The organism is Streptomyces sp. NPDC002446, assembly GCF_053595675.1.
In genome coordinates, this window is record NZ_JBSFYC010000058.1 from 1 (window position 1) to 51,274 (window position 51,274).

At 71.2% G+C, this 51,274-nt stretch carries 43 protein-coding genes and 1 pseudogene; 11 read left to right on the forward strand and 33 right to left on the reverse strand.

The window, feature by feature from the left end; translation table 11 throughout:
* Positions 1-512: 512 nt before the first annotated feature.
* Complete coding sequence (locus tag ACWD6P_RS27205; protein WP_451446794.1) at positions 513-2,144, reverse strand: MDR family MFS transporter; 1,632 nt, start codon at positions 2,142-2,144, stop codon at positions 513-515.
* 141 nt (positions 2,145-2,285) lie between these two features.
* Between ACWD6P_RS27205 and ACWD6P_RS27210 the strand changes: the two genes are divergently transcribed.
* Positions 2,286-2,900 carry a TetR/AcrR family transcriptional regulator gene (locus ACWD6P_RS27210; RefSeq protein WP_451446795.1) on the forward strand — a complete coding sequence of 205 codons (615 nt, stop codon included), beginning with the start codon at positions 2,286-2,288 and terminating at the stop codon, positions 2,898-2,900.
* Here the strand turns inward: ACWD6P_RS27210 and ACWD6P_RS27215 are convergent.
* Positions 2,882-3,562, reverse strand: a complete 681-nt coding sequence (locus ACWD6P_RS27215; RefSeq protein ID WP_451446796.1) for a M23 family metallopeptidase — start codon at positions 3,560-3,562, stop codon at positions 2,882-2,884. The genes ACWD6P_RS27210 and ACWD6P_RS27215 overlap by 19 nt on opposite strands.
* Before the next feature lie 570 nt (positions 3,563-4,132).
* Here ACWD6P_RS27215 and ACWD6P_RS27220 point away from each other — a divergent pair.
* Entirely contained in the window at positions 4,133-7,378 is a 3,246-nt protein-coding gene (locus ACWD6P_RS27220; RefSeq protein ID WP_451446797.1) for an NACHT domain-containing protein, read from the forward strand.
* Positions 7,379-7,433: 55 nt separating this feature from the next.
* A complete protein-coding gene (locus tag ACWD6P_RS27225) occupies positions 7,434-10,007 on the forward strand; it encodes an NACHT domain-containing protein (protein WP_451446798.1) in 2,574 nt (857 codons plus the stop codon).
* Between the two features lie 242 nt (positions 10,008-10,249).
* Here the strand turns inward: ACWD6P_RS27225 and ACWD6P_RS27230 are convergent, their stop codons facing one another.
* A complete protein-coding gene (locus tag ACWD6P_RS27230) occupies positions 10,250-12,775 on the reverse strand; it encodes an ATP-dependent Clp protease ATP-binding subunit (protein WP_451446799.1) in 2,526 nt (841 codons plus the stop codon).
* Positions 12,776-13,273: 498 nt separating this feature from the next.
* Here ACWD6P_RS27230 and ACWD6P_RS27235 point away from each other — a divergent pair, with 498 nt between their 5' ends.
* Positions 13,274-13,963, forward strand: a complete 690-nt coding sequence (locus tag ACWD6P_RS27235) for an SCO3374 family protein (RefSeq protein ID WP_451446800.1) — start codon at positions 13,274-13,276, stop codon at positions 13,961-13,963.
* Here ACWD6P_RS27235 and ACWD6P_RS27240 read toward each other — a convergent pair.
* The 10 genes from ACWD6P_RS27240 to ACWD6P_RS27285 all read right to left on the reverse strand — a co-directional run bounded on the left by ACWD6P_RS27240 (position 13,894) and on the right by ACWD6P_RS27285 (position 22,417).
* The gene (locus ACWD6P_RS27240) at positions 13,894-14,232 is read right to left on the reverse strand and encodes a histone-like nucleoid-structuring protein Lsr2 (protein ID WP_451446832.1); all 339 of its coding nucleotides are present in this window, start codon (positions 14,230-14,232) and stop codon (positions 13,894-13,896) included. The two genes, ACWD6P_RS27235 and ACWD6P_RS27240, sit on opposite strands and share 70 nt — an antisense overlap.
* A 156-nt stretch (positions 14,233-14,388) precedes the next feature.
* Entirely contained in the window at positions 14,389-14,907 is a 519-nt protein-coding gene (locus ACWD6P_RS27245) for an amino-acid N-acetyltransferase (protein WP_451446801.1), read from the reverse strand.
* 9 nt (positions 14,908-14,916) lie between these two features.
* A complete protein-coding gene (locus tag ACWD6P_RS27250) occupies positions 14,917-15,402 on the reverse strand; it encodes a BlaI/MecI/CopY family transcriptional regulator (protein ID WP_451446833.1) in 486 nt (161 codons plus the stop codon).
* Between the two features lie 198 nt (positions 15,403-15,600).
* A complete protein-coding gene (locus ACWD6P_RS27255) occupies positions 15,601-15,777 on the reverse strand; it encodes a hypothetical protein (protein ID WP_451446802.1) in 177 nt (58 codons plus the stop codon).
* Positions 15,778-15,838: 61 nt separating this feature from the next.
* Positions 15,839-16,486: a hypothetical protein gene (locus tag ACWD6P_RS27260; protein ID WP_451446803.1), complete on the reverse strand. Its 648-nt coding sequence runs from the start codon at positions 16,484-16,486 to the stop codon at positions 15,839-15,841.
* A 100-nt stretch (positions 16,487-16,586) separates the two neighbouring features.
* Entirely contained in the window at positions 16,587-17,384 is a 798-nt protein-coding gene (locus ACWD6P_RS27265) for a type III pantothenate kinase (RefSeq protein ID WP_451446804.1), read from the reverse strand.
* A gap of 5 nt (positions 17,385-17,389) precedes the next feature.
* Positions 17,390-18,451, reverse strand: coding sequence for a carboxylating nicotinate-nucleotide diphosphorylase (gene nadC / locus ACWD6P_RS27270; protein WP_451446805.1), 1,062 nt, complete (start codon positions 18,449-18,451; stop codon positions 17,390-17,392).
* On the reverse strand, positions 18,448-20,226 hold the full coding sequence (locus ACWD6P_RS27275) for an L-aspartate oxidase (protein ID WP_451446806.1): 1,779 nt from the start codon (positions 20,224-20,226) through the stop codon (positions 18,448-18,450). The genes nadC and ACWD6P_RS27275 overlap by 4 nt, the downstream gene beginning before the upstream one ends.
* A complete protein-coding gene (gene panC / locus ACWD6P_RS27280; protein WP_451446807.1) occupies positions 20,223-21,422 on the reverse strand; it encodes a pantoate--beta-alanine ligase in 1,200 nt (399 codons plus the stop codon). The genes ACWD6P_RS27275 and panC overlap by 4 nt, the downstream gene beginning before the upstream one ends.
* Positions 21,419-22,417, reverse strand: coding sequence for a Rossmann-like and DUF2520 domain-containing protein (locus tag ACWD6P_RS27285; protein WP_451446808.1), 999 nt, complete (start codon positions 22,415-22,417; stop codon positions 21,419-21,421). The genes panC and ACWD6P_RS27285 overlap by 4 nt, the downstream gene beginning before the upstream one ends.
* A 391-nt stretch (positions 22,418-22,808) precedes the next feature.
* Here ACWD6P_RS27285 and ACWD6P_RS27290 point away from each other — a divergent pair, with 391 nt between their 5' ends.
* Complete coding sequence (locus ACWD6P_RS27290; RefSeq protein WP_451446834.1) at positions 22,809-23,945, forward strand: threonine aldolase family protein; 1,137 nt, start codon at positions 22,809-22,811, stop codon at positions 23,943-23,945.
* Between the two features lie 131 nt (positions 23,946-24,076).
* On the opposite strand, the pseudogene ACWD6P_RS27295 reads toward ACWD6P_RS27290, so the two are convergent.
* A pseudogene (locus ACWD6P_RS27295) lies at positions 24,077-24,673 on the reverse strand (GntR family transcriptional regulator); the annotation flags it as partial.
* Positions 24,674-25,005: 332 nt separating this feature from the next.
* On the reverse strand, positions 25,006-25,365 hold the full coding sequence (locus ACWD6P_RS27300) for a hypothetical protein (protein WP_451446809.1): 360 nt from the start codon (positions 25,363-25,365) through the stop codon (positions 25,006-25,008).
* 99 nt (positions 25,366-25,464) lie between these two features.
* Between ACWD6P_RS27300 and ACWD6P_RS27305 the strand changes: the two genes are divergently transcribed.
* Positions 25,465-26,574: a DUF5937 family protein gene (locus ACWD6P_RS27305; protein ID WP_451446810.1), complete on the forward strand. Its 1,110-nt coding sequence runs from the start codon at positions 25,465-25,467 to the stop codon at positions 26,572-26,574.
* A 111-nt stretch (positions 26,575-26,685) separates the two neighbouring features.
* On the opposite strand, the gene ACWD6P_RS27310 is transcribed toward ACWD6P_RS27305, so the two are convergent.
* Complete coding sequence (locus ACWD6P_RS27310) at positions 26,686-27,378, reverse strand: response regulator (RefSeq protein ID WP_451446811.1); 693 nt, start codon at positions 27,376-27,378, stop codon at positions 26,686-26,688.
* Positions 27,379-27,514: 136 nt separating this feature from the next.
* A complete protein-coding gene (locus ACWD6P_RS27315) occupies positions 27,515-28,720 on the reverse strand; it encodes a sensor histidine kinase (RefSeq protein WP_451446812.1) in 1,206 nt (401 codons plus the stop codon).
* A gap of 172 nt (positions 28,721-28,892) precedes the next feature.
* Here ACWD6P_RS27315 and ACWD6P_RS27320 point away from each other — a divergent pair, with 172 nt between their 5' ends.
* Both ACWD6P_RS27320 and ACWD6P_RS27325 read left to right on the forward strand, forming a co-directional pair.
* Complete coding sequence (locus ACWD6P_RS27320; RefSeq protein ID WP_451446813.1) at positions 28,893-30,050, forward strand: SAM-dependent methyltransferase; 1,158 nt, start codon at positions 28,893-28,895, stop codon at positions 30,048-30,050.
* Between the two features lie 33 nt (positions 30,051-30,083).
* Positions 30,084-31,226 carry an NADH-quinone oxidoreductase subunit D gene (locus tag ACWD6P_RS27325; protein ID WP_451446814.1) on the forward strand — a complete coding sequence of 381 codons (1,143 nt, stop codon included), beginning with the start codon at positions 30,084-30,086 and terminating at the stop codon, positions 31,224-31,226.
* A gap of 33 nt (positions 31,227-31,259) precedes the next feature.
* On the opposite strand, the gene ACWD6P_RS27330 is transcribed toward ACWD6P_RS27325, so the two are convergent.
* Positions 31,260-31,922 (reverse strand): TetR/AcrR family transcriptional regulator, encoded by a 663-nt coding sequence (locus ACWD6P_RS27330; protein WP_451446815.1) that lies wholly within the window; start codon positions 31,920-31,922, stop codon positions 31,260-31,262.
* A 73-nt stretch (positions 31,923-31,995) separates the two neighbouring features.
* Here ACWD6P_RS27330 and ACWD6P_RS27335 point away from each other — a divergent pair, with 73 nt between their 5' ends.
* Positions 31,996-32,493 carry a DUF1453 domain-containing protein gene (locus tag ACWD6P_RS27335; protein WP_451446816.1) on the forward strand — a complete coding sequence of 166 codons (498 nt, stop codon included), beginning with the start codon at positions 31,996-31,998 and terminating at the stop codon, positions 32,491-32,493.
* Between the two features lie 305 nt (positions 32,494-32,798).
* Here ACWD6P_RS27335 and ACWD6P_RS27340 read toward each other — a convergent pair whose 3' ends face one another.
* From ACWD6P_RS27340 to ACWD6P_RS27355, 4 genes are all read right to left on the reverse strand, one after another.
* A complete protein-coding gene (locus ACWD6P_RS27340) occupies positions 32,799-34,040 on the reverse strand; it encodes a hypothetical protein (protein WP_451446817.1) in 1,242 nt (413 codons plus the stop codon).
* A 64-nt stretch (positions 34,041-34,104) separates the two neighbouring features.
* Positions 34,105-35,070 carry an ABC transporter substrate-binding protein gene (locus ACWD6P_RS27345; RefSeq protein ID WP_451446818.1) on the reverse strand — a complete coding sequence of 322 codons (966 nt, stop codon included), beginning with the start codon at positions 35,068-35,070 and terminating at the stop codon, positions 34,105-34,107.
* Between the two features lie 112 nt (positions 35,071-35,182).
* Positions 35,183-35,929, reverse strand: coding sequence for an ABC transporter permease (locus tag ACWD6P_RS27350; protein WP_451446819.1), 747 nt, complete (start codon positions 35,927-35,929; stop codon positions 35,183-35,185).
* Positions 35,930-35,931: 2 nt separating this feature from the next.
* Positions 35,932-36,666, reverse strand: a complete 735-nt coding sequence (locus ACWD6P_RS27355; protein WP_451446820.1) for an ABC transporter permease — start codon at positions 36,664-36,666, stop codon at positions 35,932-35,934.
* A 253-nt stretch (positions 36,667-36,919) separates the two neighbouring features.
* On the opposite strand from ACWD6P_RS27355, the gene ACWD6P_RS27360 reads away from it, so the two are divergent.
* A complete protein-coding gene (locus ACWD6P_RS27360) occupies positions 36,920-38,140 on the forward strand; it encodes an ABC transporter ATP-binding protein (RefSeq protein WP_451446835.1) in 1,221 nt (406 codons plus the stop codon).
* Between the two features lie 108 nt (positions 38,141-38,248).
* On the opposite strand, the gene ACWD6P_RS27365 is transcribed toward ACWD6P_RS27360, so the two are convergent.
* The 6 genes from ACWD6P_RS27365 to ACWD6P_RS27390 all read right to left on the reverse strand — a co-directional run bounded on the left by ACWD6P_RS27365 (position 38,249) and on the right by ACWD6P_RS27390 (position 43,644).
* On the reverse strand, positions 38,249-38,734 hold the full coding sequence (locus ACWD6P_RS27365) for a DUF3180 domain-containing protein (RefSeq protein WP_451446821.1): 486 nt from the start codon (positions 38,732-38,734) through the stop codon (positions 38,249-38,251).
* A 122-nt stretch (positions 38,735-38,856) separates the two neighbouring features.
* Positions 38,857-39,450 (reverse strand): 2-amino-4-hydroxy-6-hydroxymethyldihydropteridine diphosphokinase, encoded by a 594-nt coding sequence (gene folK, locus ACWD6P_RS27370; RefSeq protein ID WP_451446822.1) that lies wholly within the window; start codon positions 39,448-39,450, stop codon positions 38,857-38,859.
* Positions 39,447-39,806: a dihydroneopterin aldolase gene (gene folB / locus ACWD6P_RS27375; protein WP_451446823.1), complete on the reverse strand. Its 360-nt coding sequence runs from the start codon at positions 39,804-39,806 to the stop codon at positions 39,447-39,449. Before folB ends, folK begins: the two co-directional genes overlap by 4 nt.
* 451 nt (positions 39,807-40,257) lie before the next feature.
* Positions 40,258-40,725 (reverse strand): nuclear transport factor 2 family protein, encoded by a 468-nt coding sequence (locus ACWD6P_RS27380; protein ID WP_451446824.1) that lies wholly within the window; start codon positions 40,723-40,725, stop codon positions 40,258-40,260.
* Between the two features lie 5 nt (positions 40,726-40,730).
* Complete coding sequence (folP, locus tag ACWD6P_RS27385; protein ID WP_451446825.1) at positions 40,731-41,672, reverse strand: dihydropteroate synthase; 942 nt, start codon at positions 41,670-41,672, stop codon at positions 40,731-40,733.
* Positions 41,673-41,796: 124 nt separating this feature from the next.
* The gene (locus tag ACWD6P_RS27390) at positions 41,797-43,644 is read right to left on the reverse strand and encodes a phosphatidylglycerol lysyltransferase domain-containing protein (RefSeq protein ID WP_451446826.1); all 1,848 of its coding nucleotides are present in this window, start codon (positions 43,642-43,644) and stop codon (positions 41,797-41,799) included.
* A 141-nt stretch (positions 43,645-43,785) separates the two neighbouring features.
* On the opposite strand from ACWD6P_RS27390, the gene ACWD6P_RS27395 reads away from it, so the two are divergent.
* The gene (locus ACWD6P_RS27395; RefSeq protein ID WP_451446827.1) at positions 43,786-44,901 is read left to right on the forward strand and encodes an alpha/beta hydrolase; all 1,116 of its coding nucleotides are present in this window, start codon (positions 43,786-43,788) and stop codon (positions 44,899-44,901) included.
* 52 nt (positions 44,902-44,953) lie between these two features.
* Here ACWD6P_RS27395 and folE read toward each other — a convergent pair whose 3' ends face one another.
* The 5 genes from folE to ACWD6P_RS27420 form a co-directional block, all read right to left on the reverse strand.
* Entirely contained in the window at positions 44,954-45,559 is a 606-nt protein-coding gene (gene folE, locus ACWD6P_RS27400; protein WP_451446828.1) for a GTP cyclohydrolase I FolE, read from the reverse strand.
* Between the two features lie 122 nt (positions 45,560-45,681).
* The gene (gene ftsH / locus ACWD6P_RS27405) at positions 45,682-47,694 is read right to left on the reverse strand and encodes an ATP-dependent zinc metalloprotease FtsH (RefSeq protein WP_451446829.1); all 2,013 of its coding nucleotides are present in this window, start codon (positions 47,692-47,694) and stop codon (positions 45,682-45,684) included.
* A 235-nt stretch (positions 47,695-47,929) separates the two neighbouring features.
* Positions 47,930-48,469, reverse strand: coding sequence for a hypoxanthine phosphoribosyltransferase (gene hpt, locus ACWD6P_RS27410; protein WP_399150806.1), 540 nt, complete (start codon positions 48,467-48,469; stop codon positions 47,930-47,932).
* 103 nt (positions 48,470-48,572) lie between these two features.
* Positions 48,573-49,580, reverse strand: a complete 1,008-nt coding sequence (gene tilS, locus ACWD6P_RS27415; protein ID WP_451446830.1) for a tRNA lysidine(34) synthetase TilS — start codon at positions 49,578-49,580, stop codon at positions 48,573-48,575.
* Positions 49,581-49,771: 191 nt separating this feature from the next.
* Entirely contained in the window at positions 49,772-50,917 is a 1,146-nt protein-coding gene (locus ACWD6P_RS27420; RefSeq protein ID WP_451446831.1) for a zinc-dependent metalloprotease, read from the reverse strand.
* Between the last annotated feature and the right edge of the window lie 357 nt (positions 50,918-51,274).

Here is a 51,274-nt window from a genome sequence, read left to right on the forward strand (position 1 = left end):
CCGGCGATCCGGAAGAACCGCGGAAACCGGAAGAACCGGGGAAACCGGCAAAACCGAAAAAACTGGGAAAAGGGGTCGGCCGCCTCGGAACAGGGCTGCTTCGCTTTACGTCCGGACACCCTGCCCCTCCGGCCCGCCCCCTCCCGTGGGTGGGTGGGAATTCTTTCTGCCGTCGTTGATGCTGCCGGACCCTCGCCGTCGTGGCCGATCACCGTTGCGGCAGGGGTAGGGCCCACTAACCGGGGGCGAAGCCTCCGGGCCCCGAGAAGCGACCGTCAGGCGACCACCAAGGCAAGCCCCCACGAGGTTTCTCCCACCCCACAACGGGAGGGGGCGGGCCGGAGGGGTAGGGGTGTGGGACGTAAAGCGAAGCAGTCCCACACCCCTGCCCCGGAGGACCGCCACCGCACCCCGAAAAGCCCCGCGCAGCGGCACAGCCCGCCGCAGGCGCAACAAGCGCAACCCCCACGGCGGGCCAGCCGAAAACGTGCCAAGCCAAGCGCAGCGGAAGGTCAGACCGGCTCCGCCACCCGCCCCGTCGAAGCCCCCGCCGCTTCGGCGGCCGGCTTGGTGGGGCCGCCGCGCAGGGGGACCTCCTTGAGGAACCAGGCGGCGGCGAAGCCGATGACGCTGACGGCGGCGCCCCACACGAAGACGTGGTGGGTGCCGGTGGCGACCGCGTGCGTGTAGGCGTCCTTGATCATCGGCGGGAGTTGTGCGAGGCCCTTCGGGTCCATCTGGGCGCCGCCGCTGGTTGCCTTCTCGCCGGCCTTGCCGAGCCGCTCGACCATCGTGGACTGCACCTGGTGGGTGAAGATCGCGCCGAAGATCGCGACGCCGAAGGAGCCGCCGATCGTGCGGAAGAGGGTGGCGGACGAGGAGCCGACGCCCATGTCCTTCATCTCGACGCTGTTCTGCGCGATCAGCATCGTGGTCTGCATCAGGAAGCCCATGCCGGCGCCGAGCACCGCCATGTAGACGCCTGAGGTGAAGCGCGTGGTCCCGGTGTCCATGAGGGACAGCAGGGCCAGGCCCGCGGTGATCAGGCCGCCGCCGACGACGACGAAGACCTTGTACTTGCCGCTGGCCGTGGTGACCCGGCCGGCGAACAGCGAGACGGCCATCATGGCGAGCAGCATCGGCAGCAGCAGCAGGCCGGAGTTGGTGGCCGAGGCGCCCTGCACGGTCTGCTGGAACAGCGGCAGGAACGTCATCGCTCCGAACATCACGAAGCCGACGAGGAAGCCGATGAGCGTGACGAGCGAGAAGTTGCCGTTGCGGAAGATGTGCAGCGGCAGCACCGGCTCGCTGACCTTGCGCTCGACGAGTACGAAGGCGATCAGCGCGAGCACGCCGAGGACGGCGAGGCCGATGATCTGGCTGGACAGCCAGGCGTACTCGGTGCCGCCCCAGGTGGTGATGAGGACGAGTGCGGTGATGCCGACGGTGAGCAGCGCGGCGCCGACGTAGTCGATGCGGGTCTGCGAGCGCTTCTTGGGCAGGTGCAGTACGGCGGTCACCATGATCAGGGCGATCGCGCCGAGCGGCAGGTTGATGTAGAAGCTCCAGCGCCAGCCGAGGTGGTCGGTGATGGTGCCGCCGACCAGGGGTCCGCCGATCATCGCGACGGCCATGACGCCGGCCATCAGGCCCTGGTACTTGCCGCGTTCCCGCGGCGGAATCAGGTCGCCGATGATCGCCATGACGCCGACCATGAGGCCGCCCGCGCCCAGGCCCTGGACGGCGCGGAAGCCGATCAGCTGGCCCATGTCCTGGGCCATGCCGGAGAGCGCCGAGCCGATCAGGAAGATCACTATGGAGGTGAGGAAGACGCCCTTGCGTCCGTACATGTCGCCGAGCTTGCCCCAGATGGGCGTGGAGGCGGCGGTGGCGAGGGTGTAGGCGGTGACCACCCAGGACAGGTGGTTGATGCCGCCGAGTTCGCCGACGATGGTCGGCATGGCGGTGCCGACGATCATGTTGTCGAGCATGGCGAGCAGCATCGCGATCATCAGCGCGAAGAGCACCATCCGCACGCTCGCCGGCTGTCTGCCCGGGCCCGTACTCTGCGCGGTGTCCGGTATCGGCGCCGCCGTTTCCTGTTGTCCGTCCCCCGTCGGGGTCGCAGACTGCGACTTCCCCATCACTCACTCCTACTTACTTGCCGCCCGGCTAGTTCAGTACAGTGATGAAGGTAGGCGGCGTACTAGCCGGGCGTCAAGTAAGTTCCTTTGGCACGACCTGGTCAGCGCTCTGACCGGCACCGACAACGCAGGAGAAGCACCATGAGCACACCGCACGCGCGCAGGGGAAACACCCGCCAGCGCATTCAGGACGTCGCTCTGGAGCTGTTCTCCGAGCAGGGCTACGACAAGACCTCGCTGCGCGAGATCGCCGAGAAGCTCGAGGTCACCAAGGCGGCGCTGTACTACCACTTCAAGACCAAGGAAGACATCGTCATCAGCCTGTTCCAGGACCTGGCCAAGCCCTGTGACGAGCTGATCGTCTGGGCCGAGGAGCAGCCGCGGACGCTGGAGACCAAGCAGGAGGTGCTGCGCCGCTACAGCGAGGCGCTGCGCTCGGCCGAGCCCCTCTTCCGCTTCATGCAGGAGAACCAGGCCGCGGTGCGCGACCTGAGCATCGGCGAGACCTTCAAGGAGCGGATGCTGACCCTCTTCGGCCTGCTCAAGGAGCCCGACTCCGAGCTGGCCGATCAGGTGCGCTGCATCACGGCGCTGTTCTCGATGCACGCGGGCATGTTCGCGATGCAGAACGTCGAAGGCGACCCCGAGGAGAAGCGCAGGGCCATCCTCGAGGTCGCCACAGAACTGGTCACGGCGGCAAACCCGCCGAACCGCCGGCCAGTCCGGCCGGACTCAGCTCAGACGGAAGCGCCGTGAGCCCGCAGGAATCCGGTCGGCTCGATGCCCGTCCCGTAGTTGGGGCCGGTACGGACCTCGAAGTGCAGGTGGGGGCCGGTCGAGTTGCCGGTGCTGCCGGACAGGCCGATCTGCTGGCCGGTGCCGACCCGCTGACCGGGCTGGACCTGGATCGATGACAGGTGGGCGTACTGGCTGTACATGCCGTTGTCGTGGCGGACCACGATGGCGTTGCCGTACGCCGGGCCGTCGCCGCCGCCGTAGGGGCCGGCCTTGACGACGGTGCCCTTGAAGACGGACTTCACGGCGGTGCCGGTCGGCACGACGAAGTCCTGACCGCTGTGGTTGTGCGACCAGCGGTTGCCGGCCAGGCCGTAGGTCGAGCCCAGGATGTACTTGTCGACCGGCTTGGCCCAGGCGTTGGCCTTCTTGGCCGCGGCCTTCTTGGCCTTGGCCGCGGCGGCCTTCTTGGCCTTGGCGTCGGTGGCGGCCTTGGCCTGCGCGTCGGCCTGCGCGGAGACGGTCTTGCCGACGCCCGAGGTGAGGCTCAGCAGGCCGCCGTCGGCGGCGGAGGCGACACCGGCGCCGAGTGCGGCGGTCACACCGAGACCGGCGGCGACAACGGCGACGCGGTTACGCACGGCAGACTTCTTCGAATTACGTATGGCGGTGAACTTCGGCATGCGGGTTTACCCTCCGGAATTTGATTGGTTTGCCCGGCTGCGGACCGGGTTCGCCATTCCTTGGTAACCCGCCCGAACCATCCCGCCAAGGGGCCTTTCTACTAACCCGCCCCGTATTGGGGAGCGAGTGAAACAGGCCCTTGCGCCACCACCGAACGTGCGAACGAACCACGCCAAACAAGCTCAATTCGGGCACGCCTCGTCCGCCTTACACCGGCTCTGATCAGGCGCTTTACCCTTACGTTGCACAGGTGGTGCGCGGCCCGCCCCCTCGTCCGGCCGCACCCCGCGCCTCGGCTCCCCGAAACCCCCGCATCCCCGGGCCCCGCTCCCCCTAATTCCTTTAGTAGGCCCTGAATCGCCTGTGCGTCATGTCACGCCGAGGCGTGATCGAATTCCTTTTCTTTGTGACGCGGGTTACTCGGGCATTTGTGACGTGGGTTACCCGGCACCCCTCGGCGCCCCTTTCGGAAGGCGGCGGAACGTCGAATTCCGTGACCGCCGCCACACCATTGCGGGCTAATATCGGCGCCACGGCATGATCGGCCACGGGGGAGGGCGGACCGCGCGATGGACCCGTCAGCAGTGGGCATGCGGCTCGCCTCGGGCGTGATCGCACCGCTCGTCAGAAAGCTCTTCGTCAAGGAGGCCCCGGGCGCCGGGCTGACGGCGGCGCCGGTACGGATATCCGCGCTGGTGTCCTTCAAGGGCGAGCAGCGCACGCTGTCCGGGAAGGACCTGCGCAAGCTCGCCGCGGAGCTGGTGGACCGCGCGGTACGGGCAGCCGGTCCCGGCGAGCCTCCGGTGCCCGAGGACGAGCAGCGGGCCGTGGCCGAGGCGCTGGCCACCACGCTGTATGGCCTCGGTGAGCTCGACATGGACGACGTGCAGGCCGTGCGCCTGGGCTCCACCGCCCTCGCCGAGCGCCTGGAAACGGCGAGCCCCGGCGCCGTCCGCGGCCTGTCCCGGGACGCCGAGCTGCTGCACGGCACCCTGCTCGCCGCCGCCTGCCTGCACATCGTCCACTTCTTCAGCCGGCGCTCGACCTTCGTGGCCCGCACGCTCGTCCAGCAGAGCCGCAGCCTGGACAGCCTGATCACGGCGATCGACGCGTTCCTCGAACGGCATCCCTCGCAGCGGGCCTGTGACGCCGCCTTCGAGCGCGACTACCTCGCCTATGTGGCGCGCAAGCACAGCAGGCTCACCATCTACGGCATCGACCTGGCCAACTCCCCGGACCGCTGGCCGCTGGACGCGGCGTACATGAGCCTGGAGGCGACGACGTCGGGCGGGCGCGAGGCGAACCCCCTCGGCGGCCCCTGGGGCGAAGACGAGCTCCACCCGGTCGGCGCGCCCGCTCCCGTCCCCGCCGACCAGTCCCTTTCCGGCCGCGACCGGGTGCTGCTGCGCGGCATCGCCGGCTCCGGCAAGAGCACCCTCGTCCAGTGGCTGGCCGTCTCCTGCACCAAGGCCCCCGCCGACACGCCCCTCCCCCACCTCTACGGCCGCGTCCCCTTCGTCCTCCCGCTGCGCACCCTCACCCGCGACGGCGCGCCCCTGCCCACCCCGGACCGCTTCCTGGCCGCCGTCGGCTGCCCCGTCTCCGGGTCGCAGCCCGGTGGCTGGGCCGACCGCGTGCTGGCCTCCGGGCGGGCGCTCCTCCTCGTCGACGGCCTGGACGAGATCCCCGACCGGGAGCGCGAGCAGGCCCGCCGCTGGCTGCGCGATCTGCTCGACGCGTTCCCGGACAACCGGTGGCTGGTCACCACCCGCCCCTCCGCCGTACGCGACGACTGGCTGGCCGCCGACGGCTTCGGCGAGCTGACGCTCTCCCCGATGCGCCGCGCCGAGGTCGCCGCGTTCATCGGCCGCTGGCACGACGCGGCGCGCTGCGACGCCGAGGACACCGGGCGCCTCGACGCCTACCAGCAGTCCCTGCTGGCCGCCGTGCACACCAAACAGGACCTCGCCCGGCTCGCCACCAATCCCCTGATGTGCGGTCTGATCTGCGCACTGCACCGGGACCGCCGCGGCTATCTGCCCACCGGCCGCAAGGAGTTGTACGACGCGGCGCTGTCGATGCTGCTCTCCCGCCGCGACCGCGAACGCGATATGGCCGCCCCCACGGGCATCGAGCTGAGCGACGAGCCGCAGATCCAGCTGCTGCAGCGGCTCGCCTACTGGCTCATCCGCAACGGCCGCACGGAGCTGGACCGGGAACGGGCCGAGCGGATCATCGGCGATGCGCTGCCGGCGGTTCCGGCGGCGGCGGAGCAGGGCGGTGCGCAGGCCGTCTTCCGGCATCTGCTGCTGCGCAGCGGGCTGCTGCGCGAGCCCGCGCCGGGCTCGGTCGACTTCGTCCACCGGACGTTCCAGGACTACCTGGGGGCCAAGGCGGCGGTCGAGGACGGGGACTTCGGGCTGCTGGTGGCGCATGCGGAGGACTCCCAGTGGGAGGACGTGCTCCGGATGGCGGTGGCGCACGCCCGGCCCCGTGAACGGGCGGAGTTCTTACGCGGGTTGATCGCCCGCGGCGACCGCGCGGGGAGCGACGCCGCCCGTCTGCGCGTCCATCTCCTCGCCATGGCCTGCCTGGAGCACGCCACGGAGCTCGATCCGCGCGTACGGGAGGAGGTCAACGAGCGGGCCCGGGCGATTCTGCCGCCGCGCAGCCGCAAGGAGTCGCAGCTGCTGGCGGAGGTCGGGCCCCTTGTCCTGGAGCTGCTGCCCGGCCCGGACGGCCTGGAGGACGACGAGGCGCAGGAGGTCGTGGCGACCGCCGCACTCATCGGCTCGGATACGGCACTGGAGGTGATGAAGCGCTTCCGGGATCACCCCTCGCGTAAAACCGGGCACCAGCTGGCGACCGCGTGGTCTGGATTCGATACGGACCGGTACGCCCAGGAGGTCATCCGGCACCTCGGCACCGATGTGACCGTCACCATCACCTCCCGTTCCGAACTGCACGCGCTCACCGCACTCGCTGGTCGCCCCCGCGTCTCCGTGGAAGGTCCGTTCACCGCACAGGAATTACTCGACGCACTGCGGCCCGAGTCCGTCAGGAGCCTGTCCATCATGAGGAACCCCGAGATCACCGACCTCGCCTTCCTCCACGGGTTCCCCGCACTGGAGTTGCTGCAGCTCTGGGACTGTCCCGCCGTCGAAAGCGTCGCTCCACTCGCGGACCGTGGCGTCCGCTCGTTGGCTATTTCCGGACCACCCGGCAAAGATGTGCGTACTCCGCACGGACTCAGCCTCCTGCGTCACACACGCGAATTGATCCTCTTCTCGGCACTCCCGCCGGAAGGTCTGGCCGCACTCCCCGCAGCCGCCCCGTTGAGCCACCTGACTCTCGGCCAGCCGATCGGTGCCGAATTCACCGACCTGGCGCCTTGGCCCCAGTTGCGCAGCATCCAAATGCACCACATCACCGATGCCTTCGCCGAGGACCAGTGGCAGGCGCTGGCCTCACTGAGCAAACTAGAGGCGTTTTCGTTCGGCGTGGTGGACGAGGACGCCACGTTGCGCATACCTCGCGGCCTCCGGCTTCCCCAAGTGAAGACGCTGAGCATCCTCAACTCATCGCGTCACCCGGCAACGCACGTGAGACACGTTCTGGACTCGGCGCTCCCGGCCTTCCCCGGCGTCCGCAAGCTCCAGCTCTACGGCATGACCGACGCCGAATTCCCCCTGCCCCCCTTGACGTCCCTGCCCGGCCTCGAAGAGGTCTACCTCTCCCACCTCCGCCCCGCGCCCGGCGGCCACCCCCTGCCTCCCCGTATCAAACTGACCGTCTTCCCGCGTCCCCGCACCTAGGGTGGTGGGCGGACCCCTCAATGCCCCGCCCCCGCACCGCAGTTACGGGAAGCCCATGGATCCCTCCGCCATCGCCGCCCGCCTGGCGCCGCGCGCCGTCGACCCGTTGATCCGCAAGCTGTTCCGCTCCGACGGGCCGGCCGCCGAGCTGGTCGACCGGCCCGTACGCATCTCCCGCCTGGTCTCCTTCGGCGGCGAGAAACCGGTCCTGACGGAGCGTGAGCTCGTGGGTGTCGCGGCGGCGCTGGTCGAGCTGGCGACGGGCGAGGAGGACCGGGGACTCACCGGCGCGCTGGCCCGCACCCTGCGTGCGCTCGCCGACATCGAGATGGACGACCTGGACGCGGCCCGTCTGCTGCCCGCGGAGTTCGCCCGCCGGCTGTGCGCGGCCGCACCGGGGGCCACCGCGCCCCTGACCGGCGACGCCGTGCTGGTCCACGGCCTGCTCGTGGACGCCGCGGCGCTGCACATCCTGCACTTCCTCACCCGGCGCTCGGAGTGGGTCGCGCGCACCCTCGTGGAGCAGACCCGTACCCTCGCCGTGCTGGTCGACGGTCCGGGCGTCCCGGCCGGGCCGCCTGCGGACCGTAGGGGCGGCGCGGACGGGGACGCCGCCTTCGAGGCGCGCTACGCCCAGGACACCGCCGCCCTCCACAACCACCTCACGATCTTCGGTATCGACCTCGCGCACTCCCCGGACAGCTGGCCGCTGGACGCCGCCTATCTGGGGCTGCGGTGCGAGCCCGGCCCCCAGGACGGGCAGGACGGCGCCGGCCAGGACGACCCGCCGCTTCCGGCCGAGCAGGCGCTTGCGGACCGCCGTCAGGTCCTGGTGCGCGGCGTCGCGGGGTCCGGCAAGACGACGCTGCTGCAGTGGCTGGCCGTGGCCACCGCCCGTGACGAGCTGCCCGGCACGCTGGCGGGGCTGCGCGGCCGGGTCCCGTTCCTGCTGCCCGTGCGCCGCTTCGCGCGGGAGGGCCTGCCGTCCCCGGGGACGTTTCTGAGCGCCGTCGGCTATCGGGATGCCGGGGCGGCGCCGGACGGCTGGGTGCGGCGGGTGCTGGCAGCGGGGCGGGCGCTGCTGCTGGTCGACGGGGTCGACGAGGCCCCGGAGGCGGAGCGCGAGCAGCTGCGCGGCAAGCTCGGCGAGTGGAGCGCCCGGTATCCGGGGAACGTCTGGGTGGTCACGTCCCGGCCGTCGGCGGTGCCCGGTGGCTGGCTCGCCGCCGAGGGGTTCAGCGAGGTGTCGCTGGCGCCGATGGGCCGGGAGGACGTCGCCGCGTTCATCCAGCGCTGGCACCGTGCCGCGGCCCAGCAGAGCCCGGCCGACCTGGACCGGCTCGGGCATTACGAGCGGACGCTGCTCAATGCCGTGCGCATCACCCGTGATCTGGGGCGGCTGGCGACCAATCCGCTGATGTGCGGGCTGCTGTGCGCCCTGCACCGCGATCGCCGGGGGTATCTGCCCAACGGCCGCAAGGAGCTGTATGACGCGGCGCTGTCGATGCTGCTGGAGCGGCGCGACCGGGAGCGGGCGATGGTCGCCACGGACGGTGTCGAGCTGACCCGGCAGCCCAAGATCCAGCTGCTGCAGAAGCTGGCCCACTGGATGCTGGTCAATGGCCGCTCCGAGATGGATCAGGCGACGGCGATCGACACTCTCGCCCGGTATCTGCCGGCGATTCCGGACGCGGCCCGGCAGGGCGGCCCGCAGGAGGTGTTCCGGCATCTGCTGAACCGGACGGGGCTGCTGCGGGAGCCCACGCCCGGCACCGTCGACTTTGTGCACCGCACGTTCCAGGACTATCTGTCCGCCCGCGCCACCGTGCAGCGGCATGACTTCGGGCTGCTGCTCGATCATGCGCACCATGACGACTGGGAGGACGTCATACGGATGGCCGTGGCGCTGGCCCGGCCCGATGAGTGCGCGGCCCTGCTGGACGGGCTGCTCGCGCCGCATGCGGGCGTACGGGCGGCTGAGGCGCGGCACCGCAAGCTGCTGGCGGCGGCGTGCCTGGAGCACGCCACCGAGCTGGACCCGGCGGTGCGGGCGCGGGTGCAGCGTTTCACCCGCGACATGGTGCGTCCCAGTACCCCGTCGGCGGCCCGCGCCCTGGGGTGGATCGGGCCGATCGTGCTGGAGATGCTGCCGGATCCCGCGCAGGCGTCGGACGGTGAGGCGTATCTGCTGGCGATCACTGCCACGTCGATCGCGGACGATATGGCCATCGACTATCTGGCGGGGCTGCGCGACCGGGCGCATCACGACATCCGGGCGCAGCTCGCCGGGGCCTGGCGCCGCTATGACACCGCCCGCTACGCCCGCGAGATCATCGCGCACCTGGAGCCGGCCGAGCTGTACTTCCCGGTGTCGGACCTGGAGGAACTGCATGCGCTGCGCCGGCTGGGCGGCCGTGGGCAGCTGCGGATCGACGGGTTCTTCACCCCTGACCAGCTGGTGGAGGGCATCGCGCCGGCCGGGGGGCTGACCCGGCTGTGGCTCGCCTATGACCTGGGTGTCTCCATGGAGTGGCTGTCGGCCTTTCCGGAACTCGACACGCTTCGGATCGGCCGCCGTATTCCGCCGGTGAACGGCGTTCCGGACGGCATTCGCGTTGTCCGGCTGTAGCCGGTTGCCGCGAACACGGACCGACTACTCTCGGCCCATTCGACCGAAAATAGCCCCCGGAACGGGGAACGCGGAACACGGAACGCAGAACACGGGAAACATACCGAGACGCATTTTCCGCACCACAAAAGGCGACCGCACACGAAACGGGACTGCCCCGGAATCGTGCGAAGCGATTCCGGGGCAGTCCCGTTTGCGTCATATGTGCCGTATGCGAGATTTACGCGCTATGCGTGATCCGCTCAGGCGTCCTTGCTCAGGTTCGGGCCCGAGCCGCCGGTGGCGGACTCGATCGGCGGGGCGTCCGGAAGTGCGGACTTCTCCTCGCCGCGGAAGGTGAACTTGGCGGTGTCACCCTCGCCCTCGACATCGACGACCACGATGTGGCCCGGACGCAGCTCGGCGAAGAGGATCTTCTCCGAGAGGGCGTCCTCGATCTCGCGCTGGATCGTGCGGCGCAGCGGACGGGCGCCGAGCACCGGGTCGTACCCGCGCTTGGCCAGCAGCGACTTGGCCTCGCCGCTGAGCTCGATGCCCATGTCGCGGTCCTTGAGCCGCTCGTCCACCTTGGCGATCATGAGGTCGACGATCTGGATGATGTCTTCCTCGGTCAGCTGGTGGAAGACGACGGTGTCGTCGACGCGGTTGAGGAACTCGGGGCGGAAGTGCTGCTTGAGCTCTTCGTTGACCTTGTTCTTCATCCGCTCGTAGCTGGACTTGGTGTCGCCCTGGGCCGCGAAGCCGAGGTTGAAGCCCTTGGAGATGTCCCGGGTGCCGAGGTTGGTCGTCATGATGATGACCGTGTTCTTGAAGTCCACGACCCGGCCCTGGGAGTCGGTCAGGCGACCGTCCTCCAGGATCTGCAGCAGCGAGTTGAAGATGTCCGGGTGGGCCTTCTCGACCTCGTCGAAGAGGACGACGGAGAACGGCTTGCGGCGCACCTTCTCGGTGAGCTGGCCGCCCTCTTCGTAGCCGACGTAGCCGGGAGGCGAGCCGAACAGCCGCGAGACCGTGTGCTTCTCGCTGAACTCCGACATGTCGAGGGAGATGAGCGCGTCCTCGTCGCCGAAGAGGAACTCCGCCAGCGTCTTGGACAGCTCGGTCTTACCGACACCGGACGGGCCGGCGAAGATGAACGAGCCGCCGGGACGCTTGGGGTCCTTCAGGCCGGCGCGGGTACGGCGGATGGCCTGGGAGAGCGCCTTGATGGCGTCCTTCTGGCCGATGACGCGCTTGTGGAGCTCGTCCTCCATGCGGAGCAGGCGCGAGGACTCCTCCTCGGTGAGCTTGAAGACGGGGATGCCGGTGGCCGTGGCCAGGACCTCGGCGATCAGCTCCTCGTCCACCTCGGCGACGACGTCCATGTCGCCGGCCTTCCACTCCTTCTCCCGCTTCGCCTTCGCGGCCAGGAGCTGCTTCTCCTTGTCGCGCAGGCCCGCGGCCATCTCGAAGTCCTGCGAGTCGATCGCGGACTCCTTCTCCCGGCGCACATCGGCGATCTTCTCGTCGAATTCGCGCAGGTCCGGCGGCGCGGTCATCCGGCGGATCCGCATCCGGGAGCCGGCCTCGTCGATCAGGTCGATCGCCTTGTCCGGCAGGAAGCGGTCGGAGATGTAGCGGTCGGCGAGGGTGGCCGCCGCGACCAGCGCGGAGTCCGTGATGGAGACGCGGTGGTGGGCCTCGTAGCGGTCCCGCAGGCCCTTGAGGATCTCGATGGTGTGCGGCAGCGACGGCTCGGCGACCTGGATGGGCTGGAAGCGGCGCTCCAGCGCGGCGTCCTTCTCCAGGTGCTTGCGGTACTCGTCGAGCGTGGTGGCGCCGATGGTCTGCAGCTCGCCTCGCGCCAGCATGGGCTTGAGGATGCTGGCGGCGTCGATCGCGCCCTCGGCGGCGCCCGCACCCACCAGGGTGTGGAGCTCGTCGATGAACAGGATGATGTCGCCGCGGGTGCGGATCTCCTTGAGGACCTTCTTCAGGCGCTCTTCGAAGTCACCCCTGTAGCGGGAGCCGGCGACCAGGGCACCGAGGTCGAGGGTGTAGAGGTGCTTGTCCTTGAGGGTCTCGGGCACCTCGCCCTTGACGATGGCCTGGGCCAGGCCCTCGACGACCGCCGTCTTGCCGACGCCGGGCTCGCCGATGAGGACCGGGTTGTTCTTCGTGCGGCGCGACAGCACCTGCATGACCCGCTCGATTTCCTTCTCGCGCCCGATGACCGGGTCGAGCTTGGTCTCGCGAGCGGCCTGCGTGAGGTTGCGGCCGAACTGGTCCAGGACGAGGGACGTCGAGGGCGTGCCCTCGGCGGGGCCGCCGGCGGTGGCGGCTTCCTTGCCCTGGTAGCCGGAGAGCAGCTGGATGACCTGCTGCCGCACCCGGTTGAGATCGGCGCCCAGCTTCACCAGGACCTGGGCTGCGACGCCCTCGCCCTCGCGGATCAGGCCGAGCAGGATGTGCTCGGTGCCGATGTAGTTGTGGCCGAGCTGGAGGGCCTCGCGGAGCGAAAGCTCCAGGACCTTCTTGGCACGGGGGGTGAAGGGGATGTGCCCGGACGGAGCCTGCTGGCCCTGCCCGATGATCTCCTCCACCTGCTGGCGGACCGCCTCGAGCGAAATCCCGAGGCTCTCCAGGGCCTTAGCGGCGACACCCTCACCCTCGTGGATCAGGCCCAGGAGGATGTGCTCGGTGCCGATGTAGTTGTGGTTGAGCATCCGGGCTTCTTCCTGAGCCAGGACGACAACCCGCCGCGCACGGTCGGTGAACCTCTCGAACATCGTTAATCGCTCCTCAGAGCGGTCAGGCAGTTAGGGGTCGGTCCCCTCCCTGTCCTTCCGCATGCTAGTCCCGCGGGGCGGGACAGCTCATTCCAACTGCCGACACCCGTCCGGATCACCCCCGCTCCGGCGGGGAAATTTACTGCCGAACAGCTGACATCTGCTCCAACTCGATGGTGCGAGACGATGTTCCCGCAGGCCAGGCATATACGCCCTCCGCCACTACGCCCGTGGCGAACGCGCCCCTCCCCGACACGCCGCCCGCATCCCGCCATCGGCCGGGCCGGAGCGCTTCGTGTGCCGGTCACACCGTCTCTTCCCACTGAGACTGTCTTACCCGCTGCCACTGACACTCCATGCGGCGCGGCCCGCCTCCATCCGCTACGGGCGAACATCCGCACGCCACCGAATGCTCCGCCACGCCCCTTCCGCAGACACGGACAGTGTCCGTAGGTAAACCCAGCGTAACTTCTGGTGTTTCGGGCAGTTGCATCGGGCATGCCCCGCGTGCTTCCGCGCCCCCGCAGCCCTCTTTCCGCAGTCCGCCAGTGGTACGAGGACGAGCTGGGCTGGCCGACCACCGGATCCGAGCCCGTCGAGCTGCTGACGGGGCTGCGCTTCGACGTCCTGGAGATGCCGGCCGACGCGGGCCGCGCCGTATTGCGGCGGTGGCCGCGCACCGGCCCGGTGGCGCTGCTGCGGGCCGGACGCGGCGGGAAACATCCGGGTGATCGGCCGAAATTGCTCATGCTCATCGCGGCCGGCGGCGCCGAGGAACTCCCGGGAATCCTGGAATGGCTCGAGTGGGGTCCCCTTGCGGCGGATCTCACGGCGCGGGGGGCCGGAGACCGGATGCCCGCGCCGGCGTTCCCCACGGGCGCGTCATCGGTGTCACTGCCCTGCGGAATCGGCTCGCGGGAGGCCGCGGGTTGGGTGCGACCTCCCCGGCCGGGGTACGAGGCGGAGAATTCCCTGCCCTCCACGGGGTTCGGGGCAGGAATCGGGGACAGTGGTGACGTCCCCGACCTCGTACGGCTCGTGAGCGCGGCGGCAACGGAGTGCCACCGTGCCCGGTTGTTGCGTGCTCGTAATGCCCAATCGGACCGCGCGTGCGGCGATCAGCCGTTGGCCTTCTCGAATGCCTCGCGAATGTCGGCGGGGACACGGCCGCGGTCATTGACGTTGTAGCCGTTCTCCTTCGCCCAGGCGCGGATCTTCGCGGTGTCCTGGCTGCCGGCGGAAGACGCCGCGCGTGCCTTGCCGCCGCGGCCCGCGGAACGCCCGCCAGTGCGGCGACCGGCCTTCACGAACTCCGCGAGCGACTCACGCAGCTTCTGCGCGTTGGAGTCCGAGAGGTCGATCTCGTACGACTTGCCGTCGAGAGCGAACGTCACCGTCTCCTCGGCCTCGCCGCCGTCGAGGTCGTCGACAAGAAGAACCTGAACCTTCTGTGCCACCGGTTTCCCTTTCATCGAATGCGGATTACGACGGAAAGCAAACCGCTTTTCCGGGAAAAACACAAACCCTTGGGTAGGGTTCAGTTGCCCGCAGACCGGGGAACGCATGCTTCCGCAGCCATGAGATAGGGGAGCGATTCGGACATAGAACACTCATCACAGGTGCAGAAGCATCCGGCTGTTACCCAGGGTGTTGGGCTTCACTCGTTCGAGGCCAAGGAACTCGGCAACGCCCTCGTCATAGGAACGCAGCAGCTCGCTGTAGACATCACCGTCTACGGGAGCCTCGCCGATCTCCACGAAGCCGTGCTTGCTGAAGAACTCGACTTCGAAGGTGAGACAGAAAATGCGCCGCACTCCGAGCCAGCTCGCGGTGCGCAACAGCTTGTCGAGCACGTGGTGGCCGACGCCGGAGCCCTTGAGCTGCGGGTCCACGGCCAGAGTGCGCACTTCGGCCAGGTCTTCCCACATGACGTGGAGTGCTCCGCAGCCGACGACCTCGGCGTCTTCGTCGCGCTCGGCCACCCAGAACTCCTGGATGTCCTCGTAAAGCGTGACAGTGGCTTTGTCGAGCAGGATCCCGTCGCGTGAGTAGGCGTCGATGAGACGGCGTACGGCCGGTACATCGCTGGTCCTGGCACGGCGGACGGTGAGGCCTTTTGAATGCGGAGGCATGCCGGGACGCTATCGCCCCTTGCCCTTGGCGCCCGCCCCGGGTTCATCGCCTTCGGCGGATCCGGCTTCCGCACCGGCTTGGGCTTCGCCTTCTTCGGCCGACGCGGCCGGTGGCGCCTGTTCCGCCGCTTGTTCCGTGCCTTCTGCGGCTTCCGGCTCTTCGGCCGGTTCGTCGGCTTGCACCATCCGTACGGCATCGCGCAGGGCATGTCGCTGTTCCGGCGACATCATGCCGAAGAAGGCCACAAGAGCGGCCGCGGGGTTGTCACTGGCGGACCATGCTTCGTTCATCAGTGCGGCGGCGTAGGCGGCGCGAGTGGAGACCGCCTCATATCGATAGGCGCGGCCTTCTGCTTCGCGGCGCACCCAGCCCTTCTGATGGAGGTTGTCCAATACGGTCATGACCGTGGTGTAGGCGATCGACCGTTCCTTCTGCAGATCTTCCAGGACTTCTCGAACGGTGACCGGGCGGTTCCACTCCCAGACCCGCGTCATGACCGCGTCTTCCAGATCACCCAATGGTCTCGGCACACAAGAACAATAGTGGGAGATGTCCAGAATGCCCGTTGATCTCGCGGCGGTCGTGCCGTCTCGTCGTGCCGGGCCGGGGAAATCCGGAGAAAGGCGCGCGGCCCGGGATGCCGGTCCCGGGCCGTGGCGTTCGCAGGGGCCGCCGCAAGGGCGGCGGGTGGTTCAGGCGCCGTGCGCCGTGGGCTCCCCGGTGGACTCGGCGCGGGCCAGTGCGGCGTCCACGGCGGCGTCCTCCTTGGACTTGTTCGCACCGCCCTGGCTCTTGATGATCGTCACGATCAGGGCGGTGAAGGCCACGGCCATCACCACGGGCGGGAGCAGCGCTGCGACGTAATCCATGGCGTACGGCCTCCCCATAGGGCGTAAGCATCCAAAAGTACCCAGCCAGGGTACGCAGCCCTCAGGCGGTGCGGTTCTCGGGGGGCGGGGCGGGCTTGCGGCGGGGCGGGAAGACCTCGCCGGGTGTGGGGATCGGGCGGTCCGGGCGGGGGGCGTTCGGCCGCGGTGCGGGCGGCGGCGCGGGCTTGCGCTCCGGTTTCGGCTTCTGGGCGGGGCCCGGCTCGCGCCCGCTGCGGGCCCCTGAGCGGCCGCCTGGCAGCGCGCGGAGCCGGACCCGTACGGATTGTTCGGCCAGCTGTTCGCAGTGGCGCAGCAGGGCGCTGCGGCGCTCGTGCCCGTCCGGCCCGAGGTGCCCGGTGCGCAGCGAGCGCAGGGCGGCGAGGTCGTCGGGGCCGGGCACGTGGCCGGCCGCCAGCGCCTCCGTCAGCCGCGCGAGGTAGCCGGCGGCGGCGCCGGGCAGGGCGTCGCGGTAGCGGTCGAGGTCGGCGAGGAGGAAGGCGCGCAGCCGGCCGCCTTCGCGGACCGCCTCGTCGACCGCCTCGGCCAGCCGGAGGCATTCCTGGACGTCCTGCGACCGCTCCGGGCGGAGGGCGGCGGGCGGGGCGGAGGGGTCCGCCGTCTGGAGGGCATGGGCGAGGGCGCGACGGAGCACACGCAACTCATCGGCGCTGAACGCCATGCCGCCGCGGGTTCCGTTTGGCATTGGCATGTGGCGACTTTACGACCGTTTTCGACAAAAGCCGCTTAATTCGTGAATGGTGGCGCGGCAGCGAGCCGCACCACCGCGCCGGTCCGCGGTCTGCGTACGGCTACGACCTGGCGATGTTGCGCTCGTAGACCAGGCGCAGCCCGATGAGGGTGAGCCAGGGCTCGTGCGCGTCGATCACCGAGGACTCGCCGAGCACCATCGGGGCCAGCCCGCCGGTGGCGATCACGGTCACCTCGTCCGGATCCTCGGCCAGTTCCCGCGCCATCCGCTGGACGACGCCGTCGACCTGGCCCGCGAAGCCGTAGAGGATGCCGGACTGCATCGCCTCGACGGTGTTCTTGCCGATGACGCTGCGCGGCCGGGCCAGTTCGATCTTGCGGAGCTGGGCGCCCCGGACGCCGAGGGCGTCCACGGAGATCTCGATGCCCGGCGCGATCACGCCGCCGACGTACTCGCCGCGCGCACTGACCGCGTCGAAGGTGGTGGCCGTACCGAAGTCGACGACCACCGCGGGACCGCCGTAGAGCTCGACCGCCGCCAGGGCGTTGATGATGCGGTCGGCGCCGACCTCCTTGGGGTTGTCCATCAGGATCGGCACGCCCGTCTTGACGCCCGGCTCCACCAGGACGGCGGGCACGTCCCCGTAGTAGCGGCGGGTGACCTCGCGCAGCTCGTGCAGGACGGAGGGCACGGTGGAGCAGATGGAGATGCCCTCGATGCCGTCGCCCAGGTCGTCGCCGAGCAGCGGGTGCATGCCCATCAGGCCCTGCAGGAGGACGGCGAGCTCGTCGGCGGTGCGGCGGGCGTCGGTGGAGATCCGCCAGTGCTCGACGATCTCCTCGCCGTCGAAGAGGCCCAGAACGGTGTGGGTGTTGCCCACGTCGATGGTCAGCAGCATGGCGGTCAGCGGCCCTCACGCGGGTCGGCGTCCGGGGCGGCCGCCTCGGCGCCGGCCTCGTCCTCGCGCAGGTCGAGGCCGATGTCGAGGATCGCGGCGGAGTGGGTCAGCGCGCCCACGGCCAGGTAGTCGACGCCGGTGTCGGCGTAGGCGCGGGCGTTGGCGAGGGTGAGGCGCCCGGAGGACTCCAGCATCGCGCGGCCCGCCACCAGGTCGACGGCCTCCTTCGTCTGCTGCGGTGTGAAGTTGTCGAGCAGGATCAGATCGACGCCCTCGGCCAGGATCGGCGGGATCTGGTCGAGCCGGTCGACCTCCACCTCGATCGGCACACCGGGGAAGGCTTCCCGTACGGCGGTGAACGCCGCGGCCACCCCGCCCGCCGCGACCACGTGGTTGTCCTTGATCAGCGCCGCGTCCGACAGCGACATCCGGTGGTTGACGCCGCCGCCGCAGCGCACCGCGAACTTCTCCAGGGAGCGCAGTCCCGGCGTCGTCTTACGGGTGTCGCGGACCTTGGCCCCGGTGCCTTCGAGGACGTCGGCCCACTTGCTGGTCGCGGTGGCGATGCCCGACAGCCGGCACAGGATGTTCAGGGCGCTGCGCTCGGCGGTGAGCAGGTCGCGGGTGCGCGTGGTGACGGACAGCAGCTTGGTGCCGGCCTCGACCCGGTCACCGTCCTCGACGTGCCGCTCGACCGCGAACTCGTCGGTGCACACGACGGACAGCACCGCCTCGGCGATGCGCAGCCCGGCGACCGTTCCGGCCTCGCGGGCCGTGAAGTCGGCGGTGGCGACGGCGTCTTCGGGGACGGTGGCCACGGTCGTGACGTCCACGCCCTGGTCGAGGTCCTCCTCGATGGCCATATGGGCGATGTCCTCGACCTGTACGGGGTCGAGGCCCGCGTTCACCAGGAGCGCCGCCAGGTCGGGGTCCAGCCCGCACTCCAGCGGGTTCAGTTCGTACCCGTCACCGGAACCGCAGCCGCAGGCGTCGCCGCAGCCGCCGCTGTCCGGGCTCTGCTCCGGACGGCCGATCTGGAGGAGGGGGAGGTCGTCGGGCGTGCTCACGGGTTCGGCTCCGTTTCGGGAAGGGTGGCGGGGAAGTCGGCGCCGTTCGAGATACCGCTGATGGCCACGGTGCGGCGCGGGTGGTAGGTGACCATGTAGTGATGCCGGTGGGCGTCGTCGCGCTCGGGGTGGTCCTCGCGCCAGTGGCAGCCGCGGGTCTCCTCGCGGGCGCGGGCGCCGGCCACCAGCACCCGGGCGACGAGCAGGAGGTTGGTGGTCTCCCACGCCTCCACGCCGGGTTCGACCGCCTTGTGCTCCTCGGCGTCGGCCGGGGCCGCGCCGTCGATCACGAGCCCGCCGTCGCTCTCCCGCTGCAGCCGGGTGAGGACCCGGTACGCCTCCGCCAGGCTCTGCGCCGACCGCAGCACGCCGGCGCCGGCGGCCATGGCCCGCTGGATCGTGATCCGCTCCGCGGGGTCGAGCAGCGGTGCGGGCGGAGTGTCCGGCGTGACGGCGGGGCCGGGCGTGCGGACCGGGTGCGCGGTGATGTCCGCCGCGATCCGCTCCGCGAAGACCAGGCCCTCCAGGAGGGAGTTGGAGGCGAGCCGGTTGGCACCGTGGACGCCGGTGCAGGCGACCTCCCCGCAGGCGTAGAGGCCGGGGACCGTGGTGCGGCCGCGCAGGTCGGTGCGTACGCCGCCGGAGGCGTAGTGCGCGGCGGGGGCGACCGGTATCGGTTCGGTGACCGGGTCGATGCCGTTGCTGCGGCAGGCGGCGAGGATGGTCGGGAACCTGCTCTCCCACATCTGGGCGCCGAAGTGCCGGCCGTCCAGATACATGTGCTCGGCGCCCTGTTCCTGCGCGCGGCGCATGATCGCCTTGGCGACGATGTCGCGCGGCGCCAGTTCGGCCAGCTCGTGCTGCCCGACCATGAAGCGGGTGCCGCCGGCGTCGACGAGGTGCGCGCCCTCGCCCCGTACGGCCTCGGAGATCAGCGGCTGCTGGCCCTCGGCTTCCGGGCCCAAGTACAGGACGGTGGGGTGGAATTGCACGAATTCGAGGTCCGACACCTCGGCGCCGGCACGCAGCGCGAGGGCCACCCCGTCGCCGGTGGAGACCGCCGGGTTGGTGGTCGCGGAGAAGACCTGCCCCATGCCCCCGGTGGCGAGCACCACCGCCGGGGCGTGCACGGCGCCCACGCCGTCGTGCTGGCCCTCCCCCATGACGTGCAGGGTGACGCCGCAGGTGCGGCCGTCGGCGTCCGTGAGCAGGTCGAGGACGAGGGCGTTCTCGATGGTGCGCAGTCCGGCGGCGCGGACCGCCTCGACCAGCGCGCGGGAGATCTCGGCTCCAGTGGCGTCGCCGCCGGCGTGGGCGATGCGGCGGCGGTGGTGGCCGCCCTCACGGGTGAGCGCTATCTCGTCGCTGTCCGGTGCGGTGTCGAAGCGCGCGCCGGCCGCGATCAGCCGGTGGACGGCGTCCGGGCCTTCGGTCACCAGGGTCCGTACGGCCGCCTCGTCGCACAGTCCGGCGCCGGCGACCAGGGTGTCGGCCAGGTGCTGCTCCGGGGTGTCGCCGTCGCCCAGTGCCGCCGCTATGCCGCCCTGGGCCCACCGGGTGGAGCCGTCGTCCAGGCGGGCCTTGGTGACGACGACGGTCCGGCGGCCGGCCGCGGCGCAGCGCAGGGCGGCGGTCAGCCCGGCGACTCCGGAGCCCACGACGACGACGTCGGCCTCGATGGACCAGCCGGGGTCGGGGGCGTTGAGGCGTATGCCGGGGCCTGCTGCGGGGCCGGGGCCCGTTCCGGTGGCGGGGCCGGTTCCGGTGGCGGTCATCGGGTCGCTCCGAGGGGGCCTTGGGGGGCGGTGGGTGGTGTTCCGGGGGTGCCGGACGTGCTGGGGGCCGGGGTCTTCCCGCGGGTGCCGGTGGCGCCGTGGCGGGCGGGGGCGGCACCGGGGAGCGGAGCCCCGAATGTGAGACGGATGTTGTCGATGAGGCGCGTGGTGCCGACCTTGGCGGCCACCGCGAGGATCGCCTCGCCCTCGTAGCCGTCCGGGATCTCGGTGAAGTCCGACGGGTCGACCAGCGCCAGGTAGTCGAGCGCGAGCGGCGGGTCGAGGCGGGCGGCGTCCTCCAGGACCGCGCGGGCCGCGGCGCGCGCCACGGACGGGCCGTGCGGAGGGCCAGCGGCGGCGTAGGCGACGGCGTGTGCGTCGGCGGCGGCGCGGTCCTCGCCCAGGGCGGCCAGCGCCGCTGAGCGGTCCTGGGCGCGGTGGCCGGTGGAGGCGGCGCGGGCGCGCAGCGCCTCCTCGGCGGTGAGCCGGTCGCGGGCCGCGAAGAGGGCCGCGGAGAGCGCGAGCGCGGTGCGCCGCTCCGGGGTGGACAGGTAGCGGTTGCGGCTGGAGAGGGCGAGGCCGTCGTCCTCGCGCACCGTGGGGACGCCGACGATCTCGACGGGGAAGTTCAGGTCGGCGGCCATCCGCGTGATGACGGCGAGCTGCTGGGCGTCCTTCTGGCCGTAGAGCGCGATGTCCGGCGCCGTCAGATGCAGCAGTTTGGCGACGACGGTGAGCACGCCGTCGAAGTGGCCGGGACGGCTGGCGCCCTCCAGCCGGGTGCCCATGGGGCCCGCGGCGATCCGGATCTGCGGTTCCCCGCCGGGGTAGACCTCCTCGACGGACGGGGCGAAGACGACGTCCGCGCCCGCCGCGACGGCCAGCTCGACGTCCGCGTCCAGGGTCCGCGGGTAGCGGTCCAGGTCCTCGCCCGCCCCGAACTGCAGCGGGTTCACGAAGACCGTGACGACGACCTGCCCCTCCTGCCCGACCCGGCGCCGGGCGGTGCGGACCAAGGTGGCATGGCCCTCGTGCAGCGCCCCCATGGTCATGACGACGGCGCGCGCGCCACCACGGCGCGGCAGGTCGCGCAGCGCGGCGGCGGTGTGCAGCAGGGGGGCGGGGTGGGCCGGGGCGGGGTCCGGTCCCGGGGACGGCTGGGGTGCCGGCGTCGGACTCATGGGCGCGGAGGTCATCGGTCGCCTCCTTCGGGGCCGTGGTCGGGGGTGTCCGGGTCGTGTCCAGGGGTGGCGGGGCCGCGGCCGGGGTTGTCGGGACCGGGGCCCTCGCCGGCGTCGGCGAGGACGCCGAGCAGGTCCTCGGCCAGTTCCGGCTTCAGCAGACCATGGGCCAGCGCCCGGTCCGCGGTCGTACGGGCCATGGCGAGGTACCCCGCGACGCTCTGCGGCGCGTGCCGGCGCAGCTCGGCGACGTGGGCGGCGACGGTGCCCGCGTCACCCCGTGCGACCGGCCCGGTCAGCGCGGCGTCGCCGGACCTGAGCGCGTTGTCCAGCGCGGCGCCGAGCAGCGGGCCCAGCATCCGGTGCGGGGCCCGCACGCCCGCGTCGTGGAGCAGCTCCATCGACTGGGCCACGAGCGTGACCAGGTGGTTCGCGCCGATCGCGAGCGCCGCGTGGTAGAGCGGACGGGCGGATTCCGCGATCCATTCGGGCTCCCCGCCCATCTCGATGACCAGGGCCTCGGCGGCCATCCGCAGCTCGTCGGGGGCGGTCACCCCGAAGGAGCAGCCGGCCAGCCGCTGGACGTCCACGGAGGTGCCGGTGAACGTCATGGCGGGGTGCAGGGCGAGCGGCAGCGCACCGGCCCGGGTCGCCGGGTCCAGCACCGCCGTTCCGTAGCGCCCGGAGGTGTGCACCAGCAGCTGGCCCGGCCGCACGGCGCCGGTCTCCGCGAGCCCGCTCACCAGGCCGGCGAGTGCGTCGTCGGGGACGGTCAGCAGGACCAGGTCGGCGCGGGCGAGCACCTCGGCGGGGGTGACCAGCGGGACGTCGGGCAGCAGCTCGGCGGCCCGCCGTACGGAGGCGTCGGAGACACCCGACACGGCAACCGGGCGATGCCCCGCGAGCTGCAGCGATGCGGCGAGGGCGGGCCCGACACGGCCCGCGCCGACGACGCCGACGGTCAGCCGGGCGGGGCGGTCCTGGGCCTCGATGGGTGGAGTTGCGTTCACGCGGCGATGGCCTTCCGTTCCAGTCCGCGGGGGGTACCGGACGATTCCTCGCCATGCTACGCGAGTGTTTCCGGCGGGCTTCAGAGCTGTACGGAGGGTGAGACGGGGGTCTCGCACGAGAGTTATCCACAGGGGTCGCGGGTCCGCGCGGGGCTGGGTCATGATCGGTGCAACGGCGCGCGGAAGGCGCGGAGGACAGGGCCGGCAGGCCAGGCCTGCGGAGAAGGCAGGAACACGGCAGGGGGGCGTGAAGCACATGAACGAAGCAGGCGGTGGCGTGCCGGACGGGGACGTGCCGGACGCGCCGGACGCGCCGGCGTTCGGCAGCGGGGACGGCGGGCCGGGCGGCGGTGCCGGCTCCGCAGGTGTCCCGGCGGTCGCGGTGCAGCGGATGCTCGCGGCGTTCCGCGGCTCGGCGCGGGTGCTGGCGGGCGGCGCCGTCGAGACCCTCCGCGAGCGGCTGGAGCGCCTGACGGCGGACGGCTGCGCCGCGTACGACCTGGACGACTGGACGGACGTCTACGGCAACGACGACGGCGTCGTCGGCGAGCTGGAGCGGCGGACGGCCCAAGCGCTGGGCACCGAGGCCGCCGCCTTCTTCCCGACCGGCACGATGGCCCAGCAGGTGGCGCTGCGCTGCTGGGCGGGGCGTACGGGCAACGCGACGGTCGCCGGCCACCCCCTGTCCCATATGGAGGTGCATGAGCGCGATGCCTACGCGGTGGTCAGCGGGTTGCGCATGGTGCATCCGACGAGCGCTCCGCGGCTGCCGACCCCCGGCGAGATATACGACCTCCAGGAACCGTTCGGCACCCTCGCGCTCGAACTCCCGCTGCGGGACGCCGGATTCGTGCTGCCGTCCTGGGAGGAACTGACCGCGGTGGTAGCGGCGGCCCGGGACCGTGATGCGGTGGTCCACTTCGACGGCGCGCGGCTGTGGGAGTGCGGCCCGCACTTCGGCCGCTCCCTCCCGGAAATCGCGGCCCTCGCGGACAGCGTGTACGTCTCCTACTACAAGTCGCTGGACGGCATATCGGGCGCAGCGCTCGGCGGCACCGAGGAGTTCATAGCGGAGGCTCGGGCCTGGCGGCACCGGTACGGCGGGCAGCTGTTCCAGCAGTGGCCGGCCGCACTGGCCGCCCTGGCCGGCCTGGACCGCGAACTGCCGCGGCTGCCCGGGTACGTGGCGCACGCCAAGATCGTCGCGCGGGCGCTGCACGACGGTCTGGCCGCGACCGGCGCGCCGTGGTTCAGGGTGCACCCGGAGGTCCCGCACACGCACCAGTTCCAGGTGTGGCTGCCGTACCCGCCCGAGGTGCTCAACGAGGCCGTGGTCCGGCAGGCGGAGGAGACCGGAACGACGCTGTTCCGAAAGTGGTTCGAGCCCCACCTGGCCGGACCGCCCGGGGTGGCCATGACAGAGGTGACGGTCGCCGCCTTCGCACTGGAGTGGACCGCCGACGACATCCACACGGCGGTCGCGGAGTTCATGGACTACGTGAGGAAGGTGAGGGGCACTGCGGCCTAGCCGCGGGGCGGCGGTGGCCGCTGAGCCTGGGGCGGTGCGGCTGGGCGTGGGTCGGGCCGGGCCGACCAGGCGCGGCCCGACGCCGCCCCGCAGCTGCGGTGGCCTCAGCGGACCGACCGACTCAGGCGTCGCATGCGCACCCGCACCTCCTCCCGGAAGCGAGCGGGTCCGGCACCCAGTTCCGCGAGCCGGGCATACGTACCGCCAGGCCCGCTGTCAGGTTGGGTGATCGCCGATCCCGCGACCAGGTCAGCGGGGAGAAAGGACGTGGAGAGCAGTACAGGTTTTCCGTCGAGTACGAAGCGGCGTCTGCGCACACAGACTGCCGCACCCGGCGCAATGTCGAGCCGCGCGGTAACGGAGTCGTTGGCCCGTTCCTCTCCGATGGTGACCTCATCCACCACCAGGTCCCGATCCGGCACATCGGCCGACCAGACGGCCTGCCCGGAGCCCCAGTGCTCCTGCGCCAGGCGAGGAACCCCGCGCCGCCGGATCGGCCGGAAGCCACGTACGAACACGCCGGCGCCCTTGCGGGACTCGGCCAGTCCCTCGGGACGCAGCACGCCCAGCGCCTGACGTGCCGTCATCCGCGCGACACCGTGCTCGGCCATGAGGTCGTTCTCGCCGGGCAGGCGATCGCCTGGCCGGTATGCGCCTGAGGCGATGGCCTGCTTCAAAGCGTCGGCGATCCGCTGGTACTTGGGCGACTGCTTGTCCTGGCCAACCATTACGGCGCTTCCCTCCTGGCGATCTCCGGACTTCCCGGAGACGGGTTCGAGGCGATGCGTTTGTGTCGCGTGATGGCGGCACCACCGTCACGGCAAACTCTTCGCATCTCTGCAGGAGTTATTGCCCGGTGTATCCGCGAGTCGTTTCGCTGGGGGGCTGATCAACTTCGTCGGGGGCCGGAGTCGGAGTGGCGCAGCACGCTCGTCCACGCGCAGTTCGAGCGTGGTGGCGGCGGCTCCATCGCGCGGCGCGGAGACGGGGGGGACGTGGGGGGGGCGTGGGGGGAGTAGGCCCGACTCCCGGGGCCATCGTCTCGGGCTCGGCGAGCACTTCAGCTTGTTCCGGTGCCTGTACTGGTACTGGTACCGGCACCGGCGCGCTGGGTGCGGAGGCGGTCGTTGCCGTCCGGGGACGTCGGCTGCTGTGAGTGGGCCTCGGCCGGGGTGGAGGCGGGTGGGTGGGTGGAGGGGCGGGGGCGGGGGCGGGGGAAGCCCGAGAGGGCGGCGCGTACGGCCCGTCCGATGCGGCCCGGCCACCGTCCTTGCGATCCGAAGACCACGGCCTGGAAGCGGTGCCACTGGCGGATCTCGCGGACGGTGCGGACGGTGTGGGTGCCCGGGGCGGGCGGGGCGGCCTCGCCGTGCTGGGCGGCTCGGTAGGCGTCGAGGAGGTGCTGCTGGGTGGTGTTCATGCCTTCACTGTGGGGCGGTCCGGCCGGCCGGTGCGCGTCGATTGACGGGAGCCGTCAATCGACGACCTGGCAGGCCGTGGGCTCGCGCATGATGGGCGCATGGCCAACGTCATCGACATCACCGGGCTGCCGCCGGAGCGCATCGTCTTCTCCCCCTCCCCCCTGGCGGAGCTGAGCGCCGCGCTGCACGCGCTGTCCGAGCCGGGGCACCATCCCGGGCTGCACGGCTGGGTCACCGCCACCAACGCGGCGCTGAAGACCGACCTCGCCGACCGGCTGTGCGAGGCGGACTTCCTGTGGCGCTCCTCCCGGTCCGACATCCTGCTGCCCGCCCGTCCCGGGTCGACGCTGGCCGAGGAGTTGGACGAGCTGGACAAGATCGACGACGAGCGGTTCGTGGCCGCCGCGTTCGAGATCTCCTGCTCGGCGGCGTACACCCGCCCCAACCGCTCGCCCCTCGTCGACGCGGACGAGCGGGCGCGCGTACGGGAGATGGCCGCCGCCCGCGGCCCGCGCCAGGCGGCCTTCACCGACCGGATGCTCACCGACCCCGACGGCCTGCGGGTGTGGCTGCGCAGGCTGTTCGAGGACTGCGAGGAGGCGTTCTTCGGGGACATCTGGCGGCGGGTGGGCATCCAGCTGGCGGCCGACGCCCGGCACAAGACCGAGCTGCTGCGCCGCAAGGACCTGGCCGAGACACTGACCGCGACGTCGGCGGCGCTGTCCCTGGAGGAGGCGCAGGACGGCAGCGGCGGTTCCCGCATCGTGGTCGACAAGCTGGCCGGGGGCCGTACGACGGCGTATGCGAGCCCCGCGGACCCCGGCGTGACGTTTCTGCCGACCTCGTTCGGCTGGCCGCATCTGCTGGTCAGCCATGCGCCGGGGTGGCGTCCGGTGATCCAGTACCCGGTCGCCAGCCCGGAGTTGCCGGCGCCGGCCGCGCTGGAACTCGTACAGCAGCGGCTGGAGGCGCTGGGGCACCCGATGCGGATGCAGCTGTGCCGCACGCTGTCGCGGGGGCCGCATACGACGGGGGAGCTGGCGAACGCGTACGGCATCACCTCGCCGGAGGTGTCGCGGCATGTCGCGACGCTGAAGAAGGCCGGGCTGGTCCAGACGCGGCGCCGTGGGCGCTATGTGCTGCACCAGCTGGACCTCCAGGTGGTGGCCCGGCTGGGCAGTGACTTCCTTGAGGGCGTGCTGCGTTGAGCGCGTATTGAGTTGAGCGCGTGCCACCTTGAAGGCGAGCCGCGCGCCGGGAGGGGGCTTGGCCCTCCCCCTCCCGCTAGGCCCTGGCTAGGCCCCCGCTCTGGGCCCTGGCTAGGCCCCCGCTCCCCCGGCGCCGCCCGCCCGTACCAGCCCCGTCTCGTACGCGAGCACCACCGCCTGGACCCGGTCCCGCAGGCTCAGCTTGGTGAGGATTCGGCCGACGTGGGTCTTGACGGTGGCCTCGGACAGCACCAACCGGGCCGCGATCTCACCGTTCGACAGTCCCTGCGCAACCAGCAGCAGCACCTCCCGCTCGCGGTCCGTCAGCCGTTCCAGCTCGGGGCGGGACGGCTCGGCGGAGGTGGCGGGCAGCATCGGCGTGAAGCGGTCGAGGAGCCGGCGGGTGGTGGACGGCGCGACGACCGCGTCGCCGCTCTCCACCGCCCGGATGGCGGCGAGCAGTTCGGCGGGCGGCACGTCCTTGAGCATGAAACCGCTGGCGCCCGCCTTCAGTGCGGAGAAGGCGTATTCGTCCAGGTCGAAGGTGGTCAGGATGAGCACCTTCGGGGCGTCTTCCTGCTGCCCGCCCGCGCAGATCCGGCGGGTGGCCTCGACCCCGTCCAGATGCGGCATACGGACGTCCATGAGGATCACGTCGACCTTGGTGGAGCGCAGCACCTCCAGGGCCTCCAGGCCGTTCCCCGCCTCCGCGACGACCTCCATGTCGGGCTGGGCGGCCAGCACCATCCGGAAGCCGGTGCGCAGCAGCACCTGATCGTCGACGAGCATCACGCGGATGGTCATGGCAGGGGGATCCCTTCAGGCATGAGATCAGACAGGAGATCAGACATGGGAGTGGGGCCGAGCGTACGGGGTCGGGAACGGTGGGCGGGCCGGGCGCGTCGGCAGCGGGGCGCTCCGGCGGGCCGCCCGGCGCCCTTCACCGCTCCGGTTTGAGCGGCAGTACCGCGCTGACGCGGAAGCCCCCGCCCGGCCGCGGGCCCGCGGTCAGACTGCCGCCGACCATGCCGACCCGTTCGCGCATGCCGATCAGGCCGTGCCCGAGGCCATCCGCCCCGCCTTCTTCGTAGAGCTCGTGCTGGGCGCCGCGTCCGTCGTCCTCGACGAGCAGATCGAGCTCGTCGTCCCGGTAGGAGAGGCGGACGGTCGCGCCGACATCGGGGCCGCCGTGTTTGCGGGTGTTGGTGAGCGCTTCCTGGACGATGCGGTACGCGGTCAGTTCGACGCTGCTGGGCAGCGGGCGCGGCTCGCCCTCCATCCGGAAGTCGACCGGCAGTCCGGCGCCCCGTACCTGGTCGATGAGCTCGCTGAGCTGCTCGACACCGGGCTGGGGGACGTACTCACCGCTCTCGGGCTGTTCGCCGGTGCGCAGTACGCCCAGCAGGCGTCGCATTTCGGCCAGTGCCTGGCGCCCGGTGCCGGAGATCGTCTCCAGGGCCTGGCGGGTCTGTTCGGGGGCGGCGTCGAGGACGTAGGCGGCGCCGTCGGCCTGGACGACCATCACCGAGACGTTGTGGGCGACGACATCGTGCAGCTCGCGGGCGATCCGGGCGCGTTCGGCGGCGACCGCGATCCGGGACTGCGCCTCGCGCTCCTTCTCCAGCCGGGCGGCCTTCTCCTCCAGCTGTGCCCAGTAGGCGCGTCGGGTGCGCATGGAGTCGCCGAGCACCCAGGCCAGCACGAAGGGCACGGTCAGCAGCGCGGTGAAGAACAGCATCTCCCACACCGGCTGGCCGCTGCGTCCCGAGGACAGGCGCCAGGTGGACAGGGAGGGGCCGACGAGAGCGCCGACGAGAGCGCAGCGGGAGGCCCAGCGGGGGATGGTGGGGCCGGAGGCGACCGTGTAGGCGATCACGAACATCGCGAGGTCGGCGGGGATGGGGGTGATCCGGAAGATCAGCTGGCCGACGCCGATGGCGGCCGTCAGCAGCAGCATCACCACGGGCACCTTGCGGCGCAGCGCGATGACGAGGCAGAGGCCGAGCGTGAAGATCGTGACCAGGATCTGCCGGACGCCCCCGAGGTCGGCCGCGATCCACAGGCCGGAGAACCCGAGGAGGAGGACGGCCCAGAAGGTGTCCACTCCCGTCGGGTGCCTGCGGAGGAAGTCGTAGAGGCGCTGCACGTAACCCAGCGTAGGCAGAGCGGATAGGTGTACGGGTCAACCGGAGGAGCGATCCTGTGCGCGGGGCCTACTCCGCAAGGTGGAGACCCTATGCGCCAAATGTGTCGGACCGAGGGACGGCCTGCACATCTCCCCGCGGGCCGGTTCCGCGGCCGCCCGTACCGTGGGACGGGTGACGAACGAGTGGTGCGGCTGGCGGGATGCGACGGAGCGGGCGCTGTACGGCCCGGACGAGGGCTTCTACACCCGGCCCGGCGGCCCCGGCCCGGCCGGTCACTTCCGCACCTCCGTGCATGCCTCCCCCCTCTACGCCGGTGCCGTCGCCACGCTCCTGTGCCGCGTCGACGCCGCCCTCGGCCGCCCGGACGAGCTGGGGCTGATCGATGTGGGGGCGGGGCGCGGTGAGCTGCTGACAGGCGTGCTGGCCGCGCTGCCGGACGAGGTGACCGCGCGGCTGCGCCCGTACGCCGTGGAGCGCGCGGCGCGCCCCGAGGGCCTGGACGGGCGGATCGGCTGGCTGGCGGAGCTGCCCGCTCCGGGTTCGGTCACCGGGCTGCTGTTCGCGAACGAGTGGCTCGACAATGTGCCGGTCGATGTCGTCGAGACGGATGCGGACGGCGTGCCGCGCCGGGTTCTGGTGCGCGCCGACGGCACCGAGCGGCTGGGCGAGCCGGTGGGCGGAGCGGACGCGGAGTGGCTGCGCCGGTGGTGGGCACCGCCGCTGGCCTCCTCCGGGGAAGCCTGGGCCGCCGCTGGGGAAGCCTCGGATGCCGCTGGCGAAGCCTCGGGTGCCGCGGGGGACGCCTCGGCGGCCTCTAGGGGCGTCTCAGCTGCTGTCCCCGCCCCTTCTGGCCCCTCCCTCGCTGCCCCTTCCCCCGGGCTGCGCGCCGAGATCGGCCGCCCCCGGGACGAGGCCTGGGCGCGGGCGGTCCGTACGCTGCGCGCCGGGCTCGCCGTGGCCGCCGACTATGCGCACGAACGGGGCGGCCGCCCGCTCTTCGGCACCCTCACCGGCTTCCGCGACGGCCGCGAGGTGCGCCCCGTCCCGGACGGCAGCTGCGACATCACGGCCCATGTCGCGCTGGACGCCTGCGCCGGTCCGTCCGCGCTGCGGCTGACCCAGCGCGAGGCGCTGCACGCCCTGGGGGTGGACGGCCGGCGTCCGCCCCTCACGTTGGCGCATACCGATCCCGGCGCATACGTACGGGCCCTGAGCGCGGCCGGTTCGGCGGCGGAGCTGACCGACCCGGCGGGCCTGGGCGGCTTCGGCTGGCTGCTGGAGCCGGTGGGCGGGGAGTGTGCGGGGCTGCTCAAGGGGTGGGACACCTGAGAGGGGCGCAGCGGGTGCTGCGAGACTGTTCCCATGACGGAGACGACGGTCGGCATCGGCGGCGCGGCGGAGAGCACCGACATGGTGCTGAACATCGGCCCGCAGCACCCCTCGACGCACGGTGTGCTGCGGCTGCGCCTCGTCCTGGACGGTGAGCGGATCCAGCATGCCGAGCCGGTGATCGGCTATATGCACCGCGGGGCCGAGAAGCTCTTCGAGGCGCGCGACTACCGCCAGATCATCATGCTCGCCAACCGGCACGACTGGCTGTCGGCGTTCTCCAACGAGCTGGGCGTGGTGATCGCCGTCGAGCGGATGCTGGGCATGGAGGTGCCCGAGCGCGCGGTGTGGATGCGGACGCTGCTGGCGGAGCTCAACCGCGTGCTGAACCATCTGATGTTCCTCGGCTCGTACCCGCTGGAGCTGGGCGGGATCACCCCGGTCTTCCACGCGTTCCGTGAGCGCGAGGAGCTGCAGACCGTCATGGAGGAGATCTCCGGCGGCCGGATGCACTACATGTTCAACCGCGTCGGCGGCCTCAAGGAGGACCTGCCGGCCGGCTGGCTGGGCCGGGCCCGGCAGGCCGTCGCCGATGTGCGCTCCCGTATGGACGTCTTCGACAACCTGGTGCTGGGCAATGAGATCTTCCGCGGCCGTACGCGGGGGATCGGTGTGCTCGCGCCCGAGACGGTGCACGCCTACGGCGTCTCCGGGCCGATCGCCCGCGCCTCCGGTGTCGACTTCGACCTGCGGCGCGACGAGCCGTACCTGGCGTACGGGGAGCTGCAGTCCACGCTGAAGGTCGTCACCCGTGAGGAGGGCGACTGCCTGGCGCGCTTCGAGTGCCTGCTGGAGCAGAGCCACAATGCGCTCGATCTCGCCGATGCCTGCCTGGACCGGGTCGCGGAGCTGCCGCCGGGGCCGATCAACCAGCGGCTGCCCAAGGTCCTGAAGGCGCCCGAGGGCGCGACGTACGCGTGGACCGAGAACCCCCTGGGGATCAACGGCTACTACCTCGTCTCCAAGGGCGACAAGACCCCCTACCGCCTCAAGCTGCGCTCGGCGTCGTACAACAACATCCAGGCGCTGGTGGAGCTGCTGCCGGGCACGCTGGTCGCCGACATGGTCGCCATTCTCGGGTCGCTGTTCTTCGTGGTGGGCGACATCGACAAGTAGGCGGCGGGTGCGGCGCCCGGCTGGGCGCCTTTCTCACTCGCTCTGGCGGGCGCACTCCCCCTGGCGGGCGGTCCCCGGGGGCCGCTCGTGACGGAGGCTCTCCACGTGGCGGCGCAGGACGTTGCGGAGCAGCTCCGGTGTGACGCGTTCCGGTTCCAGGGTCGCCTGGAGGGTGAGGCCGTCGAGCAGGGCGGACAGCCGTAGCGTCTCCAGCTCCAGGTCCAGGCCGTCGGGCAGGCTGCCGGCCTCCTGGCCGCCGCGCAGCATCCGCGTCAGCAGGGCGCGCATGCCGGACTCCAACTCGACGGCGTGCGGCCGCAGTTCGGGGCGCGTACGGGCCGCGGTCGTGAACGCCTGCCAGAGCATGCCCTCTTCGCGGCGCTCGTCGTCCAGCGGCAGGAATTCGGCGAGCAGCTCCTCGGCGCGGGTGCGGCGCTCGCCCGCGGCGTCGGGGTCGAGGAGCCGCTCGGCATGCCCCGCGACGCGGTATTCGATACGGGCGCCGAGCTCCGCCATCGCGAAGATCATCACTTCGTCGTGGTTGCTGAAGTAGTGCCGGACCGACCCGATGGCCAGCCCCGCCTCCTCGGCGACGTTACGGAGCGATGCGCCCTCGACCCCTTCTCGGCGCACCACACGGAGTACGGCCTCGGCGACGGCGCGGCGGCGGGCTTGCGGATCGACGATCTTCGGCATCTTGCGATTGTGGCACACCCGCGCTAAATTGGTTTTTGGCACGGGTGGGCTAAAAAATTGACTTGGGGGACCCATGAATGGCTGGCTGCTGGCGGCACTGATCCTCGCCGCCGTCGTCGCCGTGATCATCAAGCGGCTGCGGGGCGAGCCGGTCAACGCCCGCGACCTTTTCGCCCCACCGGTCGTCCTCATCGCCATCGGCGCCGTCGCCGTGGCCAGGGCCGAGGATCTGACCGGTACCGACATCGCCTGGGCCGCCGCCGGCGCGCTGCTCGGATGCGCGCTCGGGGCCCTGCGCGGCATGACCATCGAGCTGTTCGACCGCGGCGGCGTGCTGTGGCAGCGCTATACGGGGCGGACGTTCGGCGTCGCCGTCCTCTCCCTGCTCGGCATGGCCGGTTTCGGCCTGCTGGCGGTGAAAATGGGGATGCACGAAGGCGCCCGCCCGATCCAGCTGGGCATCGGCGTCAGCTTCCTGGGCGAGGCGCTCGCGGTGGGCTACCGCGGACTGGCGAGCGGTACGCCGTTCGCACCGGAGCGGCGGCGAGCACCGGAGCGGCGGCGAATATAGGGCGCGCGCCGCGCCGGAAAGCAGGCCCGCGAGGCCCGCGCTCATCCAGAGGGCGCGGCCGCCGCGGACTCGCACGCCTCATCCACACCCTGTGGACAGCTCTCCATGAACAGCCCCCATGGACAGCCCTCCATGGGCAGCCCCCATGGGCAGCCCCCCAATGGACAACTGCCGCCCCGCAGAGGGTCGCGGCAGACCAGTCGCGGCAGACCAGGGGCAACGCGCTCGACAAACGCTTGGCCCCGGAGCCGGTGAGGGCTCCAGGGCCAAGGGGAGGGGCGGGCCGGCGGCTGCCGGCCGCGCGGTCAGGAGATGGCGCTGCGCAGGGCGCCGAGGTCGAGCTGTTCGGTCTCGTCATGCGCGGTGAGGTCGATGACCTCACCGGCACCGGCGGTGGTCTCGCCGTCCGCGACGAGGGCGTCGGCCTGGTCGTCGTCCGTCCCGGCCTCCCCCGCGGTCAGCTCCGCACGCGCCTTCGTGGGCGCCTCCGTACGAGCCTCCGTACGAGCCTGTGCAGCCGCGGTACGCGCCAGACGGGCCTTGGCGCGTGCCGACTGCTCCGCGAGCGCCTCGTCGCCGACGACGTCCGCCAGATCCTCCTCCAGCGGCGCGGGCAGCTGCTGGGGACGGGCGGCGGTGCCGGTGCCGAAGAAGTCGAAGCCGCCCAGTTCGCGGGTTGCGGCGGGGCGGTGCGGTGCGACGGCCGCGGCGGTGGCCGGGACGGGGCGGAGCGCGGGTCCGGCGGCGGTGGCCGTACGGGCGTGGCCTGCGCCGCCCGTGCGCTCGGCGGCAGCCGCCTGGGGGTTCCCCCGGCCGCTGTCACCGCCGTCCTCGCCGCTCTCGGCGGCGCGCTGCTGACGGGCGGCGCTGCGGGCCAGTTGAAGCAGCGCCCGGTCGGCCTGCGCATACAGCGCGGCGTCCGGGGCACGGTGGGCCGCGGCCGGACGGTCCGAGGCGGGACGCTCCGAAGCCGGGCGGGCCCCGGCCGGACGGGCCGGGGTCGCGGCGGGCTCGCGGCGCGCCGGGACGGGGGGCTCCCCGGTCCGGGCCCGGGGAACGTCCGCGGCGGCCGGCAGCGCCCTGGCCGGGGCGGCGGCCTCAAGGGCGAGCAGTCGGCGGCCCTCCAGGGCACTGGCCCGCTCGGTCTCGGCGGTGGCGTAACGGCGCAGCAGCTCGGCGTGCTCGCTGCGCAGCCGGGCCAATTCGGCGCGCTTGGCACGCAGTTTGGTGTCGAGGGCGGCGCGGATCTCGCGGGACTCCTCGACATCCGTTTCGAGCTCGGCTATCCGCTCCTCGGTGCGCCACTCGTCGCGCACCCGGGCGCGGGTGAGTTCGGCGACCCGCCGACCGGCCTTGCGGTCCCAGGTCCGCAGAAGGACGGCGCCGGTGAGTGCGGCGGCCGCCGCACCCGCGGCGAGCACCCGTTGCACCAGATCGTCGCCGACAAACCACGCGCCCGCGGCGCAGGCGATTGACGCACCGGCGACCGTCGTCGGAGGAAGCAGCCGGTGGAGGGGTGGTGAATGGCGGTGGCGTCCTCGTGGCATGGCCAGAAACTTACCGTGCGTGCGGGATCTATGGGGCCACGCCCACGAATCCGTTTCCCGCTGGTTACTTCTTGACCAGCCCCTTGGACTCCAAATAAGCCTGCGCGACATCCGCGGGCTTGAGCCGTTCGGCATCGACCTTGCGGTTCAAGTTGATCAAGTCCTGCGTCGTCAGCGTACTGGTGAGCTTCCCGAGCGCCGCCTCGATCTCCTTGTCACCGGCGCTCTTGGCATTCACGACCGGCAGCACATTGTCGGCGTTCTGGAGCTTCTTGTCGTCCTTGAGAAGCACCAGTCCGAAGTTGTCGAGGGTGGCGTCCGTGGTCGTGGTGAGCACCAGTTGGTCGGTGCCGTCCTTGACCGCCTGCTTGGCCTGCGGGATCCCGACTCCCTTGGGGTCCAGGCCCGTGATGTCGATGCCGTAGGTCTTCTCCAGGCCCGGCTTGCAGAACACCCGGGTCTCGCACTCCTCGCCCGCGGCGAGTTTGATCTTCTGCTGGGATTTGCCGAGGTCGGAGAGGGTCTTCAGCTTGTGCTCGGCGGCGAATTCCTTGGTGACCGCGAACGCGTTCTGATCCGTCGCGTCCCCCGCCGCCAGGACCTTGAGTCCGCGCGGCCCGGCGAGCTTCTTGAGCGCCGTCACCGTCGCGCCGATGTCGCTGGAGGCGACGGGCTTGGCCTTGCTGCCGTTCTTCTTCGCGTTGAGGAATTCGGCGAGCGTGGAGGCATATTCGGGGACCACATCGATCTGGCCCTTCTCCAGGGCCGGTTCATACAGCTCGCGATTGGCGAGCGTCTGCACCCGGGTGCGGTAACCGGCGTCCGCGAGGAGCCTGGAATATATCTCGGCCAGCACCTTCGACTCGGTGAAACCGGCCGAGCCGATGACCAGCTCGCCCTTGCCTCCCTTGCCGTTGCCACCGCCCTTCTCCTCCAGGCTCTGGCCGTTGCACGCGGCCAGGCCGGCCGCCAACGCGATCGCCGTGCCCGCGACAAGCGCGGTGCGGCCCGCGCGCGACGTGCTGCTCATGAATGCCACCAATCAGGTTGTTCGGATCAGCTCTGGTCAGGTCGTATCGGGTCTCGGGTCTCCGTGCCTGCGGCCAGTGCCTACGGGTCAGCGTCTGCGCATCAGTGCCTGCCTACGGGGCGGTCGCCGAGGTCGGTGCGGCGCGGCGCGGCCCGGCGCCCTTGGCCGTACGCGACGCCGTACGCGTGGCGCGCCGCCGCCCCCGCATCGGGTCCAGCAGCCGCTCCGCCAGGACGAGCACGCCCTCCACGACCAAGGCAAGCGCGGCCACCAGCACGGCGCCCGCGACGACCTGCGCGGTGTCGTAGTTGCCGAAACCGGCCGTGATGATCCGCCCCAGGCCTCCGCCGCCGGCGAGCGCGGCCAGCGTGGCGGTCGCCACCACCTGCACCGTGGCCGACCGCAGACCGGTCATGATCAGCGGATAGGCGAGCGGTATCTCGACCCGCAGCAGCAGCTGCGGCCCCGACATCCCCATCCCGCGTGCCGCCTCGACCACATCACGGTCCGCCTCCCGCATGCCCAGATAGGCATTGGTCAGCAGCGGCGGCACCGCGAAGAGCACCAGCGCGAGGACGGTCGGCCAGTCCCCGTGCCGCCCCAGCGGACTGAGCGTCAGCAGTACCAGGACCGCGAACGTCGGTACCGCGCGCCCCACGTTGGAGAGGTTGACGGCGAGGGCCCCGCCCTTGCCGATGTGCCCCAGATACAGCGCCACCGGCAGGGCTATCAGGCAGGCGAGGACCAGACACAGCGCGCTGAGCCAGACATGCTCGGCCAGCCGGTGCCACACGCCCTTCTCCCCCGCCCAGTTAGCGGCCGTCGTCAGCCACTGCCAGGCGTCCGCGATCGCCCCCATGGTCAGCCCACCGCCTTCGCCACTCGCGCACCGCGCCGCGCACGGGCCTTCGCCCGCGCCTGCGCCCTCGTCCAGGGCGTCAGCAGCCGCTGAAGGCCCATCAGCAGCAGGTCTGCCACCAGCGCCAGCAGCACGCACAGCACCGACGCCGTCAGCACCTCCGCCTTGAAGAAGCCCTCCATGCCGCTGGCTATGAGATTCCCCAGGCCGCCGTATCCGAGGACCGAGCCGACGGTCGTCATCGCCACCGTCGAGACCGTGGCGATCCGCAGGCCGGCCACCAGCGCGGGCAGGGCGAGCGGGAGTTCCACCTCGAACAGCAGCCGTGCCGGGCCGTACCCCATCCCGCGGGCGGCCTCCCGTACCTCAGCGGGCACCGCCTGCAGGCCCGCGAGGATGTTGCGCACCAGGATCGTCAGCGAATACAGCACCAGGCCCGTGACGACCACCGCCGCCGAGACCCCGAACACCGGTGTCAGCAAGGCGAACATCGCCAGTGACGGGACGGTGTACAGCACCGTCGTCAGCCCCAGGACCGGCCCGGCCGCGCCCCGCCGGTGCCGGGCGAGCAGCGCCAGCGGAAAGGCGATCAGCAGGCCGATCGCCACGGACACGGCGGTGATGCCGATGTGCTGGACCGTGGCGTCCAGCAACTCCTGGCTGCGGGTGCGCAGATACTCGCCGCAGATCCAGTCGTTCGTCTCCAGGCAGTTCGGCCCGGCGGCACTTCCGCTCATGCCGGGACCTCGCCGCGCCCGGCCTCGCCTGCGCGAGGCGCGCGCCTCCCCATGGTCCGCTCACTGCGTTCGCTCAAGGCTCGTCGCCTCCCCCGCCCCTGTCGCTCACCCTCGCGGTGACTGTCTGCGACCCTAAACCCCACCACTGACAATCCGCCCGGTCCCGCAGCTCACCGGCCACATCGCCATCCGCGCGCAACACCGCGTTCACGGCCGCCCGGCCACAATGGGCCCGTCAACCATGGGGGAACCAATGATCCGCTTCGAGCACGTCACCAAGAGCTACCCCGACGGCACCACCGCCGTGGACGACCTCACCTTCGAGGTCGCCGAGGGCGAACTCGTCACGCTCGTCGGCCCCTCGGGCTGCGGCAAGACCACCACGATGAAGATGGTCAACCGGCTCATCGAGCCCACCAGCGGCCGCATCCACCTCGACGGCGAGGACATCTCCGCCATCGACCCCGTCCAACTGCGGCGCCGCATCGGCTATGTCATCCAACAGGTCGGGCTCTTCCCCCACAAGACCGTTCTGGACAACACCGCCACCGTCCCGCACCTCCTCGGCCGGCCGCGCGGCAAGGCCAGGGCCCGCGCCGCCGAACTCCTCGACCTGGTCGGCCTGGACCCGTCGACGTACGGCGACCGCTACCCCGACCAGCTCTCTGGCGGCCAGCGCCAGCGCGTCGGGGTGGCCCGCGCGCTCGCCGCCGACCCGCCCGTCCTGCTGATGGACGAGCCGTTCGGCGCGGTCGACCCGGTCGTCCGCGAGCACCTCCAGAACGAGTTCCTGCGGCTGCAGTCCACGCTCCGCAAGACGGTCCTCTTCGTCACCCACGACATCGAGGAGGCGGTCCGTCTGGGCGACCGGATCGCGGTCTACGGGGCCGGGCGCATCGAGCAGTTCGACACCCCCGCGACGGTGCTGGGCGCCCCGGCGACCCCGTACGCGGCCCAGTTCGTCGGCGCGGACCGGGGCCTGAAGCGGCTCTCCGTCACGCCCGTGGAGCCCGGCGACCTCGAACAGCCGCCGGTCGTCCGGCTCGACGACCCCGCGGCCCGCGCCGCCGGCCGTCTGGCCACCGAGGGCGCGCCCTGGGCGGTCGTCCTGGATGCCGACGGAGCGCCGTACGGCTGGGTCGCGGCCTCGGCGCTCACGGGCGCGGCGGGCGGCCGAGAGGCCGGAAAAGGCAGTGGCGGTGGCGGCAAACGGCTTACGCCGGAAGGCACCGTCCGCGATCACGCCCGGCGGATGGACTCCTGGCTGCCGCTCGGCGCTCCGCTCAAGCAGGCGCTCAGCGCGATGCTGCAGGACGACGCCGGCTGGGTCGCGGTCCGCGACGGCGAGCGCCATCTGGGCGTACTGACGCCGGCCGGGCTGCACGGCGCGCTGCGCCGCTCCACCGCCGCGGACGCCGCGAACCTGCCGCGCGGAGAGGTATCCCTGGACTCCGTCCCGGTCGCGAGAACCTGATGCCACAGATTGTTCTGGCCGAAAAATAATGGACTCGAGCGCTCACGGCCTCCACCCCGGGCGCGGGTACCTGACGCGGCCGACGGCCGGCCGTGGCGCGCCGCGGTGTCACACCGCGGCGTCCACCCCGCCGTTGCTCCCGTCTTCCGGCAGCTTGCACACCCGCTCCAGGAAGATCGCCGCGGCGACCACCGCCACCCCCGCGAGCACCGACAGACCGGCGTAGATCGCCTGGTCCCGGCGCGGCGCGACATCGAGCCCGGCGGTCAGCAGGAAGACGCCGACGCCGCCGTAGAGCCCCGCGACCAGTGCCGCCACCAGCGCGCTCGCCTGCCCGAAGACCACCGCACGGGCGACCACCAGCGGATCGACGCCCTTGGCGCCGGGCCTGCGCTCACGCTGGGCGCGCAGCCGCGACCGCAGCGAGACGGCGGTGGCGGCGAGCAGCGCGGCGATCAGCGCCAGCACGATCGGCGCGGCCATCGGCACGCTGGGCAGGGTGCCGAACGAGTCCCACAGCCGGGCGCCGCTCCAGGCCAGCACCCCGGCCGCCAGAAACAGCCCGACCAGCACCTTGATGTGTAGCTGCTTCACCGAGCGATCGCCCCTCGCGCCGTCATGACCTTCCCTGCCGTCACGACCATCTTGCCGCTATGGCCGCACTGTCCGTTCCGTACGAAAGCCTCCCGCAGGGAACCGACCCGCAACCCTAACGACTACTCCGGCAGCCGCAGTTCCAGGTCCGCGCGCGGCGCCACGCCCGCGCTGCCGACCGACGCGAGCAGCTCGGCGACCGCTCCGCGCCCGGGGACCTCCGCCTCCGGGTCGATGTCGTGCCACGGCACCAGGACGAACGCCCGCTCATGGGCGCGCGGGTGCGGCAGCGTCAGCCGCGGGTCGTCGGAGACGACGTCCTGATAGGCGACGATGTCCACATCGATCGTGCGCGGGCCCCAGCGCTCGTCGCGGACCCGCTCGAAGGCCTCCTCGATCGCATGCCCGCGCTCCAGGAGGGAGTCCGGCGGCAGCGTCGTCTTGATCAGCACCACGGCGTTGAAGTACGACGGCTGGCTGCCGGGCGCCACGCCCCAGGGCTCGGTCTCGTACACCGGGGAGACGGCCTTGACCCGCAGGCCAGGGGTGTCCTCCAGCGCGTCGACGGCCCCCTGGAGGGTCTCCAGGCGGTTGCCGAGGTTGCTGCCGAGGGAGATCACGGCGCGTTTGGGGTTGGAGAGCGTCACATCGGCGGCGTCAACCTGCTCCACCACCGAGGCGGGCACCGGCTGTACGGTCGGGTCACTGCTGCTCATACTCGGCTCCGAGTGATGGTGATGGTCACGTCGTCGAAGGGGACAGTGATCGGCGCGTCCGGCTTGTGCACCACCACCTCCACTTCCTGCACGCCCTCGTGCTTGAGGCACTGGTCGGCGATGCGCTCCGCCAAGGTTTCGATGAGGTCGACGGGCTCGCCCTCCACGACGCCCACCACCTCCTCGGCCACGACGCCGTAGTGCACGGTCTTCGCGAGATCGTCGGAGGCGGCCGCCTGGCGGGTGTCGAGGCCGAGGACCAGGTCGACGATGAAGGTCTGGCCTTCCTCGCGCTCACGGGGGAACACCCCGTGGTGGCCTCGGGCCTTCAGCCCACGCAGCGCGACACGATCCACGCGAATCACTCCCACTGGTCCACGGCACCTCTGGCGCCACTGATCGTCGGTTCCGGGCAGGCGCCGGAGCGATCCGGCAACACTGCCCCGCCTTCGAATCTACCTTCGAGCACCGACAGTCCTCGCCCACGGGGGCTATGGACAAGACCCCGTCCTGCTGCTAGGCGCGGCGCACCCCACGGGCCGGGAGATCGTCCGCGCGGCCTCTTACCCCCCTGCCCGCGCCCCACCCCTACCCGTGCCGCACTTGGCTCGAACGGGTGCGCCCTCGCCCGGACGGCTGACGCCCCCCGCTGACGCTTTGCGCAGGCCATCGCCGTGAGCGCAAGGGCGGGCGGCCATGGCAAGCCTCACACCCCGCCCGCGCCCTGACCGTATTGCCCGCGGCCCGCCCCTTCGGGCGGGCGTCCCCGGGCGGGCACCCCTGGGGAGGCTCCCTCGGCGGGCGTCCTCAGAGGGCGTCCTCGTCGCCCTCGCCCTCCTCCTCGTCCTCCTCCTCGTCACGGTCGGCCAGTACGGGCGATCCGTGGTGCGACCACACCCGCCACCCGTCCTCCGTGCGCCGGAAGACATTGGTCGCGACGACCAGCTGGCCGATCAGCGGCCCCACCGAGCCGTCGTCCTCGGCGGGGCCGCCGCTGAGGATGTTCTCGGTGCAGGTCACCAGCGCGGTGTCACCGATGACGTCGATCTCCACGTCCGTGAGGAAGAACTGGATGTACTCGGTGTTCGCCATGATCAGGGCGTACGAGCGGAGCACCTCGCCGCGGCCGCGCAGCACCGGCCACCCGGGGTGGACCACGCTCACCTGACCGTCCAGCCACAGCTCGGACAGCGCCTCGTGGTCGCCGCGCTCGATGGTCTCGTACAGGGTCGTGTTCGCCTGCTCGACCAGCTCGATGTCCGTCCGTGGGCCCAAGCCGCTCACACCGTTCCCGTCGTGTTCGCCGTCGTCCCGCTCGCTTCACCGGCAGCGGCCACGTGGGCCACTCCCCCATGGGCGGCCGCTGCCGCCGCGCCCTCCACGGCACGGGCCACCCGTACCGCATCCGCGCTCGCCCTGACCTCGTGCACCCGCACCGCCCAGGCCCCCTCTCGCGCCACCATCGCCGATACCGCCGCCGTCGCGGCGTCCCGCTCCCGGGCCGGCGGCGGGGCGGCTCCCTCGCCGCCCGCCAGCACCCTGCCCAGGAACCGTTTCCTCGAAGCGGCCACCAGCAGCGGCCGGCCCAGCGCCCGCAGCCGCGCCAGGTGGGCGACCAGCGCGAGGTCGTGCCCGGCGTCCTTGGCGAAGCCCAGCCCGGGGTCGACGACGATCCGGTCCGGGTCGATACCGCCGGCCACCGCGCGCTCGACGGACTGCGCGAGCTCCTCGACGACCTCGGCCACCACGTCCCCGTAGACGGCGCGGTTGTTCATGTCGATGGACTGGCCGCGCCAGTGCATCACGACGAACGGGACGTGGTGAGCGGCCACCGCCGGCACCATCGCCGGGTCGGCGGCGCCCCCGCTGACGTCGTTGACCAGCCGCGCCCCCGCCCGGATCGCCTGCTCGGCGACCGAGGCGCGCATGGTGTCGACGGAGACCACCGCGCCGGCCGCGGCCAGCTCCCGCACGACCGGCACGACCCGGCGCAACTCCTCGGCCTCGTCCACCCGCGCCGCGCCCGGCCGGGTCGACTCGCCTCCCACGTCCACCATGTCGGCGCCCTGCGCCACCAGGTCCAGACCGTGTTTGACGGCGAGTTCGGTGTCGAACCACTCGCCGCCGTCGGAGAACGAATCGGGCGTCACATTCACGACGCCCATCACCGCGCAGCGGTCCCAGTCCGGCAGTCCGGCCACCCGGCCACGCAAGGTACTCATGGCACCAGCGTAGGCCGTGTGCCGACCGGCCGGATTGCGGCCGTCGCGTGCGGGGACACACCCGGCGCCGCCCGCCGGAGGGACGGGCGTGCGCCCTGCTCAGAGGGCCGGCCGCGGCGCCCCGTCAGGCCGCACGCTCCATCGCGCCGGCCGCGCGGACCGGCTCCGCCGTATGTGCGCAGGGCCGCGGCTCGGCGCTCTTGCGGCGCCGCAGTACGCGCGGCAGGCCCAGCTCCAGATAGCCCTCGGCCTGCAGCGCCGCCAGGCCGATGCGCGGGATGTCGCGGCTGTTGCGGAAGACCACGAAACGGGGCTCCCAGCGTGGCCGGAACTTGTCGTTGAACTTGTAGAGCGACTCGATCTGGTACCAGCGGGACAGGAAGACCAGCATCCCCCGCCAGACACGGATGACCGGTCCCGCACCGAGCTTCTCGCCGCGCTCCAGGGAGGAGCGGAAGACCGCGAAGTTCAGCGAGACCTGCTTGATCGCCAGGTCGGGTGCGGCCTGCAGGGCGGCGACGATCAGCAGCTCGTTCATGCCGGGGTCGGCGCTGCGGTCGCGCCGCATCAGCTCCAGGGAGATCCCGTTGTCGCCCCACGGCACGAAGTGCTGCATCGCCTTCAGGTCCCCGTACGGGCCGGGCTCCTCGCCCTCGCCGGCGGGCAGGTGCGCGGTGGCGATCACCGCGTCGCCGTCGGCCACCGCGTCGATCCGGCCCAGCGCCATGGAGAAGCCCCGCTCGGTGTCGGTGTCCCGCCAGGCGTCCGCGGCCTGCTGGATCCGGGCCAGCTCGGCCGGGTCCAGGTCGCGTACCCGCCGCACCTGCGTCTGGTAGCCGTTGCGCTCGATGCGCTTGACCATCTGCCGTACGTTGCGCATGGCGCGCCCGGAGAGGGTGAAGTCGGCCACGTCCACGATGGCCTCGTCGCCGAGCTCCAGGGCGTCCATGCCGGTCTCCCGCGTCCACACCTGGCCGCCGGTCTCGCTGCAGCCGGTGACCGCCGGCGTCCAGGAGTGCGCCCGCGCCTCCTCCATGAAGCGCTCGATGGCGCCCGGCCAGGCCTCGACGTCGCCTATCGGGTCGCCGCTGGCGAGCATCACGCCGGAGATCACCCGGTAGCAGACCGCGGCCTTGCCGGACGGGGAGAAGACCACGCCCTTGTCGCGGCGGAGCGCGAAGTAGCCGAGCGAGTCGCGGTCGCCGTGCCGGGCGAGCAGCTCGCGCAGCTGCCGCTCGTCCTCGTCGGTCAGCCGGGCCGCCGGGTGCTCGGGGCGGAAGGCGAGGTAGGCGGTGGTGGCGACGGTCAGCAGGCCCAGTGCGCCGAGCGAGTAGCCGACGGTGTAGTCGACGTGGTGGGTGTAGCCGACCGGGCCCTCGAAGCCGAACAGGCCCCACAGGACGTGCTGGGCACGGTCCCAGAACGACGGCGATCCGACGATCTTGTGGGGGTGGGAGCTGACGATCACCATGCCGATGGCGAAGCCGGTGCCGCCGAGCACGACGAAATTGGCCACCGCCTTCCAGCGGCTGCGCGGATCGGGCAGCGCCGCGAATTCCTTCCGGTGCCACACCAGGAACGCCAGCAGCGCAAGCGAGAGCAGCGCTCCGAAAAGGGAGTGGCGGTACACGAGCTGAGCGGCGATCCCCACCGGGAGCAGCGCCACGGCGGCGCCCCAGGCCCGCCGCTTACGCCGTTTGAGTCCATGGGCCAAAAGGAGCAGCAGGATGCCGACGACGATGGAGGCGGCGGCCGCCAGCGGGCTCACCGCGCCCGGCAGCACCTCGGCCAGGGCGTGCACCCGGCTGTGGCGGAACCGCGGGAACACCCCGGCGACCAGGTTCAACAGGCCGACGATCACTCCGGCCGTGCCGACGACGCCCGGCACCGACTCCGGCCGCGGGCCCCGGAGCCAGCGTGGCGTATGCCACGGAACCTTTGCCGACTCTTCGCCATCTAGCCTGTCAGACATCATTTTCCCGTCGCCCCGGTCGAGAGAACGTGCGAGCCTTGTCGCAGCATCTGGACTTTTTGCGCCCTGTATGACGGCGTTTCAGGGCTCGGGGTTCCAATAGCGGTACGGATGGCCCGGCCGCCCGGAAGAAAGCACCTCATGGGTCTCACCAGCAAGAAAGTGCTGCTTCTTGCCGTCCTCGTCGCGGTGGCACTTTTCATCCTCACCATTTGGCTCTGGCCGCGCCTGTCCAAGAAGAACTGGCGCGCCGTCCTGGGTCGCGTCGGACTCCTGCTGGCGACCCAGCTCTCCGTGTTCGCCGCGGTCGGCCTGTCCGCCAACCAGTCCTTCGGCTTCTACGCGTCCTGGGCCGACCTCTTCGGCCAGGAGCAGGAGCCGGGCGTGGTCACCGACTACCAGACCGGGCCGAACGGAACGAAGCTGAAGATGCTGGGCACCGAGCGGACCAGCATCGAGAACGCGTCCCGGCCGGCGTCCGCGGGCCGGATCGACAAGGTGCTGATCCGCGGCGAGCATTCCAAGATCGCCAGCGAGGCGTACGTCTACCTCCCGCCGCAGTACTTCCAGAAGAAATACGCGCACAAGAAATTCCCGGCCTCGCTGATCCTCACGGGCTACCCCGGCACCGCTCAGGCGCTCTACAAGAAGCTGCACTTCCCCCAGACCCAGCACGGGCTGCTCAAAGAGCGCAAGATGAAGCCGACCGTTCTGGTGATGATGCGCCCGACCGTCGCACCGCCCCGCGACACCGAGTGCATGGACATACCGAACGCCGAGCAGACCGAGACGTTCTTCACCAAGGATCTGCGCACGGATATCACCGAGCACTACCGAATAGGGAACGAGGCCAAGAGCTGGGGAGTCATGGGCGACTCCACCGGCGGCTACTGCGCGCTGAAGATGACCATGCGCCACCCCGAGGCGTTCTCCACGGCGGTCTCCCTCTCCGGCTCGTACAAGGCCCCCCTGGACGCCACCACCGGTGATCTCTTCGGCGGCAGCAAGCAGCTGGAGCGCGAGAACAATCTGCTGTGGCGGCAGCGCAACCTGCCCGCTCCTCCGGTGAACCTGCTGGTCACCAGCAGCAAGCAGGGTGAGAGCAACTACAACGAGACGCTGCGCTTCATCGAGCAGACGAAATCGCCCACCCGCATCTCGTCGATCATCCTCGACAGCGGCGGCCACAACTTCAACACCTGGCGCCGCGAGATCCCCGCGGCCCTGCAGTGGATGGGTGACCGCCTGAAGGTCTGAACGGACGTGGTGCTGGGCCGCGGCGGGGTGACCCCGCCGCGGCCCACTGGCGTCAGCGCGCCAATATGAGGCTCATGGCCTCGGCCCGGGTCGCCGCGTCCCGCAGCTGGCCGCGGACGGCCGATGTCGTGGTCTTGGCCCCGGGCTTGCGCACCCCGCGCATGGTCATGCACATGTGCTCGCACTCGATGACGACGATCACGCCGCGCGGCTCCAGGATCTCCATCAGCGAATCCGCGATCTGCGTCGTCAGCCGCTCCTGGACCTGCGGACGGCGGGCGAACACATCGACCAGCCGGGCCAGCTTGGACAGGCCGGTGATCTTGCCGTCGGTGGACGGGATGTACCCCACATGTGCCACGCCGACGAACGGCACGAGGTGGTGCTCACAGCTGGAGACCAGCTCGATGTCCTTGACCAGCACCATCTCGTCATGGCCCAGGTCGAAGGTGGTCGTCAGCACGTCCTCCGGCTTCTGCCACAGGCCGGCGAAAATCTCCTTGTACGCCCGTGCCACCCGCGCCGGCGTCTCCAGCAGTCCCTCGCGGTCCGGGTCCTCACCCACGGCGATGAGCAGCTCGCGAACGGCGTTCTCCGCACGCTTCTCGTCGAACGTGCCGATCTTGCCTTCGACGTCCAGCGTCACAGGGTCGGTCATGTGGTGCCTCGTTCCTTCTGCGCCCGCTCAGCATCGCGGTGGGAAATCGCGGAATGCCGCGCCCCCCAGGCTAAACCTGAGGGGCGCGGCATTTATTCCAGGGGGCCGTGGGGCCCGGTAGGTCAGCTCTCCGTGCGGGGCTCCTCGGGAGCCTCCGCCTTCTCCGTCGAGACGGTGGCCGTCGTCGGCACTGAGCCGTTGGCCGGAGCCAGCTCCTTGGGCGACAGCACCGGCGGACGGCTGGAGGGCGTACGACGCGAGGAGCCGGTCCACGCCGGGCGGGCCGGACGCTTGACCACGTGCTTGAAGAGCTCGGCGATCTCCTCCTTGTTGAGCGTCTCCTTCTCCAGGAGCGTCAGCACAAGGTTGTCGAGGATGTCGCGGTTCTCGACCAGGATCTCCCACGCCTCGTTGTGCGCGGTCTCGATGAGCTTCTTGACCTCCTCGTCGACCAGTGCGGCGACCTCCTCGGAGTAGTCGCGCTGGTGACCCATCTCACGGCCCAGGAAGGGCTCGGAGTTGTCGGTGCCGAACTTGATCGCGCCGAGCCGCTCGGTCATGCCGTACTGCGTGACCATCGCGCGGGCGGTGGCCGTGGCCTTCTCGATGTCGTTCGCGGCACCGGTGGTCGGGTCGTGGAAGACCAGCTCCTCCGCAGCGCGGCCGCCCAGCATGTACGCCAGCTGGTCGAGCATCTCGTTGCGGGTGGTGGAGTACTTGTCCTCGTCGGGCAGGACCATGGTGTAGCCCAGGGCCCGGCCGCGGGACAGGATCGTGATCTTGTGGACCGGGTCGGAGTTCGGGGAGGCCGCCGCGACCAGGGCGTGTCCGCCCTCGTGGTACGCGGTGATCTTCTTCTCCTTCTCGGACATGATCCGGGTCCGCTTCTGCGGGCCGGCCACGACGCGGTCGATCGCCTCGTCCAGGAAGTGGTTGTTGATCAGCTTCTCGTCGCTCCGGGCCGTCAGCAGCGCGGCCTCGTTGAGGACGTTCGACAGATCGGCACCGGTGAAGCCGGGGGTGCGCTTGGCGACGGCCGACAGGTCGACGTCCGGCGCGACCGGCTTGCCCTTCTGGTGGACCTTGAGGATCTCCAGACGGCCCTGCAGGTCCGGACGGTCGACGGCGATCTGCCGGTCGAAGCGGCCGGGGCGCAGCAGCGCCGGGTCGAGGATGTCCGGACGGTTCGTCGCGGCGATCAGGATCACGCCGCCCTTGACGTCGAAGCCGTCCATCTCGACCAGGAGCTGGTTGAGGGTCTGCTCACGCTCGTCGTGGCCACCGCCCAGGCCCGCACCGCGGTGCCGGCCGACGGCGTCGATCTCGTCGACGAAGACGATCGCCGGGGCGTTCGCCTTGGCCTGCTCGAAGAGGTCACGGACACGGGAGGCACCGACACCCACGAACATCTCGACGAAGTCGGAGCCGGAGATCGAGTAGAACGGCACACCCGCCTCGCCGGCGACGGCGCGCGCCAGCAGCGTCTTGCCCGTTCCGGGCGGGCCGTACAGCAGCACACCCTTGGGGATCTTGGCGCCGACGGCCTGGAACTTGGCCGGGTCCTGCAGGAACTCCTTGATCTCCTCGAGCTCCTCGACCGCCTCGTCCGACCCCGCGACGTCCGCGAAGGTCGTCTTGGGGGTGTCCTTGGTGATCAGCTTCGCCTTCGACTTCCCGAAGTTCATCACCCGGGAGCCGCCGCCCTGCATCTGGTTCATCAGGAACAGGAAGATGACGGGCAGAAGGATGAAGGGGAGCAGGGTGATCAGCATCCCGACGAACGGGTTCTGCTTCTCCGGCGAGACGGTGTAGCCGTCCTTGATCTCGCCGGTCTGGTACTTGGCCTGCAGGTTCTTCGCCAGATCGACGCCCTGGTCGCCGATGTAGCTCGCCTGGATCTTGTTGGAGCCGTCGACCTTGTTGGAGCCCGACAGCTCGACCTTGATCTTGTTCTCGTCACCGGTCGTCAGCTCGGCGGACTTCACCTTGTTGTCAGCGATCGCCTTGACGACCTGACCGGTGTCCACCGTCTTATAGCCGCCGGACGAGCCGACGACCTGCATCAACACGACCACGGCGAGGACGGCCAGCACGATCCACATGACCGGCCCACGGAAGTATCGCTTCACGTCCATCCATACGGAGCCGTTTGCGGCCCCGTCCCTCCTGCCACAGTGAGGCACAACGCCCTCTGAGGGCTGGTCGTGCGTACGGTGTATTACTGGCCCGAAAAAGAACTGCCTTCGGACGGTACCCCAGCATTGTCACCCGGCGCCTGCGCCGACAGTGAACATGCAGCCGAGGATTCCGTTCTCCCTGCTCCAACGGCGGGAAGCCCGAAAGGGTTCCCGCCGGGCCCAGGCGGTGGCCTCAGCCGCCGTAGACGTGCGGCGCGAGGGTACCGACGAACGGCAGATTGCGGTACTTCTCCGCGAAGTCCAGGCCGTATCCGACGACGAACTCGTTGGGGATGTCGAAGCCGATCCACTTCACGTCGATGGCGACCTTGGCGGCGTCGGGCTTGCGCAGCAGCGTGCAGACCTCCAGGGAGGCCGGCTCGCGCGAGCCGAGGTTCGACAGCAGCCACGACAGCGTCAGGCCGGAGTCGATGATGTCCTCGACGATCAGGACGTGCTTGCCCTTGATGTCGGTGTCGAGGTCCTTGAGGATGCGGACCACGCCGGAGGACTGGGTGCCCGCGCCGTAGGAGGACACGGCCATCCAGTCCATCGTGACGGGGGTGGACAGCGCACGCGCCAGATCCGCCATCACCATCACCGCGCCCTTGAGGACACCGACGATGAGCAGGTCCTTGCCCGCGTACTCCGCGTCGATCTTCGCGGCCAGCTCCGCCAGCTTCGCGTCGATCTCTTCCTTGGTGATGAGTACCGCCTGAAGGTCGGCGCCCATGTCCTTGTCGTCCACCCGTGCCACTCTCGCTCGGTTCGGTGTTCACGTCAGTCGTGAGACTTCAGAAGTCGTGGGACTTCACAGCCAGGGCAGCGTCTGCGGCTCAGCCCTGCCGAATGACAAGTCTGCCACCCTGCCGCCGAACACCTACGCGCCCGGGGAGATTGATGGCTCCCTGGCCCCTCCAGGCGGTGATCAGCCGGTCCACTTCCTCGATGTGGCGGGCGAAGAGCGAACCGGCAGGGGCACCGGCTCCGATGACGGCCCGGCGCAGCACCCGGCGGCGTACCGCCGGCGGCAGGGCGAACAGGGCGGCGACGTCGAGGGTGCCGGTGTCGTCGAGCACGGTGCCCTCGGCCGCGGCGGCCCAGGCGTCCAGCGCGTCGGCGTCGTCGCGGGAGAGCTGGGCGGTACGGGCCAGCGCCTCGACGACGCCCTTGCCGAGGGCTTTCTCCAGGGCGGGCAGTCCTTCGTGGCGCAGCCGGGAGCGGGTGTAGGCGGGGTCGGCGTTGTGCGGGTCGTCCCAGACGGGCAGCGACTGGATCAGGCAGGCCTTGCGGGCGGTCTGGCGGTCCACGTCCAGGAAGGGGCGCCGGTAGCGGCCGCCCGTACCGGAGGTCGCGGCCATCCCGGAGAGCGAGCGGATGCCGGAGCCGCGGGCGAGGCCGAGCAGCACCGTCTCGGCCTGGTCGTCGCGGGTGTGGCCCAGGAGGACCGCGGCGGCACCCAGGCGCTCGGCGATGGCGTCCAGGGCGGCGTAGCGGGCGTCCCGGGCGGCGGCCTCGGGGCCGCCCTCACGGCCCACGGTGACGGCGACGGCCTCTACGGGGTCGAGCCGCAGGGCCCGCAGGCGCAGGGCGACCTCGGCGGCGCGGAGATCGGAGCCCTCCTGGAGGCCGTGGTCGATGGTGACGCCCCCGGCGCGGACGCCGAGTTTGGGGGCCTCGAAAGCGAGAGCGGAGGCGAGCGCCATCGAGTCGGCGCCGCCGGAGCACGCGACGAGCACGAGCGGGGGCTCGTGCCGGTCCTGTGCGCAGTGGTGGGTGAGCACGTCGTGGAGTACGCGGCGGACCGCCAGGCGTATTGCGGCGACCGCTGGATGGGGACCCATGTCCGTTTCCAATCGTTCAGCTGGGGAGCCTCGGGCCGGTGAGGGCTTTTCGTCACACAGAGTGCCTAGATGGTGACAGAGGCGAGCGGTTCCCCGAGCATTGCACGCCTATCCATCGGTCACGGTCCCTCAGACGGGTGATTGAAGGGGCGCTCTTCTGCCACGCGGTGTGCCCAGCTCACAACGTTCGCTTACGGTGCCCCGTCCGCCTTGCGGTGCACCCGCGCGATCCAGTCCGCCGGTTTGGCGATCTCTTGTTTGGTGGGGAGGGTGTTCGGTGACGTCCAGACACGGTTGAAGCCGTCCATGCCGACTTCCTCGGCGACCGCCCGCACAAAACGCTCGCCGTCACGGTATTGCCGCAGCTTGGCGTCCAGTCCCAGCAGTTTACGCAGCGCCAGGTCGAGCCGGCCCGCGCCGCTGGCCCGGCGCTTTTGGAACTTCTCCCGGATCTCGGCGACGGAGGGCACCACATCGGGCCCCACGCCATCCATCACATAATCCGCGTGCCCCTCCAAGAGGGACATCACGGCCGTCAACCGCCCGAGAATCTCCCGCTGCGCCGGCGTCTGCACCAGGTCGACGATGCTACGGCTGCCGTCGTCGCCCTCCTCGCCCTCGGGTTTGGCGCCGGCCAGCGACTGGGCGGCCTCCCGCAGCCGCGCCAGGAGGGTGCCCGGATCGATGTCGGTCTCCCCGAGGAACGACTGAATCTCGCCCTCGATGTGGTCGCGCAGCCACGGCACGGCGGTGAACTGGGTGCGGTGGGTCTCCTCGTGGAGGCACACCCACAGCCGGAAGTCGTGCGGTTCGACCTCCAGCTCGCGCTCCACATGGACGATGTTGGGGGCGACGAGCAGCAGCCGGCCGCCCTGGGCCGCGGCCGGCAGATCCCGGGAGGCCGGTGCGAACGTCTCGTACTGGCCGAGGACCCGCGACGCCAGGAACGACAGCAGCATGCCCAGCTCCACGCCGGTCACCTTGCCGCCGACCGCGCCGAGCACCGCACCACCGGGGACCGTCGAGCGGCGGTCCTCCATCTTGGCCAGCAGCGGCTTCAGCACCGCCCGGAACCCGGCGACGTTGGCCCTGATCCAGCCCGGCCGGTCCACCACCAGGACCGGGGTGTCATGCGGCGCCTCGCCCGTCGCGTCGGGCTGTGCCATCCGCGTGAACGCCCGAACGTGCGCCTCGGAGGCCTTGGCGTGCTTGCGCAGCTCGGCGACGATCGCCCGGGCCTCGTCGCGGCTCACCTCCGGCCCCGGCCGCACGAACCGGGTCGCGGTCGTCACCGCGAGATTCCAGTCGACCATCTCGGTCCCACCGATGCCTGTCATGTTTTTCACCGTACGTTGTCGGCGGTCCGCTGCGCTTGGCTTTGGTTCCCACGTTGTCGTCTGGCCCGCCGTGGGGGTTCTCACCGTGGCGCCTGCGGCGGGCTGTTGCCGCTGCGCGGGGCGTTTTCGGCTGCGGGTGCGGCCCTCCAGACTCCGTCCTACGGCCCGCCCCCTCCCGTGGGCGGGTGGGGATTTCGTCTGTCGTCGTCGATGCTGCCGGACCCTCACCGTCGTGGCCGATCACCGTTGCGGCAGGAGGGGAGCCCCGACAGCAGGCTCCGCCGCGGTCGGGCCGTCACCGCTGCCTGCCCGCCCGCGCAAAGCGGCGCCGGCTCACCCCACGAGCGCCCCCAGCGC

Bases quoted from the DNA above. Each gene is read 5' to 3' on its own strand.
- ACWD6P_RS27300 (WP_451446809.1), bottom strand. From the start codon at position 25,365: ATGAACACCACCCAGCAGCACCTCCTCGACGCCTACCGAGCCGCCCAG.
- ACWD6P_RS27250 (WP_451446833.1), bottom strand. From the start codon at position 15,402: ATGACGCGGGTCTGGGAGTGGAACCGCCCGGTCACCGTTCGAGAAGTC.
- ACWD6P_RS27305 (WP_451446810.1), top strand. From the start codon at position 25,465: ATGGCCAACGTCATCGACATCACCGGGCTGCCGCCGGAGCGCATCGTC.
- tilS (WP_451446830.1), bottom strand. From the start codon at position 49,580: ATGGGTCCCCATCCAGCGGTCGCCGCAATACGCCTGGCGGTCCGCCGC.
- ACWD6P_RS27290 (WP_451446834.1), top strand. From the start codon at position 22,809: ATGCTCGCGGCGTTCCGCGGCTCGGCGCGGGTGCTGGCGGGCGGCGCC.
- ACWD6P_RS27225 (WP_451446798.1), top strand. From the start codon at position 7,434: ATGGATCCCTCCGCCATCGCCGCCCGCCTGGCGCCGCGCGCCGTCGAC.
- ACWD6P_RS27360 (WP_451446835.1), top strand. From the start codon at position 36,920: ATGATCCGCTTCGAGCACGTCACCAAGAGCTACCCCGACGGCACCACC.
- ACWD6P_RS27355 (WP_451446820.1), bottom strand. From the start codon at position 36,666: ATGAGCGGAAGTGCCGCCGGGCCGAACTGCCTGGAGACGAACGACTGG.
- folP (WP_451446825.1), bottom strand. From the start codon at position 41,672: ATGAGTACCTTGCGTGGCCGGGTGGCCGGACTGCCGGACTGGGACCGC.
- ACWD6P_RS27310 (WP_451446811.1), bottom strand. From the start codon at position 27,378: ATGACCATCCGCGTGATGCTCGTCGACGATCAGGTGCTGCTGCGCACC.
- ACWD6P_RS27230 (WP_451446799.1), bottom strand. From the start codon at position 12,775: ATGTTCGAGAGGTTCACCGACCGTGCGCGGCGGGTTGTCGTCCTGGCT.
- ACWD6P_RS27340 (WP_451446817.1), bottom strand. From the start codon at position 34,040: ATGCCACGAGGACGCCACCGCCATTCACCACCCCTCCACCGGCTGCTT.
- ACWD6P_RS27350 (WP_451446819.1), bottom strand. From the start codon at position 35,929: ATGGGGGCGATCGCGGACGCCTGGCAGTGGCTGACGACGGCCGCTAAC.
- ACWD6P_RS27205 (WP_451446794.1), bottom strand. From the start codon at position 2,144: ATGGGGAAGTCGCAGTCTGCGACCCCGACGGGGGACGGACAACAGGAA.
- ACWD6P_RS27220 (WP_451446797.1), top strand. From the start codon at position 4,133: ATGGACCCGTCAGCAGTGGGCATGCGGCTCGCCTCGGGCGTGATCGCA.
- ACWD6P_RS27235 (WP_451446800.1), top strand. From the start codon at position 13,274: ATGCCCCGCGTGCTTCCGCGCCCCCGCAGCCCTCTTTCCGCAGTCCGC.
- ACWD6P_RS27215 (WP_451446796.1), bottom strand. From the start codon at position 3,562: ATGCCGAAGTTCACCGCCATACGTAATTCGAAGAAGTCTGCCGTGCGT.
- hpt (WP_399150806.1), bottom strand. From the start codon at position 48,469: ATGGGCGCCGACCTTCAGGCGGTACTCATCACCAAGGAAGAGATCGAC.
- ACWD6P_RS27260 (WP_451446803.1), bottom strand. From the start codon at position 16,486: ATGCCAATGCCAAACGGAACCCGCGGCGGCATGGCGTTCAGCGCCGAT.
- panC (WP_451446807.1), bottom strand. From the start codon at position 21,422: ATGACCTCCGCGCCCATGAGTCCGACGCCGGCACCCCAGCCGTCCCCG.
- ACWD6P_RS27210 (WP_451446795.1), top strand. From the start codon at position 2,286: ATGAGCACACCGCACGCGCGCAGGGGAAACACCCGCCAGCGCATTCAG.
- ftsH (WP_451446829.1), bottom strand. From the start codon at position 47,694: ATGGACGTGAAGCGATACTTCCGTGGGCCGGTCATGTGGATCGTGCTG.
- folK (WP_451446822.1), bottom strand. From the start codon at position 39,450: ATGAGCAGCAGTGACCCGACCGTACAGCCGGTGCCCGCCTCGGTGGTG.
- ACWD6P_RS27330 (WP_451446815.1), bottom strand. From the start codon at position 31,922: ATGCCGAAGATCGTCGATCCGCAAGCCCGCCGCCGCGCCGTCGCCGAG.
- ACWD6P_RS27245 (WP_451446801.1), bottom strand. From the start codon at position 14,907: ATGCCTCCGCATTCAAAAGGCCTCACCGTCCGCCGTGCCAGGACCAGC.
- ACWD6P_RS27395 (WP_451446827.1), top strand. From the start codon at position 43,786: ATGGGTCTCACCAGCAAGAAAGTGCTGCTTCTTGCCGTCCTCGTCGCG.
- ACWD6P_RS27255 (WP_451446802.1), bottom strand. From the start codon at position 15,777: ATGGATTACGTCGCAGCGCTGCTCCCGCCCGTGGTGATGGCCGTGGCC.
- ACWD6P_RS27275 (WP_451446806.1), bottom strand. From the start codon at position 20,226: ATGACCGCCACCGGAACCGGCCCCGCCACCGGAACGGGCCCCGGCCCC.
- ACWD6P_RS27345 (WP_451446818.1), bottom strand. From the start codon at position 35,070: ATGAGCAGCACGTCGCGCGCGGGCCGCACCGCGCTTGTCGCGGGCACG.
- ACWD6P_RS27420 (WP_451446831.1), bottom strand. From the start codon at position 50,917: ATGACAGGCATCGGTGGGACCGAGATGGTCGACTGGAATCTCGCGGTG.
- ACWD6P_RS27325 (WP_451446814.1), top strand. From the start codon at position 30,084: ATGACGGAGACGACGGTCGGCATCGGCGGCGCGGCGGAGAGCACCGAC.
- ACWD6P_RS27335 (WP_451446816.1), top strand. From the start codon at position 31,996: ATGAATGGCTGGCTGCTGGCGGCACTGATCCTCGCCGCCGTCGTCGCC.
- ACWD6P_RS27265 (WP_451446804.1), bottom strand. From the start codon at position 17,384: ATGCTGCTGACCATCGACGTGGGCAACACCCACACCGTTCTGGGCCTC.
- ACWD6P_RS27390 (WP_451446826.1), bottom strand. From the start codon at position 43,644: ATGTCTGACAGGCTAGATGGCGAAGAGTCGGCAAAGGTTCCGTGGCAT.
- folE (WP_451446828.1), bottom strand. From the start codon at position 45,559: ATGACCGACCCTGTGACGCTGGACGTCGAAGGCAAGATCGGCACGTTC.